Consider the following 56,872-nt stretch of genomic DNA (forward strand, 5'->3'; position numbering starts at 1 on the left):
ACGGCAGGACGATGGCCCCGCCCCGCTCGACCCACAGACGTTGCAGCCCGAACAGCATCGAAATCGCGCCCAGAGCGCCCAGCACCGTGGTTTCAGGCACCTGCGCCGCGAACAGATAGCCAAGCGCTATCCCGACCGCCATGCCAGGCAGCATCACCCGCAAGATATGCCCGTCCCAGCTTTTGCGGAACGCCCAGACGCTCACGGCGTCCTGCAGGATCAGGATCGGCAGCAGGATCGCCGCGCCGCGCACCGGATCGACCCCCAGCGCCATGATCGGCATGGCCAGCGCACCGACACCGGCAAAGCCGCCTTTGGCCAAGCCCGAAATAGCGACCGCGATGAAGGCGCAGATGAGATAGACATAATCATGCGTCATACCGGTCGCCTAGCGCAGTGGCAGGACGATTGGCATTGAAAAACGCTCAACGATTGGCGCGATAGCCGATCATCAGGCCGAAGCTGAAGGTGGCGAGCAGGGCAAGCTGGACCTTTCCATGCGGGTCGTCATAGCCCACAATCTGCTGCCCCCATGCGAACAGCCCGACAAACATCGCCAGCGCCAGCCCGGACATGCCCCAATGCTTCCCCCGAATTTCTACAGCATGACAGTATCGCGACAGTCGCTAACAAAAGCATAATGGCTTGCCACCCCGCCGCGCCGGGACTAGGGAGCGGCAAAGTCGATCCGCCCGATCCACGAGGATCGGTCCTGTCGTTGCCAAGGAGTTCGCCCCTCATGAAAGCCCGCATTTTCGTCACCCTCAAGGGCGGTGTCCTCGATCCGCAGGGCCGGGCGATCCACCATGCGCTGGAAGGCCTGGGCTTTGATGGCGTCAATGATGTGCGCGCGGGCAAGCTCATCGAGCTGGACCTGGCAAATGGCACCAGTGACGAGGATATCGACGCCATGTGCCGCAAGCTGCTGGCCAATACGGTGATCGAAAATTACCGCATCGAAAAGGTCGCCTGAGCCATGAAGAGCGCCGTCATCGTCTTTCCGGGCAGCAATTGCGACCGCGACCTGGCTGTGGCGTTCGAGGCCGCGACCGGTGCGAAACCGACCATGGTGTGGCATCGTGACACGCAGCTGCCAGACGACATCGACCTGATCGGCGTGCCGGGCGGCTTTTCCTATGGCGACTATCTGCGTTCCGGCGCGATGGCCGCGCGGTCCCCGGTGATGCAGGCGGTGGCGCAGGCGGCGGATCGCGGCGTCTATGTGCTGGGCATCTGCAACGGCTTTCAGGTGCTGACCGAAAGCGGCCTGCTGCCCGGCGCGCTGCTGCGCAATGCGGGGGGGCATTTCGTGTGCCGCGACGTGGCACTGACGGTGGAAAATGCGCAGAGCGCCTTTACCAGCCGCTATGAAGCGGGCGAGGCGATTTCCTATCCGGTCGCGCATCATGACGGCAATTATTTCGCTGACGACGCGACGCTCGACCGGCTGGAAGGCGAAGGCCGGATCGCGCTGCGCTATGCCGAAAACGTCAATGGCTCGGCGCGCAACATTGCGGGCATTTTGAACGACAAGGGCAATGTGCTGGGCATGATGCCGCACCCCGAACGGGTGATCGAGGCCGCCCATGGCGCGACCGACGGCAAGCGGTTGTTCGACGGGCTGGTTGAGGGACTGCTGGCGCGGGCCTGATCGCGATTTAGCACAGCCTCCGTTCGTTTCGAGCGAAGTCGAGAAACCGCGCGCTACGTTTCTCGACTTCGCTCGAAACGAACGGATGTAGGAGTATGACTTACCCGCCTCGGTGATAATCATATTCCATCGTGCGCCCCTGCTGTTTGGTGAGGATGGCGCCGATGATCGCGCCGCCCGCACGGCGCAGGCGGTCCACGGCGGCGCGCAGGCCGCCATGATGATTGCGGCCCCATTCGACCACGAGCAGGCTGGCCTGCACCTTGCCCGCCAGCAACAGCGCGTCGGTGCCGCCCAGAATCGGCGGCGCGTCGATCAGCACCGTGTCATAGTCCTCGCGCACCGCCAGCAGCAGGGCTTCGAGCGCCGGAGTCGCCAGCAATTCGGCCGGGTTGGGCGGTACAGCGCCGCAGGGGAGCAGGGCGACGCCCGCCGTGCCGGTCTCGACGATGACCTGATCCGCACTCGCCTGCCCGGTCAGCAATGCGCTGATGCCGCGCCCAGCGGGCAGGCGGAACAGGCTGTGCTGGACCGGGCGGCGCATGTCGCCGTCGATCACCAGCACGCGTTTGCCCAGCCCCGCCAGCGCCAAAGCGAGCGCGTGGAGAGTCAGCGACTTGCCCTCCCCCTCCTGCGCACTGGTGACGAGGATGGAACGCGGCAGGCCACCCGCCGAAGCCAGCAGCAGTGATGAGGCGAGCGGCGAGAAGATGTCGACCGGCTGGGGTGCATCGCCGGTCACCGGCACCGCGCCCAGCAGCGGCAGTCCGACCCGCTCCGCCAGCGTATCGGCAGACGTCACGGCATCGTCGAACATATGCCGGGCCGCGACCAGCAGCAGGCCCAGCGCGATTCCCCCAAGCGACGCCAGCAACAGCGTCACGCCGATGCGGGGGGAAAAAGGCCGGGTCGGCACGGCAGCGCGATCGAGCGGCTGGATGCGGCCTGCCTGAAATCCGGCCTGCGACGCCATGTCGCGATAGCGCTGGAGCAAGCTGTCATGCAGCATCCGGTAGGTATCGACCGACCGTTCCAATATGCCGGTCTGCACGTCGCGCCCGCGTTCGGTCTGCGCCTGCCGTTCCAGATCGGCGATTTCAGCCGCGATCTGGGTTTCACCATGCACCGCAACCTCATATTGTTCGCGCAGCGAGGCGCGGATGGTGTTGGCCATCACCTCCGCCTGATCATCCAGCGCGGCCAGGCGCGCGCGGGCTTCGCGCATGTCGGGATGGGCGTCCTTGCGGAACTGGCGTTCCTCGACAATGGCGGCGCGCGCTTCGGCGCGGCTGGCCATCAGCGTTTGCATCGCGCCATTGCCCAGCACTTCGGGCAGGGTTTCCGCGCTGGCCCGACGTGCGCCTTCCCACCGCTTTTGCGCTGCGATCCGATCGGCCAGCGCCTGGGCATGATAGGCGTTGAGCTGGGCAAGACGGGCGGTCGTGCTGCCTTCCGGGGGGCGTGGCTTTTCGCCTGCTTCGCCCGTCGTCGTACCGGAACGGGCCGCATAGACCGCCAGATCGCGCTCCGCCCGCGCGAGATCATTGCGCGCCCCATCCAGTTCGCCCAACAGAAAGCGACGGGCCTGAACCCCTGATTCAAAACCGCGCTTGAGGTCCGCGCGGATCAGGCTGTCGGCATAGCTGTTGGCGACGCGCGCCGACAGGACCGGGTCGGCACTGACGAAGCTGATGCGCAGGACGCGCGACTTGCCGGGCAGGTCGACTTCCAGATTGTCGCGCAGCAGGTGGATGACCATATCCTGTTCGACCTGTCGCTGGGTCAGGCTGCCCGCGCCCTCGGTCGGGCGCTTGCGATCCATGCCGGCGAAGAAAGTGGGGGTGCCGACCAGCGCCAGGTCTCGCGCCACCTCTTCGGCCAGCGCACGGCTGCGTAGCACTTCCAGTTCGGTCTGCATCAGCGATTCGATGTCCCCCGGTGCGACGCGCGGGGTGGCCTGCGCCCCTGCCCCGGCGGCCCCGGCGGGTATGTCCTGCACTTCGACCGAGGCGGTCGCGCGATAGTCAGGGGTGGACATGAGGATGAACAGCGCGCCCGCCAGCAGGCAAAGCGCCATGGTGACGAACAGGATGACGCGATGGCGGCGCAGCACGGCCCAGCCGTGGCGCGTGGCGGCGGCGAAGCGGGCGGCGCGGCCTTCGTCCGATGCGATGGTGTCAGCCGCGCTCATCAATTCTTCCCGTCAAGAGCGATGAACCCGGCAGCCAGCGCTGGCGCGGCCAGCAGCGAGCCGCCGAGAATCGCCTTGGCCCGCGACAGGCCGACGATGATTGAGTCGCCGGGCAGGATTTCAGGATCGGCGGCCTTGCCACGGCGGATCGCGGCAAGATCAAACATCGCCGCCTGACGCTGCCCGTCAATCTGCCGCACGACAATGATCTGCGACAGGCTGGCGAGGCGGGTTGGCCCCTTGGCCAGCGTCACCGCCTGACTGAGCGTCAGCCGCCCGTCGAGCGGGAACTGACCCGGCTCCCGCACTTCGCCGTCCACGGTGATGCGGCGGCCTACCGCTTTCTTCACGAAGATCGTGACTTGCGGCGACACCAGATAACGCTGCCCCAGCCGCGCGGCGATCAGGTCCGCCGCGTCGCCCGATGACAGGCCAGCAACCGGCACGTCCCCGATCAGAGGCATCCGCACCGTGCCAGCCGCGCTGACCTGCGCATCTTCCAGCGAGAGGCCCGGCTCATGATAGACCTGGATACGCAGCACATCGTCGGGGGAGAGGCGATAATCGGCACCGATGGCGGGTGCTGGCGGGATGAGCGCATAGGCGGCGTCACCGCGCGGTGCCTGCTCGACACTGGCACAGGCCGACAGCAAGGCGCAGCCTGTCATCGCGGCACATATCTGCCTGATGGTCATCTGCACAACTGCCCCCTTATGGCCCACTTGAGGCCGGGGGGTAGCGGTGCGGCACGGCGATGGCAACCACAGGCGCGACGGGTCGCGCCCGATGGCCGATTGTCAGACGGCGACGCGCCCCGGTGCCGGTTCGGCGATGCGGCGTGGCTGGTCGGGCCAGATGCCGCGCGTGTCATAGACAGCCTTGCCGACACGTTCATCGACGGGGACAGATTTGAACGTGTCATGATCGACAAGAATGACGAACACGCCACATTGTTCCAGAGCCGTATCGAGATCGATCAGTTCCGCGCCGGTCCCGGCAAATTCCATCGGCAGGGCATGGGCATAGGGTTCGACCAGCTTGATCCGCCGACCATAGCGGCGGGCGAGACGCGCGGCGACCTTGACCGCCGGACTTTCGCGGAAATCGTCGATATTCGCCTTGAAGGCGAGACCGAGGCAGGCGACATTTTCGTTGGCGAAGGCATCGATCATGTCGGAGGCTTTGGCGACGACATAGTCGGTCTTGCCGTCATTCACTTCGCGTGCGGTGCGGATGATGCGGGCATTTTCCGGGTCGCCATGGACGATGAACCACGGGTCGACCGCGATGCAATGGCCGCCGACGCCGGGACCGGGCGACAGGATGTTGACGCGCGGGTGGCGATTGGCCAGCCGGATCACTTCCCACACGTCGATATCCATATTTTCCGCGATCACCGAGAGTTCGTTGGCAAAAGCGATGTTGACGTCGCGGAAGCTGTTTTCCACCAGCTTCACCATCTCCGCTGCGCGGGCGGTGGTGGTGATGCAGGCACCGCGCACGAACTGGCGATAGAAGCCCAGCGCCTTGCGCGCGCAACGGGGCGTGATGCCGCCGATGCAGCGATCATTGTCGATCAGTTCGACCAGGATGCGGCCAGGCAGAACGCGCTCCGGGCAATAGGCGATGGCGATGTCGCCCTGTACGCCCTTGCCGGGCATTTTCAGGTCGGGGCGCATAGTGCCGATGACGTCGCGCATCGCTTCGGTCGTGCCGACCGGGGACGTGGATTCCAGGATCACCGTGTCGCCTGCTTTCAGCACCGGAGCGATGGTGCGGGCGGCTTTCAGAACATAGCTGATGTCGGGCGCGCGATCTTCCGATACCGGGGTCGGCACGGCGATGATGAACACGTCGCTGTCCTCGACAGTCAGGCTGGCGCGCAGATTGCCGCGCGCGACGACGCCCTGCACCAGCCCGTCAAGATCGACCTCCTCGATATGCACACGGCCCGAATTGACGGTTTCCACGACATGCGTGGACACATCCACGCCAACCACTTGGCATCCCCCACGGGCGATCAGGGCTGCGGTCGGCAGGCCGATATAGCCAAGGCCGATGACGGAAACCTTCTGCTTGGTGTCGACGGGCATGGAGGGGCAGTCCTTATGAGGCTAAAGATTTGCCCCAGTTTCTGCCCGGAAATGCTGAAGATTTCGGTAACGGTGATGCGAAGATCGACCTTCTCCCCGCGGGGGAGAAGGATATGGAGCCTTACCGTATCCGCAGGATCGGTTAGGCGCAGTTGGATGAGGGGGCTGTGCGCCAACGTCAGGGCGGACGCCCTCACCACTGCGACTAAGGCAGCAAGCTGCCAAGTCTCGTTGCCTCTCCCCTACGGGAGAGGAAGATTTGGGTGCGTTATCCCGCGATAATCGCGGCAATCCGCTCCGCCGCATGACCATCGCCGAACGGATTATGCGCCCGCGCCATGGCGTCATAGGCCGCCTCATCGTCCAGCAGCGCCAACACTTCACGCACGATCAGCGCGCGGTCGGTGCCGACCAGTTTGGCCGTGCCCGCTTCCACCCCTTCGGGCCGTTCAGTGGTTTCCCGCATCACCAGCACCGGTTTGCCGAGCGAGGGCGCTTCCTCCTGCACGCCGCCGCTGTCGGTCAGGACGAGCGTGCAGAGATCGAGCAGGCGGACGAAATGGGGGTAATCGAGCGGTTCGATCATCGCGACATTGGGCAGGTCGCCCAGCACCGCGTCCATGATCGGGCGGACATTGGGGTTGGGATGGACCGGGAAGATCACCGCGACGTCAGGCCGCGCGGCAATGTCGGCGATGGAACGGGCGATCGCCTCCATGCCGCCGCCGAAATTTTCGCGCCGGTGACTGGTAACGGCAATGATGCGCTTGCCCGCAAAGCGCGCGGCGAGATCGTCGAGGCCACTGGCGAGCATGGGATCGGCCAGCACCCTGTCGCGGGTGGCGAGCAGCGCGTCGATCACCGTATTGCCGGTGATGTGGATACCCGCCGCATCGCGACTTTCGCGCAGCAGCGCATCGGCGGCAGCCTGCGTCGGCGCGAAATTCATGTCGGCGATGCAGGCGACCACGCGGCGGTTCACCTCTTCAGGCCAGGGATGATGAATGTCGCCGCTGCGCAGGCCCGCCTCGACATGGGCGACCGGGATCTTGCGATAATAAGCGGCCAAGCTTGCCACCATGGTGGTCAGCGTGTCGCCATGAACGACAATGCGATCGGGCTTTTCCGCGTCAAACGCCTTGCCCAGTTCGACGATCAGCTTGGCAGTCAGCCCGTCGAGCGTCTGGTTGGGGACCATGACGTCAAGGTCGATGTCCGGCACGATTCCGGCAATCTCCAGCACCTGATCCAGCAGGCCACGATGCTGGGCCGTCACGATGACGCGGGTTTCCACGCCGGGCCGTGCGCGCAGGGCGTGGATCACGGGGAACATCTTGATCGCTTCGGGACGGGTGCCGAACACTATGGCGATCTTCATGGCGCGACCTTCATCGTCAATCTTTCATGCTGCAAAGCGGTATCGCAGCCCGATGTGGCAGAGAAATGTAACCATCGCCTGAACGCGGGACTGCCAACCCATGGTTTTGTGCCATCCAGATGCTATGCTAGGGCATCCATATCTGAGCGGGTGATACGCATCTTATGAAATGTGCGATGATCGAGGCGGGCTTTGCGTCCACGCGCTTTGGCGGTGTCGGCCATTGATGTGGCCGTGGGACGAAGAGGCGCACGACAGCGCCCTGCCCCGCTGGCGTCACTGGCTGATGGCGGTGGCGATAGTGATCGTCCTCAGTGCCATCATGCCGATCCTCGCCGCCTTTTCCTGAGCGCTACGCCTTGATCTTCCAGCCGCGCTTCAACAGCGTGTAGCAGAGCGCGCCAAGCCCGATATTGAGCGCCAGCAATACGCTGCTGCCCACGATGATATTGGTGTCCGCCGCTGCCACGAAGCCATAGCGGAAGCCCGATATGATGTAGAAGAAAGGGTTGGCGTGGCTGATCGCCTGAAAGAAGGGCGGCAGCCGGTCGATCGAGTAGAAAGTGCCGGACAGCAGCGCCAGCGGGCCGATGAGGAAGTTGGTGACCGCGGCGTTATGATCGAACTTGTCGGCCCAGATGGAGGTCAGCACGCCCAGAAAGGCGATGAAGCTGGTGCCGATCACCCCGAACCACAGTAACGCCCAAAGATGCGCAGGCGTGACATGGACACCGGGCCACAGCGCCATCGCCGCCCACAGCGCCGAACCGACGAACAGTGCGCGAGTGACCGAGGAGGCGACCAGCGCACCCAACAATTCGCCGACCGAAATGGGCGGCATCAGATAATCGACCAGCGTTCCCTGCACTTTGCCCACCATCAGCGGAAAGCTGGCATTGGCGAAGCAGGCGTTGATCATGCCCATGATGATGAGGCCAGGCGCCACGAAATCGGCGAAAGGCACCGCCTGCCCGCGCAGCATCACGGTGCGGCCGCTGCCGCCCAGGGCGACGATGAAGATGACCAGGAACAACAGGGTGGTGATCGCCGGTCCCCACACCGTCTGAAGCTGGACCTTCATGAAGCGGCGCACTTCCTTGAGGTATAGCGCCCAGCTGCCCGCCCAGTTGATGTTGCGAATCACCGGCACCCCCGGTTCGGGGAATGGCGGCAGGGCGGGCGCGGATGGGGCAATTTTGGGCTGGTCGTTCATGGATGGATCGACTATCGGCTGAGAGGATTTGCTGCAAGGGCGCTGTTCATGGATTTGAACCTGCGCACCGGCTTCCCATATAGGGACGCAGCCAGATATTTTGAGGAGTGTTTCATTGTCCTGGACCGACGAGCGTATCGACCAGCTCAAAGGGATGTGGGAGCGCGGCCTGACCGCCAGCCAGATCGCCGAGGAACTGGGCGGCGTCAGCCGCAATGCGGTGATCGGCAAGGCCCATCGCCTGGGCCTGCAATCGCGTCCTTCGCCGGTCAAGGCCAATGACGCGCCCAAGAAAGCAGCGGTGCCGCCGCGTAAGCCCGCAAGCGCCGCTCCGGCGGCCGAGGTAGAGGCAGCGCCGCGTCCGGCAACACCCGCGCCCGTAGCTGAGGCCCCGGCCCCGGTCCGCGCCTTCACACCCGCAGCCGCGCCCGCCGCGCCTGCGCCCGTCACCGACGAAGCGCCGGTCGTCGCGCCCAAGCCGCAGCCGCGCATCGTATCGGTCGGGCCGGGCGGCTTCCTGCGTCAGGGTCCGGGCGACCAGCAGGCCCCGATCCCGCCTGCGCCGCCCCGCCGTCTGGTCCCCGCCAAGCCGAGCGCCGAGATTGCAGGCAAGACATCGCTGCTCGATCTGACCGAGCGGATCTGCAAATGGCCGATGGGGCATCCGGGCGAGCCGGACTTCCATTTCTGTGGTGAGCAGGTGAACCCCGGCTTCCCCTATTGCGTCGAACATTGCGGCCGCGCCTATCAGGCGCAATTGCCGCGCGGCACCCGCCGCCCGCCCCCGCCGCTGCCTTTTGGTGGCCCACGGGTTCGATAAGAAATTTGGCCAAGGCACAAAAAAAGGGCCGGTTCCTTCGCAGGAACCGGCCCTTTTTTTATGCCTGGATCAGAAGCGGAAGCTGGTCGTCACCATCACGCTCTGGGTGTCGAACTTGTCGCCACGGTTCATGCTCGTGCCGCCCGACGGGGTGATCAGGAACGGGTTGGTTGCAGGCGCACTGCCCGCACCGACATCGACGCGATAATCGCCGACATTATAACGGGTCCACAGATAGCGGGCGCCAATCGAGAAATTGTCGGACACTTTCGCTTCGATACCGCCGCCTGCGGTCCAGCCCCATGCATCTTCCTTGGCATCAACCTGGGTGAAGCTGTTGGCACCATTGCTGGTGGCAAAGCTGTTCTTGACCTTCGCATAGGCCAGACCGCCGGTGATGTAGGGCATGATGCCGCCCGGCGTGGTGTAGCCCAGGCGCGCGCGCAGATTGCCGTTCCAGTCGATCCGGCGCGTCATGGTGTAGAAGGCCGGCGTGGTCGAATATTCGGTCACGCTGTCGCTGATATAGGCCTTGCCCGCTTCGGCGACGACACCGGCGACAATGCCGCCAAACTGCATGTCATAGCCGACATGCCCCATCCAGCCGATCGCATCCTTGTCATCATCGCAGCCCGATGCCGGGGTGGAGCCGCGCGCCGCGCCGCCGCAGGTGCCGGGCGAGAAAGCATTGGCGCCGGTCGTCGTCGTAATGGTGTCATTATAGGTGCCGTCGGCGTTGGTATCGAAACGCAGATGCTCGGCACCGTCCTTCTTCTGGAAATTATAGCCGAATGACCCGCCGACATAGGGACCGGTCCAGTCGACCGTGCCGCTATCCTGCGCGAGGGCGGGCGCTGCCGCCAGAACGAGCGCCAGGGTGGCGCCAAGCGGCGCGATACGGTTGAAATGCATTGAAAAATCTCCTCGCCTGATCGGGTGTAAAAACCCAACTGCGATCCGCTAACGGGTTGAACGGCGCTTTTGTTTCACGTCGCAGTGCAACATTTTGTTGCTGTTGCCATTTCAGCACAATGCTTGCGCGGATCGCGCGCCTGCCTATAGCTTGTCCTCATGTCCGATGACCTGTTCGCCGCCCAGCCCACATCCTCCCCCGGCTATGATGCCTCCGCCATTGAAGTGCTTGAAGGACTGGAACCGGTCCGTCGTCGTCCCGGCATGTATATTGGCGGTACGGACGAGCGCGCGCTGCACCATCTGGCTTCCGAAGTGCTGGACAATAGCATGGACGAGGCGGTCGCGGGCCACGCCACCCGGATCGAGGTAACGCTGGAGCCGGGCAACCGGCTGACCATCACGGATAATGGCCGCGGTATCCCGGTCGATCCGCACCCCAAATTCCCCGGCAAGTCGGCGCTGGAGGTCATCATGACCACGCTCCATTCGGGCGGCAAGTTCACCGACAAGGCCTATGCCACGTCGGGCGGCCTGCACGGCGTGGGGATCAGCGTGGTCAACGCCCTGTCGACCAGCACGGTCGTGGAGGTTGCCCGCAACAAGGAATTGTTCCGCCAGAGCTTTTCGCAGGGCCATCCGACCAGCACGCTCGAAAAAGTCGGCGCTGCCCCCAACCGGCGCGGCACGTCGGTCACTTTCATCCCCGATACGGAAATTTTCGGCGAACAGAAGTTCAAGCCTGCGCGGCTCCATCGCCTGGCCCGGTCCAAGGCCTATCTGTTCGCGGGCGTCGAGATACGCTGGAAATGCGCGATCGAACTGATCAGCGACGATACGCCAGTTGAAGCCGTGTTCCAGTTCCCCGGCGGGCTTGCCGATCATCTGAAAGAACAGGTGGGCGACCGCGAATGTGCGACCAGCCTGTTTTTTGCGGGCAATCAGGATTTTCCTGGCACCGCTGGCCGGGTCGAATGGGCGGTCGCCTGGCCGCTCTGGTCCGACGGCAGCTATAGCTGGTATTGCAACACCATCCCGACGCCCGATGGCGGCACCCATGAAGCGGGGCTGCGCACCGCTCTGGTCAAGGGTATCCGTGCCTTTGGCGACCTGATCGGCCAGAAAAAGGCGAAGGACATCACCGCCGACGACATCATGACGTCATCGGAAATCATGCTGTCCGTGTTCATCCGCGATCCGCAATTTCAGAGCCAGACCAAGGATCGCCTGACCAGCCCCGACGCGGCGCGGCTGGTTGAAAATGCGGTGCGCGATCATTTCGATCATTATCTGACCGACCATATGGACCGCGGCAAGGCGCTGCTCGCCTATGTCATCGACCGGATGGACGAGCGGCTCAAGCGCAAGCAGGAAAAGGACGTCAAGCGCAAGACGGCGACCAGCGCGCGCAAGCTGCGCCTGCCCGGCAAGCTGACCGACTGTTCGACCGACAACCCCGAAGGCACCGAGATTTTCCTGGTCGAAGGCGATTCGGCTGGTGGTTCGGCCAAGCAGGCACGGGACCGCAAGACGCAGGCGATCCTGCCCCTGCGCGGCAAGATTTTGAACGTCGCGTCGGCCAATAATGCCAAGATATTGGCCAATCAGGAAATTGCCGACATGATCCTGGCGCTGGGCTGCGGCACGCGCAAGGACTGTAACCCCGACAATCTGCGCTATGACCGCATCGTCATCATGACCGACGCCGATGTGGACGGCGCGCATATCGCCACGCTGCTGATGACCTTCTTCTTTCAGGAGATGCCGGAACTGGTGCGGCGCGGGCATCTCTATCTGGCGCAGCCGCCGCTCTATCGCATCGTGGCTGGCGGCAAGAGCCTCTATGCCAAGGATGATGCGCATCGCGAGGAATTGATGCGCAAGGAGTTCAAGGGCAAGAAGGTCGAAGTGAGCCGCTTCAAGGGGCTAGGCGAGATGAACCCGATGCAGCTGCGCGAAACCACCATGGACCCCAAGACCCGCAGCCTGATCCGCATCACCCTGCCCGCCGATGTCGAGGAACGCGCCAGCGTGCGCGATCTGGTCGATCGGCTGATGGGCACCAACCCGGCGCACCGCTTCGCCTTCATTCAGGAAAATGCCGCAGCGGTGGACGAAGAAGCGATCGACGCATGAGGGGCCGTTTAACCCCGAACCGGATTTAGCGTGTGCGGCTCTGGTCGATCCTCATCACCCTGTTTGTGATTTTTCTGCCGACCGGCAGCCTTGCCCAACCCACTGTCGCCTATCAGCAACGGGCATCGCAACTGCTCGACATGCTCAGCGCCCCTGGCGGCGAGGACGCCTATTTCTCCACCCTGTTCCTGGACGCCGTACCGGTCGCGCAATGGCGCGCGCTGGCGACCGATCTGCGCAAGCAGCATGGCAAGCCGGTTGCGCGTGGGGCGGTGCAGGTCGAAAGTCCGACGACGGGGGTAGTGGAAATCCGCTATGAGCGGGCAACGGTCGGCTTCACCCTCGTGGTCGCGCCGCAAGCGCCCCACCGGGTCATCGGCCTGCAACTGGTGGGCATACGGCAAAGCGGTGACAGCATGGACCGGGTCTTGGCCGATGTCGCGGCCCTGCCCGGTCAGGCGGCCCTGTCCATAGCCCGGCTGGACGAGGCGGGACCGGTCTGGCTGCATGGCCACCGGGCCGATGCGCTGATGGCCACCGGATCGTCGTTCAAACTCTATATCATGGCGGAACTCGCGCGCGCCGTGGCGGCGGGGGAGCGGCGCTGGAGCGATGTGATTCCGCTGGCACAGAAGAGCTTTTCGGGGCGCTTGCTGACGACACCGGACGGTGCGCCGATGACACTGCACAGTCTGGCGCTGGCGATGATCGCGGAGAGCGACAATAGCGCCGCTGACACATTGTTGCTGGCGCTGGGGCGCGCGCGCGTGGATGCGATGGTCGGGACGAGCGGCCATGCCCGCCCCGACGCGACGCTGCCGCTGCTGACCACGGCGGAGGCGTTCGCGCTTAAAATGCCCGCCAATGCCGATCTTGCGCGCCGCTATGCCACAACGACGCCGGACGCGCGCCGCGCGCTGATCACCGCCGATGCCGCGCGACTGGCGGCGGGTGCGGTGGACATCGGCACGGTTGCGGAAGTGCCGACCGCAATCGACAGCATCGAATGGTTCGCCACGCCGCGCGATATGGTTCACCTGCTCGACTGGCTGCGGCGAAACGGCGGCGATGCTCTGCCGGTCATGGCGGTCAATCCCGGCATCGCGCCTGCCGATGCGAAACGCTGGCGCTATCTGGGCTATAAGGGCGGATCGGAGCCGGGCGTCATCGCCATGAATTTTCTGGCGCAGGCGCGCGATGGCCGCTGGTTCGCGATTGCGGCGAGTTGGAATGACAGCGCCGCCCGCGTCGATGAAGCCCGCTTCGTCACGCTGCTGACCCGCGCGCTGAACCTGATCGCCCAATGAGACGGGGTTCAGCGCAGCGGATCAGTCATCATCATTCAATATGCGCAGGGCAGACCCGTCGGGATCGTCAAACTGCCCGGCCGTCAATGCCCAGAAGAAGGCACCAAGCCCGACCAGTCCCAGCAGCAGGGCAATGGGAATAAGAAGCGCAAGGCCGATCATCGCGCAGCCCGCCGCAACCGCAGGGCATTGGCAATGACGATCAACGACGAACTGGACATGGCCAGAGCCGCGACCAGGGGCGTGACCAGCCCGGCAATCGCCAGCGGCACCGCCAAGACATTATAGCCCACGGCCAGCAGGAAATTCTGACGCACGATCGCCAGCGTCCGCCGGGCCGCACGCACGGCAACCGCGACAGAGGCCAGGCTGTCACCCAGGAACACGACATCGGCGGCCAATTGGCTGACGTCACTGGCGGAAGATGGCGCCAGGCTGACATGCCCCGCCGCGAGCGCCGGACCATCATTCAGGCCGTCGCCCACCATCAGCACGCGATGCCCCTGCGCCTTGAGCCGCTCGATCATCGCCAGCTTGGCCTGCGGGCTCATATGGCCGGTCGCCAACATGCCCGTCGCAAAGGCCACATCGTGCAGCGCCTGGGGCCGGTCGCCGCTCGCGATGATCGGATCAAGGCCAAGGGTACGCAAGTCCGCTGCCGTCGCGGCGGCATCGGGACGCAGCATGTCGGCAAAGGTCAGGAGACTATGGCGCTCGCCCTCCCGATATTCCGTGGACAGGCTGGTCCAGTTATCCGCATGTTCCGGTCGGGCAAGCGAAACGGCCCTCCCCTGCCACAGCCCGCTAACGCCAACGCCAGCCTCCTCGCGCAGGTCAGACAGTGTTGCCGCAACGACGCCCTGTCGTTGCAGCGCTTCGGCCAGTGCCGCGCTGAGCGGATGACGGCTGGCGCGGGCCAGCGCCAGCACGACGGGCCGGGCATCGGACGGCAGCGCATCCAGGTTCACCGGCATTGGCCGACCAAGCGTCAACGTGCCGGTCTTGTCGAAAATCGCGCGGTCGGCTTCTGCCAGCCGCTCCAGTGCGGAACCGTCCTTGACCAATATGCCGCGCCGCATCAGCGCGCCGCAAGCCACCACCTGCGCCGCAGGCACGGCTAGGCCAAGGGCGCAGGGACAGGTGATCAGCAGCACGGCGGTGGCGATCAGCAGCGCCTGATGCAGGCCAGCGCCCGCGATCATCCAGCCCGCGAACGACAGGGCGGCCAGCAGATGCACGGCAGGCGCGTATAGCCGCGCCGCCCGGTCGGCAATGCGGACATAGCGGGATTTGCCCTGCCCGGCCGCGTCCATCATCCGCGCTATATCGGCGATCAGCGTATCCGCACCCGCCGCGCGCACGACGACGCTGAGCGGCCCGTCCATATTGAGCGCACCGGCATGAACGCCGTCACCGACCCCGACGGCCATCGGCTGGCTCTCGCCAGTCAGGAAGGCAAGATCGATACTGCTTTTGCCTTCGCGAATTTCGCCATCGGCGGCAAAGCGATCGCCCGCAGCCACCTGCATCATCATGCCCGGCACCAGCGCCCGCGCGGCGACCCAGCGACGCTGCCCCGCTTCGATCACATAGGCGCCCGGCGCGGTCTGGCGCAGCAGCGCGGCGACGCCATCGCGCGCCCGGCCCCGCATCATGGCGTCCAGGCATCGTCCGGCCAACAGGAAGGTCAGCAGCATCACCGCGCCATCGAACCATGCATGGGCGCCGCCGGTGATCGTCTCATAAAGGCTCATGCCCGTTGCCAGCAGCACCCCGATGCTGATCGGCACGTCCATATTGGTCCGCCCGGCCCGCAGCGCCGCGAAGGCGGAACAGAAGAAGGGCTGCCCGGCATAGGCGACGGTCGGCAGCGCGATCAGGGCGGACAGCCAGTGGAACAGTTCACGGGTCGCGCCCATCGCCCCGGACCAGATCGATACCGACAGCAGCATGATGTTCATCGACGCAAAGCCCGCGACGGCCAGCGCGCGCAACAGGCGTTTGTCCTGCGCGCTCTCCACCTCGATCGTCGGATCGGCCAGGGGTTCAGCGGCAAAGCCGATGCCCGCTATGGCCGCGCGCAGGTCCGGCACGGTCAGCGCCGGATCATGGGTGATGGCGACCCGCCGGGCCGAATAGTTGACGCGCGCGGCATGGATGCCAGGCAACATGGTCAGCCCGCGCTCGACCTTGGCGATGCAACCGGCGCAATGCATGTCCGGCACCGCGAATATGCTATGGGCCGGCTCCAGTACGACCGGATCGGGCGACACGGTGACAGGCTCGCTCTGCATCATCCGTTCCTTTCCACAAAGCGCATGGCATGGCCGTCGGCTTGGACGGTCCAATGGATGATCCATCGTCCTGTGGGCAGCGGAGTGACCGCGCGCCATTGGCCGTCCGCCTGCACCTCAAAGCGCAGAGGAATATCGGCAGTGCGCCCCAGCGGATGCTCGGCCGTCGCGGCAACCGATGTCGGGGTTGCGCTTGGCCCGTCCAAAGTCAGGACCAGATGGCGTCCGGCATCCAGCCGCGTTTGCTGCCGCCAGCCACGCGCATCCTGCCGCCGCGCCATGGCGAGCCATTCATTGAAGCGCTGGCTGGCGACATAGCTGTTATCGACTACGGTGCCGCCGAAACCTCGGACGGCGTAGCTGGCCATCAGGACATTCACCGCGATGACCACGGCAAAGAAGCCGACGAATATCGCCGCAACATGGCGACCGTTGAGGCGAAAGCCGGACATTATTGCAGCCTTTCAAAATGGGCAGGTTCGCGGTCAGCGCCACCTTCGCGATCGGTGGCGCGGACGGTGAAGGCAAAGTCCTGACGCTGCGGGCCATGGGCTGGCGCGGCGAGGAAGAGGCGCAGTTTCGCCACGCTGTCGGGCGGGACGACCGTGTCGATCGTCGTGCGTGCATCGGCCCGGCCATCACGGTCGGTCCACAGGCTGACCCCGGCCAGCCCCTCCACCGTGACCCGCATGGGCCGGGGTCGCGATTCCATGTTGCGCAGCTTGACGGTGAAGGCGTTGCGGATCGTGCCATCGGACAGGCGCATCGCGACAGGGTTGCGATCCTGCTGCGCGCTGATGTCCATGCGCGTGCGGGTGCCAAGCGCGAACAGCATCGCCGCGCCGACCGCGCTCCACAGCGTCAGATAGACGAGCGTGCGAACATGGAGCAGCGACCGGATGACGGGGCGTGGGGGGCGCCCAGCCTTTTCCGCAGTGGCGTCATCCTCGGTACAATAGTCGATCAGGCCGCGTGGCCGCCCGACCTGTCCCATCACCTTATCGCAGGCGTCGATGCACAGGGCGCAGGTGATGCAGCCGATCTGCGGCCCTTGCCGAATGTCGATGCCGGTCGGGCAGACGGCGACGCACTGGTCGCAATCGATGCAGTCGCCAAAAGCATCGGGTTGTGCCTGCGCCTTCTTGAGGCTGCCGCGCCGTTCGCCACGCCAATGCTTGTAGGTGACGACCAGCGACTTTTCGTCGAGCATCGCGGTCTGGATACGCGGCCAGGGGCACATATAGATGCACACCTGTTCGCGCATGAAGCCGCCCAGGATGAAGGTCGTCGCGGTCAGGACGGCGACGGTGGCATAGGCGACACTCGCCGCCGTCCCGGCCCAGAACTGATGCTGAAGCGTCGGCGCATCGGCGAAATAGAATATCCACGCGCCGCCAGTGCCAAAGGCAATGACCAGCCAGACGCTCCATTTCGCAACCCGCCGGGCGATCTTGCCTACGGTCCAGGGCGCCCTGTCGAGCCGGATCTGGGCATTGCGGTCGCCATCCATGAACCGTTCGACATGCTGGTACAGGTCGGTCCATACCGTCTGCGGACAGGCATAGCCGCACCAGGCCCGCCCGACGGCGGAGGTCACCAGAAACAGGCCGACCCCGGCCATGACCAGCAGCCCCGCGACATAGTAAAATTCATGCGGCCATATCTCGATCGCGAACATATAAAAGCGACGATGGGCGAGATCGATCAGCACCGCCTGATCGGGTGCATAGGGACCGCGATCCCAACGCAGCCAGGGGGTGATCCAGTAGATGGCGAGCGTGACCGCCATCACCGCCCATTTCAGGCGACGGTAGAAACCATCGACCGCCTTGGGATAAACGCCCTTGCGCTTTTCGTAGAGGGACAGGGGAGCGGTGGTCATTTCCCCATTCCTCCCCTGCAAGGGGAGGGGGACCGGCGGAGCCGGTGGAGGGGTGTCGCCCTCTCGATAGGGCAACACCCCACCGTCAGGGCTACGCCCTGCCACCTCCCCTTACAGGGGAGGATGTGGTCGGCTTCAGTGCGCAACATTGTCCACCGCCGTCACCGGCGCAGCCTCGCCGCCGCCCAGACTGTGAACATAGGCCGCCAGCATCCGCACCGTCGCTGCGTCGAGCCTGTCGCCCCAGCGCGGCATCACGCCCTGACGGCTGTTCCAGACGGTCTGGTGGAGAGCGTCCCCGTCGCCACCATAGAGCCAGATGCCGTCGGTCAGGTTGGGCGCTCCCAACTGGCGGTTGCCCTTGCCCGCCGGGCCGTGACAGACCGCGCAATTGTCCGCGAAAAGCTGCGCGCCGCGCTGCGAGGCCGCGTCGCCCTTTTGCTGGCCGCTGATCGTGCGGACATGGGCAACCACATCATCGACCTGCGCGGCCTGCAACAACTGGTCGCGGCCAAAGGCTGGCATGATCGACAGCCGGGTTGTGGCATGATCGGGGTTGCGGATGCCATCGACGATCGTCCTTTCGATGGTGGCCAGATCGCCGCCCCATAGCCAGTCGTCGTCATTCAGGTTGGGATAGCCTTTCGATCCCGCAGCACCCGATCCATGACACTGGACGCAATGGACCTTGAACGCGGCGCGCCCACCATCGACCGCAGCCTGCATCAAGGCGGGCCTGGCGGGAAGCTGATCGATCGGGGTCGCCGCAATGGCGCGGTGGATCGGCGCTACCTTCGCCGCCTGCGTCGCCATCTCCTTGGCCAGATCGCCCCGGCTCGACCAGCCAAGCGCACCCTTGGTATAGCCCTCGATCAGCGGCCAGGCCGGATAGGCGATGACATAGAACAGCGAAAACAGGATGCAGGCGTAGAAGGTCCACAGCCACCAGCGCGGCAATGGCGTGTCCAGTTCCTCGATCCCGTCCCATTCATGCCCCATGGTGGGCGTGCCGGTGGGCTGGTCGATCTTGCTCTTGGTCGGGTCAGCCATGGTCGCCCCCCTTTGTGTCGCTGTCGGTGAAGATCATCGTGGCAGCATCGCCGCTGCGGCGGCGTGCGCCCGGCCGGAAATGCCAGCCGATGAGGATCAGATAGGTGAGGCCCATGAAAACCAGACCCCAGCTGTCGGCGAAATGGCGCATGGAGTCATAGCTCATCGCACCGTCTCCTGCGCGGCGGCGGCCTTGGTATCGACCAGCGTGCCGATCATCTGGAGATAGGCGACCAGCGCATCCATTTCGGTCAGCCTGTTCGGGTCACCGTCGAAATCGCGCACCTGCGCCTTGGGATAGCGCTTCACCAGCGCGCTGCTGTCGGCGGCGGGATCAGCCTGCGCCTTCAAATCCTCATTGGCGGCGGCAATCGCAGCCTTGTCATAGGGGACGCCGACACGCGACAGGGCGGTCAGGTCGCCGCTCATATCGCCTGCCTTCAATTCCCGCTCGGCAAGGAAGGGATAGGTCGGCATGATCGATTCCGGCACGACCGCGCGGGGATCGACCAGATGCTGGACATGCCATTCATCCGAATAACGCCCGCCCACACGGGCCAGGTCAGGCCCGGTCCGCTTGGACCCCCATTGGAAGGGATGATCATACATGCTTTCGGCGGCCAGGCTGTAATGGCCATAGCGTTCGACTTCGTCGCGGAAGGGGCGGATCATCTGGCTATGGCAATTATAGCAGCCTTCGCGAATATAGATGTTGCGCCCGGCCAGTTCGAGCGGGGTGTAGGGGCGCATCCCCTCCACCTTCTCAATCGTACTATCGATCCAGAAGAGCGGCGCGATCTCCACGATGCCGCCAATGGCGACGACGATCAGCGACGCGATCCCCAACAGGGAGACGTTACGCTCCAGTCGGCCATGATCGAAGAATTTGCGTTTTGTCTTGGTTTCCATGTCGGTTTCTCCGTCACGCGGCGTGCGGCTGGAGGGGACGATCCGCAGCAGGATCGAAGGCGGCGTCGCGCATCGGCTTTTCGTCCCGCTGGCGTCCCGCGATGGTCAGGCTGATATTGACCGCCATGATGATCGCGCCAGCCAGATAGAGCAGGCCGCCCGCCGCCCGGATGACGTACATGGGGAACATGGCCTTCACGACTTCGGAGAAGGCATAGACGAGGTAGCCGTCGCTGCCATATTCGCGCCACATCAGCCCCTGCATGATGCCCGCCGTCCACATCGCGGCGGCGTAAAGAACGATGCCGACGGTCGCGAGCCAGAAGTGCCAGTTGACCATGCGCAGCGAATAGAGGCGTTCCCGGCCCCACAGGCGCGGCGTCATATAATAGAGGCAGGCGAAGGTGATCATGCCGTTCCAGCCCAGCGCGCCGCTATGGACATGGCCGATCGTCCAGTCGGTATAATGGGACAGGCTGTTGACCGCCTTGATCGACATCATCGGGCCTTCAAAGGTCGACATGCCGTAAAAGGCCAGCGCCATCACCATCATGCGGATGATCGGATCGGTGCGAATCTTGTCCCAGGCGCCGTTCAGCGTCATCAGACCGTTGATCATCCCGCCCCAACTGGGCATCCACAGCATGATCGAAAACACCATGCCCAGCGTCTGCGCCCAGTCGGGCAGCGCGGTGTAATGCAGATGGTGCGGACCCGCCCAGATGTAGAGGAAGATCAGCGACCAGAAATGGATGATCGACAGGCGGTAGCTATAGACCGGTCGCTCGGCTTGCTTGGGGACGAAATAATACATCATCGCCAGGAAGCCGGCGGTCAGGAAGAAGCCGACCGCATTATGACCGTACCACCATTGGGTCAGCGCATCCTGCACCCCCGCAAAGGCGCTATAGCTTTTGGACCCCAGCAGGCTGACCGGCATCGACAGATTATTGACGATGTGCAGCATGGCCACGGTGATGATGAAGGCCAGGTAGAACCAGTTGGCGACATAGATATGCGGTTCGGACCGCTTCAGGATCGTACCGCCGAACACCAGCAGGTAACAGACCCACACGATCGTCAGCCACAGGTCGACATACCATTCCGGCTCGGCATATTCCTTGCCCTCGGTAATGCCCAGCAGATAGCCGGTCGCCGCCAGCACGATGAACATCTGGTATCCCCAGAACACGAAGCGGGCCATCGTCGGGAAGGCGAGCCGTGCGCGGCAGGTGCGCTGCACGACGTAAAAGCTGGTCGCGATCAGCGCATTGCCGCCAAAGGCAAAGATCACCGCCGAGGTATGCAGCGGCCGCAACCGCCCGAAGCTGGTATATTCGATCCCCAGGTTCAGCGCCGGAAAGGCCAGCTGGAGCGCGATGTAGAGCCCGGCAAGAAATCCCGCCAGACCCCAGAAAACGGTAGCGATCACACCCCAGCGGATCATGTCGTCATCATAGCGCCCCGCATCCGGCATCTTGAGCGCACCACGCAGGATCGCCCCATAATCGGCGCGGCTGATGGTGAGCCAGGCGAGCAGCAGGCCGGTCACTGCCACGATCGTCATGTGGACGGCAAAGCCGGTGTCCGCCGCCAGCACCGCCGCAGCGGCTGAAAGCAGGGCCAGCGCGAACCATCCGCCCGCCCTGATGACCAATTGTTCCATGCTTATCCCCCAGGAGATATGTTCGTCGCCGCGCCTGCACCGGCGGGCATCGACTGTCCTTGTCCTCTGTCAAAAGGGGGGATCGGGGTCTGTAGGGGAATGTCCCTAGCCGGGCCGAAACAGGCGGTTCAGGCCGCTTCGGCGCAGCAGGCCAGCTGGTCGCGATCCAGAATATCGACCGTGCGCCGACCCGGCAGCGCGATGATCCCCGCGCGCTTCATGTCGGTCATCTGGCGGCTGACCGTCTCGATCGTCAGGCCCAGCACATCGGCGACCTGCTGGCGCGACAGGGGCAGCGCGAAACTGTCGAGCGGCCCTGCGCCATCCCCGGCCAGTCGGTGCGACATATCCAGCAGGAAGGTCGCGATCTTTTCCCGCGCATTTTTGCGGCCCAGCAGCAGCATCCAGGCCCGCGCCCGATCGAGATCATCCAGCGTGCGTTGCAGCAGGCGATGGCCCAATTCTGGATGGGTGCGGGCAAAGCCGTCGAACGCTCCCCGCGTGAACAGGCACAAGCGTGCATCGGTCAGCGCGGTGACGCTGTGCGGCGTGCTGCGGCCAAAGGGACGACCAATGAAATCGGATGGATAGACCACGCCCACAATCTGTTCGCGTCCGTCGCCAGTGGAGGCCGACAATTTGAGCGTGCCTTCGATGACATTGGCGACGATGGTGGCGTCGTCCCCCTCCCACATCACTGTCTGCCCGGCCTGCACCGTGACCCGCCTGCCGAGGCGATTGAGCGCGGCGCGCTCGTCATCCTCCAGCGTGCCGCAAATGGCACGCGCACGTACGTCGCATTGCTGGCAGTAACTCGCGTCCTGGCAAGGGACCAGGGCGGCGGCGGGCGCGGTTTGCGCCAGATCAAAATGCATCATCATGATCGCTGCCTGACGCAGCGACAGGCATGGGCCTATCCGTAATGTCCCTGATCGAGCGTCATTCCAGCCCCGCCTGGAACGCGATGCGCAGCGCTTCGGACAGGCTGCGCACGTCCAGCTTCTGCATCAGATTCGCGCGGTGGATTTCCACGGTGCGCGGGGAAATGCCCAGATCATAGGCGATCGACTTGTTGGGCAGCCCTTCGACCAGCCCGGCCAGCACCTCACGCTCACGATCGGTCAGGATGTTGAGGCGCGCCTGCGCCTCATCGCGCCGGGCGCCCGCATCGCGGTGCGCGGCGACCTGCGCGCAGGCAGCAGCGATCGCCTCCAGCAGCGCCGCCTTCTCGAACGGCTTTTCGATGAAATCGGTCGCGCCCGCCTTCATCGCGGCCACCGCCATGCCGACATCGCCATGGCCGGTCATGATGATGACGGGCAACAGAATGCCCCGCGCGCGCAGTTCGCGCTGCACCTCCAGCCCGTCCATGTCCGGCATCCGCACGTCCAGCAGGACGCAGCCCTGCTCCAGCGTCGCGGCGTCCTTCAGGAACGGAATGCCGCCCGAAAAGCTCTGCACCGCAAAGCCGCTGGTCTTGAGCATGAAGCTGAGCGATCGGCGGATCGCCTCATCATCATCGACGACATAGATGAGGGGTTGGGTCATGGCGTCAATCCGCAGGATCAAGGGTGAAGTGAAAGGCGACCCCGCCCCAGCGCGACCGGCTGGTCCAGATGCGACCGCCATGCCCTTCGACGATGGTGCGGCTGATCGAGAGGCCAACCCCCATGCCCGTGGGCTTGGTGGTGCTGAACGGGGTGAAGAGCGATTTTTCAGCGGCGGGATCAAGGCCGGGGCCGCTGTCGGCGATGATGATTTCCACCCGCCCTTCCTCATCAGGAGCCGCCGACAGATGAAGGATACGCATTGGTCGCCCCTCCATCGCTTCCACCGCATTGCGGACCAGGTTGATGATGACCTGCTGCACCTGCACCCGATTGGCCATGATCCGGCCGACGCGCGGATCGACGGCAATGTCCATGTCGATGCCCCGGCTGTCGATGCCGATAAAGGCCAACGCAACCCCTTCCGACAACAAAGTGGAGACGGTTTCCGGCTGGCGGTCGGCCTCCCCCCGGCGGATGAATTCGCGCAGCGACCGGATGATCTCCCCCGCGCGCAGCGCCTGGGTCGCCGCCTCGTCCATCGCTTCGCCCAGCAAGGCACGGTCGACCGCGCCGTCCTGCGCCAACAAGTCTCGGCCCGCCTCCATATAGTTGGCGATTGCGGTCAAGGGCTGGTTGAGTTCATGCGCCAGCGCGGCGGCCAGCGTCCCCATGGCGGTCACGCGCGACGCATGGCTCAGTTCCGCCTGCAAATCCTGCACCCGCCGCTCGGTCCGCTGCCGCTCGGTCAGGTCGCGGATGAAGCCGGTGAAAAGCGGCTCCCCCTGATCATGCACCTCGCCCACCGCCAGTTCGATCGGGAAGGTCGACCCGTCCCGCCGCCGCGCCGTGGTCAGGCGACCAATGCCGATGATCTTCTTTTCGCCCGTGTCGCGATAATGGGCCAGATAGCCGTCATGCCGATCCCGATCGGGCGATGGCATCAGCATCGCGACATTCTCGCCCAGCACATCGGCTTCGCTATAATGGAACATGCGCTGCGCCGCCGGGCTGAACGATATGATGCGCCCGCGTGCGTCGATGACGATCAAGGCGTCGGGCACCGTCGCCAGGATCGACCCCAGCAGCGCCTGTTCCAGGCTGTGCGCATCATCGCGCGGATCGACATCGTTGATCGCCATCGCCCTTCACTGACCGGAAATCAGTGTGCCAGCAAGAGCGGAACTCGTGCTTCGCCGAGCAGGTAGCGCGTGACCCCGCCAAAGATGGTCTCGCGCAGGCGGCTATGGCCAAAGGCACCCATGGCAATCCAGTCCGCGCGCAGTTCGTCCGCGGCGGCGGCCAGCGCCTCCTCGACCGTGCGGCCCTTGCGCGGCCATTCGTGGATTTCCGACGCGATGCCGTGGCGGGAGAGATATTCGCTGGCGTCGATCGGGGGGAAATCGCGCTTGGTCTTTTCCTCGACCGTGACGACATGGACCTCGCCAGCCAGCGCCAGCAACGGCCGGGCCGCGCACAGGGCGACGGCGGCCTCATGCGATCCGTCCCACGCCACCATCGCGCGCCCCTGACAGGCAAAGCGCAGGCACCCCTGCGGCACGGCCAGGATCGGCGCACGGCTGCTGATCGCAAGGTCAGCGACGATCGGTAGCGGATCGCCGATCGCGCGGCGCCCCGGCGTCGGCAAGGTCACGACGATTGCATCGGCCAGCCGCGACGCGGACAGCAGGCATTGCACCACCTCGCCATCGCTGTGCCGCCAGTCCCATGTCACGCCTTCGCGCTGCATCCGCGCTTCGACCTTCGCCTTTTCCTGCGCCTCGGCGACGCGAATATTGTCGATGTCGCTGGGCAGCACATAGCTGCCGCCATACATATCCGCCGAAACATAATCGATCACCGGCGTGACCTGAAGGCAGCGGATATGCGCGCCGGTCGCGCGGGCAATGTCCAGCGCAACCTCCATCCTGCTCGTCTGGGCGCTATCCTCATGGATGTGCAGCAGGATGGTTTTCATGGGGTGAACTCCAGGCATAGGGGCGTCAGGCGATTGCCTTCCTGATTATGCCGGGCCAGCCGCACCCTCCATCCGCAAATATCCCTATAGCAGCGGCACGCGCCTTGTCCTGATCCAGTCCGTCAGATCAGATAGCCGACCTCATACAGGCCCCAGCGCCGCCCTTCGAAAACCAGCGGCACGAACACGCTGCGCAGCGCGCGATAGCGGCCCTCGCCCAGATCCTGCCGATAGGTGAACAGGAAGAAATCCCCCTCCCCGTCCAGCGCACGGCGGGTCTGGCTGTCCATGAACATCTGGCGATTGCGCGCATGTTCCATGTTCCAGCACGGGTCGCCCGGCCGCTGGGGCTGGCTGCGCGTGCTGATATGGGTGGGCAAATAGCCGTTCATGTCGATCAGGCAGCAGCCCACGACCGCGCTGTCCTCGCTGGTACGCCGGTCCAGAGTCGGGCGCAGCAGCGCGTCGGCAAAGGCGGTGAAGCGAGTCTGATACTGCGTAGGGTTGGACCCCTCGATCGCGCGATAGTCCGTGTCGAACAGGTCGGCCAGGCTCAGCTGATTGTCGGCAATCCCGCGCTGGATCAGCGCCATGACTTCATCCGCGCCCTCCTCCGCCAGCGCGATATAGCGGCTGTTGCGGGTCCGCCCCGGCCCATGCGCGGCGGTATCGAGCATGGCGTTGGCCATCCCCTCCAGCCCTTCCAGCTGTCCGCGCGCCACCTCCACCCGCGTCGCGCTTTCGCTGGCCGACTGGCTGAACAGCGCCAGTCCCTGCCGCAGCGCCGCAACATCGCCATCGGCTTCGTCGGTGCAGGTCACGATCGCGTCGGACCGTTCGGCAAATTGCGTCACCAGCGACGCAATCTCCGCCATGCTCATCCGCAGCCGGTCGATATGCGTGCCAACGTCGCGCCCCCGCACGATATTGGCCTCCACCCCGCCGATCAGCCGCCGCGCATCGCGGTCCAGCTGGCCCAGCTTGTCGCCGACCGACGCCGCCGATTCGCCCGCCTGCCCCGCCAGTCGCCGGATTTCGTCCGCCACGACGGCAAAGCCCTGCGTCGCTTCCCCGCCCCGCGCCGCCTCGATCGCGGCATTGATGCCCAGCAGCCGCGTCTGCCGCGCGATCGCGCCCAGCTCATCGGAAATGTCGCCCACCGCCTCGATCACCGACAGGAACTGGCGCAAATGCCCCTCCAGCCCCGTGACATGCTCGACCAGACCCGCCACCTCGCCCAGCGACAGGGTGATGACCTGATGCCCGTCGGCGATGATCCGCCCGGCCCGGCGCGCGGTCAGGCTCAATTCCTGCGCGGCGGCGACGCTTTCATTCTGGCTGCTGGCCAGCGTATCCATATTCGCCTGCAAATCCGACAGGCGCGCCGAATCCTGCTGGATGCGCCGGTTCAGCTCGCTCAAAAAGCCCGCCGTTTCGCTGCATTGCAGCGCGATGTCACCTGACCGTTCACCAAGGTCAGCCAGCAAGTCCCTGTTTTCCAAGCGTACGCCCCAAAATTTCGGATCAACGGATAGTGACGCATTAACCATGCACTGCAACACTTAATATTCCGACAAGCCATCAATCCGGCCGCTTGCATCGCGCGCCGCGCTGCCCGACAAGGGCGGCCATGCTGCTCAATTTTCTCGATGCGCTCCGGGCCGCTGGCATCCCCGCCAGCATCAAGGAGCATCTGCTGCTGCTGGAAGCGCTGGACCGCGACGTCATCGAACGGCGACCGGAGGATTTCTATTATCTCGCCCGCGCCACCTATGTGAAGGATGAAGGGCTGCTCGACCGCTTCGATCAGGTATTCGGGCAGGTGTTCAAGGGTGTGCTAGGCAGTTCAGGCGTAGAGGCGGAGATACCGGAGGAATGGCTGCGGCTGGTCGCGGAAAAATATCTCAGTCCCGAAGAGATGGAGAAGATCAAGTCGCTGGGCGACTGGGACGAGATTATGGAAACGCTCAAGAAACGGCTGGAGGAGCAGCAGGGGCGGCATCAGGGCGGCAATAAATGGATCGGCACCGGCGGCACATCCCCTTTCGGCCATGGCGGCTATAGTCCCGAAGGCGTCCGCATAGGGGGGACGAGCAAACATAAGCGCGCGATCAAAGTGTGGGAAAAGCGCGACTTCGCCAATCTCGACAACACGAAAGAACTGGGCACCCGCAATATCAAGGTCGCGCTGCGCCGTCTGCGCCGTTTCGCGCGCGAAGGATCGGCGGAGGAACTGGACCTTGACGAAACCATCCGTGGCACCGCGCGGCAGGGCTGGCTTGACATCCGAATGCGCCCGGAACGGCATAACGCGGTCAAGCTGCTGCTGTTTCTGGACGTCGGCGGATCGATGGACCCGTTCGTCAAGCTGTGCGAGGAGCTTTTCTCCGCCGCCACCAGCGAATTCAAGAATATGGAATTTTTCTACTTCCATAACTGCCTCTATGAAGGCGTGTGGAAGGATAATCGCCGCCGCTTTGCCGAACGCACCCCGACCTGGGACATCCTCCACAAATATGGCCATGATTATAAGGTGATCTTCGTCGGCGACGCGGCGATGAGTCCCTATGAGATCAGCCATCCGGGTGGATCGGTCGAACATATGAATGAGGAAGCGGGCGGCGTCTGGCTGCAACGGGTCGCCCATACCTATCCCGCGACCGTGTGGCTCAATCCGACGCCGGAAGCGCATTGGGGCTACAGCCAGTCCACCCGCCTGATCCGCGAAGCGATGAACGACCGCATGTATCCGCTGACGATCGAGGGCATCGACGCGGCCATGCGGGAGCTGACCCGCAAGCGCTGATGACGGGCGTGGCCGCACAGGCGCTGGCGCTGCTCCAGCGCGGCGACAGTGCGGCGGCTTTGGCGCTGGTCGATGCCGGTTGCGCGCGCGGAGATGGTGACGCGCTGGCGATGCGGGCGCTCTGGCGGGTCGAGGGGCGGCTGTTGCCGCGCGACCTGCCCGCCGCGCGCTTTGATCTGGCCGCTGCGGATACCATCAGCGCGGCACGGATTCTCGCCGGTTTTCTCGCCGCCGGCATTGGCGGCGTGCGCGACTGGGCGGGGGCGCTGGCGATGCTCGACGATTGGGCGGACCGCGATCCCGTAGCCGCGCAACAACGCGCCCTGATCACCGCGATGGCGATCGACGCCAAGGGCGATCCGTTCGACCTGCCCATGCCCCAGCCATTGTCCGACAGCCCAATGATCCATGCCTTGCCCGGCCTGCTCACCGCGCCGGAATGTGACCTGCTCACCACCCTGTCCGACCGACGGCTGCGCCCTGCCTTGATCTTTCATGAAGGGCAAAAACGCTTCGTCGCAGACCCTGTGCGCGATTCAGACGCGGCAGGATTTCCCATCGTGTCCGAATGGCCCGCCGTTCACGCGATCAACCGCCGCCTGGCCGCCGTCAGCGGCACCATCGTCGAACAGGGCGAAACCCTGCAAGTCCTGCGCTACCGCCCCGGCCAGCAATATCGCCCCCATCTGGACGCAGTACCGGGCCTCACCAACCAGCGCAGCCTGACCCTGCTGGTCTATCTCAACGATGCGTATGACGGCGGCGAAACCCACTTCACCCGCCTGCCGCTCACCCATCGCGGTCGCAAGGGCGACGGCCTGCTCTTCGCCAACACCCTGCCCGACGGACGCCCAGACCCGATGAGCGAACATGCCGGGCTGCCGGTGCAATCCGGCATCAAACTCATCGCCAGCCGTTGGATCAGGCAGCGACCGCCCGAAAGCCCGGACGGCTTTGGCCAGCATGAGGCAATGGCGTGAAGCCTACGCCGAGCGACCAGACCCGCTTTGCCCGCATCCGGCTGACACTGGAGCAGGCGGCCATTGCACCGGGGTGGCGCGGTCCTGTTCTTGAATTTCTGATGTTCGGCTTCAAACAGGGCTGGGCCTGCCTGTTCGGCGGCTTGATCCTCGCGCTGCTGCTCGGCACGCATTTTTTCTATCCGGCCTCAGCGCCGCTGCACCGCTACGATTTCCTGACCCTGTGTGCGCTGGCAATCCAGATCGGCATGATCGCCTTTCGGCTGGAAACATGGCGCGAAGTCGCGGTGATTGGGATATTCCATATCGTCGGGACGGTGATGGAATTGTTCAAGACAGCTGCCGGATCATGGGTCTATCCCGAAGCCAGCCTGCTGCATATCGGCGCCGTCCCGCTCTTTTCCGGTTTCATGTATGCGGCGGTCGGCAGCTACATTGCGCGCGTCTGGCGCATCTTCGATTTCCGGTTCAGCGCCTATCCACCGCGCTGGACCAGCTTCGTCCTTGCCGCTGCCATCTATGTCAATTTCTTCGCCCATCACTGGCTGCCCGATATTCGGCTGTTGCTGTTCGGCATTACCGCTCTGCTGTTCGGGCGCTGCCGCATCTGGTTCAGGCCGCTCCATCATCACCGCTCGATGCCGCTCCTGTTGGGCTGGTTCCTCGTCGCCCTCTTCATCTGGTTTGCGGAGAATATCGCCACCTTTGCCAATGCCTGGAACTATCCCGACCAGGCAGCAGGATGGCGACTGGTGTCGCCCATGAAAATGGCCGCCTGGTATCTGCTGATGATCATCAGCTTCGTTCTGGTATCGCTGGTGTCGCCGATCAGGCGGCCACCCGCTGCTTCTGCGAATAACGGTGCGATGACTTAACTTTGAGCCGTTCGTTTCGAGCGAAGTCGAGAAACCTGCGCGCGACGATTCTCGACTTCGCTCGAAACGAACGGAGGTTGGGTGTTCAACCCAAAGTCACCACATTCTATGCCCGAAACAACACCCCACCCGTCATCGGCTCAGGCGCGCCGGTCGTCCCCGGAAAGCTGATCGGCAGCCCCTCCAGATGGCGGACCGCCATATAGGCAAAGCCCTGCGCCTCCAGCGCGTCGCCGTCCCAGCCCAGCGCATCCACAGCCCGCACCGCAACGCCGCAACGCGCAGCCAGCATCGCCATCAGCGTGTCATTATGCCGCCCCCCGCCAGCGACATGCAGGCAGAGCGGCCGCTCGGCCAGATGGGCTAATCCCCGCGCCACCGCCGCCGCTGAAAAGGCGGTCAGCGTCGCCGCGCCATCTTCAACGCTCAGCCCCTGCACCGCGTCGATCGTAAACGCCTCCCGGTCGATGCTCTTGGGCGGTGGCACGGCAAACCAGGGGTCGGCCAGCATGGCTGCCAGCCGTGCCTCATCCACGCGCCCTTTCGCGGCGCAAGCCCCACCCGCGTCATAGGCCGCATCCCCATGCGCCTGCATCCAGTTGTCGATCAGCCCGCTCGCCATGCCGGTGTCGAATGCGGTCAGCGCCCCGTCCGATCCGATCGCGGTGATATTGGCGACCCCGCCCAGATTGAGGATGGCCACTGGCTTGTCCAGCCCGGCAGCCAGCGCGCGGTGGTAGACCGGCATCAAAGGCGCGCCCTGCCCGCCCGCCGCCACATCCGCGCTGCGCAGGTCACCGACCACAGGAATCCCGAACGCCCCGGCCAGCGCCGCGCCATCGCCAATCTGCCAGGTCCAGCGCCGATCGGGCCGGTGCGCCACGGTATGGCCGTGAAAACCGATGACGCCGATATCCTCCGCCACATGGCCGCTGCGCCCCAGCAGGTCGGCCACCGCCTCGACATGCAATTCGATCAGTTCCGCCTCGACCGACGCGATCAGCGGCTCGAACCCCGGCGCGTCCATCGCCATGGCACGGGCGCAGGCTTCGGCCAGCCGCACCCGGAAGCCGTCATGATAGGGTTGCGCATGAAAAGCGACCGGCTTCACCAGCCCATCCCCGTCGGTCTCGATCAGCGCCGCGTCGATCCCGTCGCGCGATGTCCCCGACATCAGGCCGATTGCCAGCATTTACGACTCTCCGCCTCTTTTACAGCCGCCCTCCCAATGCTACAGGCGCGCGCCATGAGCAACTATCAGTCCGACCTGCTGCGCCTGCTCGACACGCGCGGCTATATCCATGACGTCACGAATGCGGCGGGTCTCGACGCGCTGGCGCAGAAGGAGATCGTGCCCGGCTATATCGGTTTCGATCCGACCGCGCCCTCGCTCCATGTCGGCAGCCTGGTGCAGATCATGATGCTGCGGCGGATGCAGCAGGCGGGTCACAAGCCGATCGTCCTGATGGGCGGCGGCACCGGCAAGATCGGCGATCCCAGCTTCAAGGATGAAGCGCGCAAGCTGCTGACCGACGATCTGATCACGTCCAACGTCGCCAGCATCAAGCGGGTGTTCGAGAAGTTCCTGACCTTTGGCGACGGCCCGACCGACGCGATCATGGTCGACAATGCGGACTGGCTCGACAAGCTGGAATATATCCCCTTCCTGCGCGACATCGGCCAGCATTTCTCGGTCAACCGGATGCTGAGCTTCGACAGCGTGAAGATGCGGCTGGAGCGTGAACAGTCGCTGTCCTTCCTCGAATTTAATTACATGATCCTGCAAGCCTATGACTTTCTGGAACTGTCGCGCCGTTCGGCCTGCCGGTTGCAGATGGGCGGATCGGACCAGTGGGGCAATATCGTCAACGGCATCGAACTCTCCCGCCGGGTCGATGGCACGCAGGTCTATGGCCTGACCAGTCCGCTCATCACCACGGCGGACGGCGGCAAGATGGGCAAGACGATGAACGGCGCGGTCTGGCTGAACGCCGACGCGCTGCCGCCCTATGATTATTGGCAATTCTGGCGCAACACCCAGGACGCCGATGTCGGCCGCTTCATGCGGCTGTTCACCGATCTGCCACTGGACGAGATCGCCCGGCTGGAAGCCTTGCAGGGTGCGGAGATCAACGAGGCCAAGAAGATATTGGCAGACGCCGCGACCGCCATGGCCCATGGCGTGGAAGCGGCGGCTGCGTCTGCCGAAACCGCCCGCAAGACCTTCGAGGAAGGCGCGTCCGACGCCAACCTGCCGACCGTCAGCATCGGTGCGGAGGGGCTGACCGTGGTGCAGGCCAATGTCGCGCTCGGCTTTGCCGCATCGAACAAGGAAGCGCGGCGGAAATTGTCTGAAAATGCGATCCGCGTGAACGGCAATGTGGTGAATGATCCCGCCCTGACGCTGAAACCGGGCGACAAGGTGAGCTTCGGCGCGAAAAAGCATGGGATCGTGGTCGGCTGACGCAGAAAGAATGTTAGGGGGAAATTAACGTTTTCCCCTAGCAAAGCGTCCATCTTCGCCGCCCTAGGCTGCGGTCATGTCGTCGCTGTTCGCAAACCTCAATCATGTTATACGCTCGCGCGATCCGGCGGTGGATCAGCGCCGGGCGACCCGTGATCTGGTCGATATGGTCAGCCATGTCACCGCGCGCGGTCGCACCCATGGCGTGCAAATCATCAACATTTCCGCGCTGGGGGCGATGTGCCGCAGCGAGGGTGAGTTGCTCACGGGCGAACGACTGACCATCTGGCTGCCGATCCTGAAGGATCATCCCGCCGAAGTCCGCTGGGTCGAGGACGGGCGGCTGGGTATCGAATTTCTGAAACCCATCGCCCCGCGCACCTACGACGCGCTGATGGCCCTCGTCCCGCCGCGCCGTACGGTCTGGTAGCGGGTCGCCACCCGCCGACCGCCACCCGCTCCCTCAGAAGCGATAGCCAACCCCGGCGAGCAACTGATGGCTCGACAGCTTGTTCGGCAGATCACGATAACGATATTCGACGCGGGGTGTGATCCCGCTGGTCAACTCGGTTTCAAAACCGGCACCAATCAGCAGCCCCTCATCCCGCCGCGTGATCGGTATCGACAGGATCGTCGGCCCGGTAAACACAGTGCGGTTCTTCTCAGCCGCATAGCCACCCCGCGCATAGATCATCGAGCGAGGACCGACCAGAAAGCCCGCGCGTGCGGTGAAGGCGTAGCTCACGCCCTTGGGTTCGACGATATATTCGGTGCCAGCCCCATCATCGGACAGTAGGGTGCTGGAGCCATCCATCAGCTCCGCCTGAACGCCAAGGCGCAGGCGATTAACGGCAATGTCATAGCCGACAAACGCCCCGTAGACGAAGTCGTCCCTGTCCTTGCTGAAATCGACGTTCCCGACAAAATATTCCACGGATCGGGATTGATAGCCCGCCTGCGCGCCGACGATCAGGCCGGACAATGGCTGTTCCTGACTAAACGCCACCCCAGGGATCAGCAACGTGGCAAGCGCTAGTGAAATTTTGATCATCTTATCCTCCCATTTTCCCGATGTGACGTCGCGGCGCTCAAGTAACCGTCCATCCACTGTGAAATTAAGGAGGCCTTTAATCGGGACACACAGCATCGCCTACCCGCCGCGCAGCAACCCCACCGCCGCATCCCGCTCGAACAGATAGAGGCAGGTCCGCGCCGCCTGTCCGCGCGTGCTGTCGAGGCCGCCGTCGCGGTCGATCAGCAGATGCGCGTCATCGCGCGCCGCGTCCAGCAGCGACGCCAGATGCTCCGGCGTGGCGAGCTTCAACTGCTGCTCACCTGACTGGCGCGTCCCCAGCACTTCGCCCGCGCCGCGCAGTTTCAGATCCTCCTCGGCAATGCGGAAGCCATCGTTCGTTTCGCGCATCAGCGCCAGCCGCGCCCGCGAGGTTTCTCCCAGCGCATTGCCGCGCAGCAGCAGGCAGACCGACGGCTTGTCCCCGCGTCCCACCCGCCCGCGCAACTGGTGTAGCTGCGCCAGCCCGAACCGGTCCGCCCCCTCGATGATGATCAGGCTGGAGTTTGGCACATCGACACCAACTTCGATCACCGTGGTCGCGACCAATATCTGGGTCCGGTTGGCAGCGAAGGCCTCCATCGCGGCGTCCTTGTCCGGCCCTTTCATCCGGCCATGGACCAGCCCCACCCGATCACCAAAGCGCAACTTCAAGGATTCGGCGCGGGCCTCCGCCGCGGCCTGGTCGCTCGTCTCGCTCTCCTCGACCAGCGGGCAGACCCAATAGGCCTGGCCCCCGCCCTCGACATGGCGGGCCAGCGCATCGACCACCTCGTCCAATCGCGTGGCGGCCATCACCACCGTCTGGATCGGCTGGCGACCGGGCGGCATCTCGTCCAGCTTGGACACCTCCATTTCGCCATAATAGGTCAAAGTCAGTGTCCGGGGTATCGGCGTTGCCGTCATCACCAGCAGATGCGGCGCGCGTTCCGCCTTGTTCGCCAGCATCATCCGCTGGGCGACGCCGAAGCGATGCTGCTCGTCAATCACGGCAAGGCCCAGATGCTTATACTGCACCGCTTCCTGAAATATCGCGTGGGTGCCGACGAGGATGTCGATGCTGCCATCGGCCAGCCCCATCAGCGTGGCTTCGCGTATCTTGCCCTTGTCGCGCCCGGTCAGGATGGCGATCTCCACCGGCAGGCCCGACGCCATTTTGCGCAGCGTCTCATAATGTTGCCGCGCCAATATCTCGGTCGGGGCCAGCATCGCGCCCTGCAGCCCGGCCTCGACCGCGTTGAGCAGTGCCATCAGCGCCACCAAAGTCTTGCCCGATCCGACATCGCCCTGGAGCAGCCGCAGCATCGGCGTGGCCTGCGCCATGTCGCCCTCAATCTCGCCGAACGCCCGGCGTTGCGCGCCGGTCGGTGCGAAGGGCAGCTTGAGCATCGCCCGTAACCGCCCGTCGCCCGCGATCGGCACGCCCCGCCGCCGCCGCGACGATTGCCGCACCAGCATCAGCGCCAGTTGCCCCGCAAAAATCTCGTCATAGGCCAGCCGTTCGCGCGCCATCGCGTCGGACGGGTCGGCATGAATCCGCGCCAGCGCCTCCCGCCAGCCCGGCCAGTCCTTGCGGGCAAGCAGGCTCGGTTCAATCCATTCGGGCAGGTCCGGCGCGCGGGCCAGCGCCTGCCCCACCAGATCGCGCATCCGGTTGTTAGTCAGCCCTTCCGACAGGCCATAGACCGGCTCGCGCGCCGGAATCGTCGCGGCCTCGTCGGGCGGCAGCACATGGTCGGGATGGACGATCTGGAGATTGTCGCCATAGGCCTCCAGCTTGCCCGACACGAATTTGGGTTCATTGAGCGGCAACAGCTTGCGCGGCCATGCGCTGTTCCTGCCGAAATAGGTCAGCGACACATAATTGCCATGCCGGTCGGTCGCATGAACCCGGAACGGCGCACGGGCGCTGCCGCTGGCGCGATAGTCCACCGGGGTCAGGACGATGCCAATCACCCGGCCCGCATCCGCCATATCCAGCTCGTCGGTCAGATGCCTGTCGACCCAGCTGACCGGCAGATGGAACGCCACATCGACCGCACGCGCCAGCCCCAGCCGCTCCAGCGGGCGGGCGAGCGCCGGTCCAATGCCCTTAAGGACAGAGATTTCGGCAAAGAGCGGATTGAGAATATCGGGTCGCATGTCTATCTGCTGCCCATCTAGCTGAGCCGGGGCGGTCATACAAACATCCGATCGGCTTTTTCGGCGTGTCCGCAAAAGGAACAAATTGTGAACGATGATCCCCAGATGCGCCGCCTGAAATTCCGTGCCTGGCACCGTGGCACGCGCGAATCCGATTATGCCGTCGGCGGCTTTTTCGAACGCTATCACAGCGAATGGAATGCCGAGGAAATCGCCTGGTTCGAGCGCTTCATGGATGAACAGGATGCCGACATCATCGGCTGGGCGCTGGGCACCATCCCCGTGCCGGACGAATGGAAGGGGCCGATGATGGACAAGTTCCTGAAACTGGATTTCGTGAAAATCGAGAATTAGAAAATCCTCCCCTTGCCAAGGGGAGGGGGACCGCCGCGAAGCGGTGGTGGAGGGGTGTCGCCCTCTCGATAGCATGACACCCCTCCGTCAGGGCTTCGCCCTGCCACCTCCCCTGCAAGGGGAGGATGATTGAGTTGAAGAGCAAACATACACATGACCGATCTCCAGAAAATCCTCCGCGCCAAGGCGCCGCTGACGCTGTCGGGCGTCCCGGCCGGGTTCCAGCCGTGGCTGCTGGCGGACATCGCCCGCGCCGCGCCCAATCGCGCCGTGTTCGTCGCCTCCGACGAGCAATTGATGCGCGCGGTGGCGGAGACGGCGCATTATTTCGCGCCGGAGATCGAGATCATCGAAATCCCGGCCTGGGATTGCCTGCCCTATGACCGGGCCAGCCCGTCGCTGCGCACCGCGTCGGCGCGGCTGGCGGGGCTATACGCCTTGCAGGCCAAATCGAACGGCCCACAACTGGTCCTCACCACGCTCTACGCCCTGACCCAGCGGACGCTGACCCCGTTCCGCGTCCGGCAACTGGTGGCCAAGCTCGCACCCAAGGAGCGGATCGCGATCACGCGCCTGGCCGAGATGCTGCAAGCCAATGGCTATGTCCGCACCGATACCGTCCACGACCGGGGCGAGTTTGCGATTCGCGGCGGCATTGTCGATCTATTCCCCGGCGGCGAGGAGCAACCGCTACGCCTCGACTTTTTCGGGGACGAGATTGAGACGGTCCGCCGCTTCGATCCCGGCGACCAGCGCACCACCGGCAGCGTCGATGGCTTCACCCTGCTCCCTGCGTCCGAAGCATTGCTGGACGAGGACACGATCAAGCGCTTTCGCGGCCGCTATCGCGAGATGTTCGGCGCGACCGCGACCGGCGATCCGCTCTATCAGGCGGTGAGCGACGGACGGCGCCTGTCGGGCATGGAACATTGGCTGCCGCTGTTCGAGGAAAAGCTGGTCCCGCTGTCGGACCATCTGGGCGAGGATGCCGTCATCATCCGCGACCATGGCGTCGTCGGCGCGGCGGATTCCCGGTTCGAGGCGATCCGTGATTATCACGCCAACCGGGTGCAGGCGAAATCGTCCGATCCCGGCGCCTATCGTCCGCTGAAACCCGACCTCCTCTATCTCGACGCCGCCGAATGGGACGCGATCGTCGCCCACTGGCCGATGCACGTCGCCACCTCCTTCCATGAACCCGACAGCGCCACCGTGCTGGACTTCGCCGTCGATGGCCCCCGCGATTTTGCGCCCGAACGCGCCCAGAACGCCAATGTCTATGAAGCGGTCGGCAAGCATATCGGCACGCTGCAACGGACCAAGAAGAAGGTCGTGATCGCCAGCTACTCCGTCGGCGCGCGCGAACGATTATCCGGCCTGCTCGCCGATCATGGCGTCAAGCGGATGGCGGCGGCGGATAGCTGGCAGGAAGCGCTGGGTCTGGCCGCCAATGGCAGCGTGGTGCTGACCGTCCTGCCGCTCGACCATGGCTTTACCGCGCCCGATGTCGCGGTGCTGACCGAGCAGGACATGCTGGGCGACCGCTTGGTCCGCCGGGCCAAGCGCAAGAAGAGCGCCGACGCCTTCCTCGCCGAACTGGCGACCCTCTCCCCCGGCGATCTGGTGGTCCATATGGACCATGGCATTGGCCGCTATGAAGGGCTGACCCAGATTCCGGTCAGCAAGACCGCGCATGATTGCGTCGCCTTAAGCTATGCCGGTGGCGACAAGCTGTTCGTTCCGGTCGAAAATCTCGAAGTCCTCTCCCGCTACGGCTCCGACAGCGACGGGGTGAGCCTCGACAAATTGGGCGGCGAAGCGTGGCAGCGGCGCAAGGCAAAGATGAAGGAGCGCATCCGCGAGATTGCGGGTGAATTGCTCAGGACCGCCGCCGAACGCGCGCTGCGCGCCGCCACCGTCGCCGAACCCGACAGCGCGGGCTATCCCGCCTTTGTCGATCGCTTCCCCTATCAGGAAACCGAGGATCAGGAACGCGCCATCCTGGACGTGATCGAGGATCTGGGTGCTGGCAAGCCGATGGATCGCCTCGTCTGCGGCGATGTGGGCTTCGGCAAAACCGAGGTCGCGCTACGCGCCGCCTTCGTGAGCGCGATGGCCGGGATGCAGGTCGTACTGATCTGCCCCACCACCCTGCTGGCGCGTCAGCATCATATGCAGTTTGAGGAGCGCTTCCGCGGCTTCCCGGTCAATATCGGTCGCCTCTCCCGCCTGGTTCCCGACAAGGAGGCCAAGGCAGTCAAGGCGGGGCTGGCCGACGGGACGGTGGACATCGTCATCGGCACCCATGCCCTGCTGGCCAAAGGACTGGAGTTCAAGCGCCTCGGCCTCGTCATCGTGGACGAGGAACAAAGGTTCGGCGTTACCCACAAGGAGCGCTTGAAGTCGCTCAAGACCGACGTGCATGTCCTGACACTGACCGCGACACCCATCCCGCGCACATTGCAAATGGCGATGTCGGGCCTGCGCGAACTGTCGGTGATCCAGACCCCGCCGGTCGATCGCCTTGCGGTGCGCAGCTACATCATGCCGTGGGACGGCGTGGTGATCCGCGAAGCGCTGCTGCGCGAACATTATCGCGGCGGGCAAAGTTTCTTCGTCGTCCCCCGCATCGCCGACCTGACCGAGATTGAGGAATATCTCCGCACCGAAGTCCCGGAAATCAAGGCCATCGTCGCCCATGGCCAGATGAGCGCCACGCAGGTCGAAGAGCGCATGTCGGCCTTTTACGACAAGCGCTACGACGTGCTGCTCTCCACCACCATCGTCGAAAGCGGGCTGGACATTCCCAGCGCCAACACGCTGATCATCCACCGCGCCGACCGCTTCGGCCTCGCCCAACTCTATCAGCTACGCGGTCGCGTGGGCCGGTCCAAGACCCGCGCCTATGCCTATATGACGACTCCCGCCAACCGCATCATCACCGAGACAGCAGAGAAGCGTTTGAAGGTGCTGTCCGATCTGGACACGCTGGGTGCAGGCTTCCAGCTGGCCAGCCATGACCTCGACATTCGCGGGGCGGGCAATCTGGTCGGCGACGAACAGTCGGGCCATATTCGCGAAGTGGGCTTTGAACTCTACCAGTCGATGCTGGAGGAAGCGATCCTCGACGCCAAGGCGGGCGGCGCGGGCCTTGAACCGCGCAGCGACAGTTTCTCGCCCCAGATCAGCGTCGATGCGCCGATCATGATCCCCGATGATTATGTCCCCGATCTCGACCTGCGCATGGGTCTCTATCGCCGCCTCAACGAAGTCGAGGACCGGCAGGGTCTGGAATCCTTCGCCGCCGAACTGATCGACCGTTTCGGCAAGCTGCCCGCCGCCACGCAAAACCTGCTCAAGATCATCGAGATCAAGCAGAATTGCGTCAAAGCCAACATCGCCAAGATCGACGTCGGGCAAAAGGGCGCGCTGGTCAGCTTTTTCGAGGATCGCTTCCCCAATCCCGCAGGCCTCGTCGCCTATATCCAGCGGCTCGACGGCGTCGCGCGGCTGAGGCCCGACAGCAAGGTGGTGGTCAACCGCAACTGGGCCGACTCCGCCGCGCGCCTGAACGGCGCGCTGCAATTGTCGAAGGGGCTGGCCAAGGCGGCGGGGTGATGCCTTGTCGTCCACTGGGCGATGGCTTAGGCTGAGCCGTCAACGGGGTGGGAGATGAAGATCATGGCTGTCGAACTGTTCGTGCTGGCCTGGAGCATGGTGCTGCTCCTGATCCACATCTTCGCCGCCGCCCATGTCAAGACGAAGCAATATGGCACCGACTGGAACATGGGCGCGCGCGATGAAACATTGTCGCCGCTCAATGCGGTGGCCGGTCGCCTGGCCCGCGCGCAGGCGAATTTTCAGGAAACCCTGCCGATCGCCATCGTCGCGCTGATTGGCGTCGTGGTGGCGGGCCGGTCGAGCGAGATGACCATGCTCGGTGCCCATATCTGGCTGGGCGCGCGCATCCTCTATCTGCCCGTCTATGCTCTTGGCATCCCCAAAATCCGCACGCTGATCTTCCTTGTCAGCCTGGTCGGGCTGGGCATGGTTTTGTGGCCGCTACTACGCCTCTGAGGAAGGATCACTTAAACCCCGTTCGTTTCGAGCGAAGTCGAGAAACAGCGCGCTACCGTTTCTCGACTTCGCTCGAAACGAACGGATCAAGGTGAAGGCAGCACGCCTCTAACCCGCCAGCACCAACGCGACCAGATCGGCAGACGATACGCCCGCCGATCGCAGGAAGCCCTGATAATAATCGCATCCTTCGCGCGCGAGCAAATCAAGCTGCTGCTGCGTCTCCACCCCTTCCGCCACAACCTTTAGGCCCAGCGACTTGGCCATGTGGATGACCCCGCGCACGACGATCCGGTCGCGCGCAGTCCCGGCAATATCCTGCGCCAGCCCGCTGTCGATCTTGAGATAATCGAGCGGCAGGCTTTTGAGATAGGCGAGGCTGGAATAGCCTGTGCCGAAATCATCGATCGCGACCGCCAACCCCTCTGACCGAAGCGCGGTCAACAGCGCGGCGGCGGCATCGACATCCTCGATCAGCCCGCTTTCGGTGATCTCCACCGTCAGGCGCGATCGGGGAAAGCCGCTGTTATCCACGATCGCCAGCAACCCGCTCATGAAACCGGGCTGGGCGATGTCCGCAGCCGTCACATTGATCGACAGGCGCAGTGCGGACAGGGCGCGCGGCCATGCCGCTGCCTGCCGCAACGCCTCCACCTGGATATGCGCGGACAGCGGCAGCATATAGTCGGATCGTTCAGCGGTGGCGAACAATATACCCGCGCCCAGCGGGCCATATTGCGGATGGTTCCAGCGCGCCAGCGCCTCGACGCCGCTGATGACCTCCGAATCCACCGGATATTGCGGCTGGAACACGATGCCGATTTCGCCGCGATCAAGCGCCAAACGCAGATCGGTTTCCAACTGGTCGGGATCGACCTGACGACTGTGGCGATCGGTCGACAGGATGCGAATGCCCTCCCCGCCCGCCTGCCGCGCATCGGCCAGCGCGGTGCCGGCACGACGCAGCAAATGGGTCGCGTCATCTTCGGGCCGGGCCTGCGCAATGCCGCAGCGGGCAATCAGGCGAATGAGGTGATCGCCCGCGCTGAACGGACGACCGATCGCCGCGATCAACTGCCGCGCGAGGAAAGTCGCGCGGTCGCTACCCGCCACTTCGCCGGTCAGGCCGACCAGAAATTCGGTGCCAGTGATCCGCGCGACCATCGCGCCGGGCGCGACATCGTCGACCATACGCTCGATCCGTCGCGCGATCCGCCCCAGCAACGCGTCGCCAACGACCTGACCATAGGCCGCGTTCATCCGCTCAAACTGGCTGATAGACAGCAATATGGCGGTGGTCGCCAGCCCGGTGCGCCGGTCGAGCCAGTCGAGCGCCGCCTGCCGAGATCGCAATCCGGTCAGATAGTCGCGGCTCGCCAGATCGCGCTCCTGCGCGTCGGACAACCACTCGACATCGGCAGCGACCACGCCATCCTCGACCCGCAGATGATGGACCAGCCGGTTGCCGGGCCGGTCGGGCAGGTCATGCGCCAGCGCGGCGGGACGCCCCGCCCGCATCATCGCCCTTAGCGCCGTCAGCACCGCGCGTCGTTCCGCCCGTGGCAAGCGGCGGATCAGCGCCGCAGGATGAACCCGCGCCATCGGCAGATCGAGATGACGGGCGAGACTTTCGCTCAGCCGCAGCAGCGAATCGCTGCGCCCCAATTCCCAGTAGAGCGCATCGCCCCGCCGGATTCGCTGGGCGCGCTGGCTGTACGATGCGCCGCCGCCCAATCGCTCCACCAGCCGCTGCGCCGACGCCAGCGCCGCGCGCAGCGATGCCTCGCTATAGGGGGCGGTCAGAAAATGGGTCGCCCCGGCATCCAGCAAATCGGGGATCATCGCTTCGTCCGCCTGATCCACCAGCACGATCAGCGCGCCGCCGCCTGCCTCCATCGCCGGCACCAGCGGGGCCAGCAGCTTCGCTTCCCCGCCACCTGCGCGCATATCGACCAGCGCGACCTGCGCCTCGCTGCGCAGATATCGCTGCGGGGCTTCCCGCGCGCGGCGCGCGCCGATCGCGCGCCAGCCAGCCGCCTGCGCGGCATGGCACAGCCCATCCCGGTCGCCGGGCGACAGGATGAAGAGGCTGCGCTGTCCGTCTGCGGCCTGATCCGCGATCACTGATATGGTCCCCTGGGCGCGCGCATCCTGCCGCCTTAGCATCAACGGGTTACCGACGTCTTGCGTATCCCGCAACCGGGGTGCTTGCGCGGGGCAGGTCCATCCCCTAGCTATGGGACATGGCCATGGCGGAACCCTCACGCACACAAATGACCGACGGCCTTGGCCGCCGGATCAGCTATTTGCGCATATCCGTCACCGACCGCTGCGACCTGCGCTGCCGCTATTGCATGGCGGAAAAGATGCAGTTCCTGCCAAAAAATCAGGTGCTGACGCTGGAGGAGATCGCGCTGCTGGCCGACCTGTTCGTGGCGCGCGGCATCAACAAGATACGCCTGACCGGCGGCGAACCACTCGTGCGCCGCGACATTGGCGATCTCGTGTGCCGGATCGGGCGGCATCTGGGCAATGGGCTGGGCGAACTGACGCTGACGACCAACGGCACCCGTTTGACCAATCATGCGGACATGCTGGCCGATGCGGGCGTGCGCCGGATCAACGTGAGCCTCGACAGCCTGGACCCGGTACGCTTTGCCCATATCACCCGTGGCGGCGACATACAGGCGGTGTTCGGCGGGCTGAAAGCTGCGCAAGCGGCGGGGCTGGCAATCAAGATCAACATGGTGGCGCTGAAAGGGATCAATGACGATGAAATCCTGCCGATGCTGCGCTGGTGCGACGCTGAAGGCCTGGACCTGACACTGATCGAGACGATGCCCTTGGGCGAAACGGGCGAGGACCGGACCGACCATTATCTGCCGTTGAGCCAGGTGGCGGACGACATTCGCGCGCATCACGCCATCACCCCCCTGCCCGACCGCACCGGTGGCCCCGCACGCTATCACGGCGTTGCGGGCATGACCGCCCGGCTCGGCCTCATCACCCCGCTCACCAATAATTTCTGCGCCGATTGCAACCGCATCCGCATGACGTGCGAGGGCAAGATTTTCATGTGCCTGGGCCATGAGGATCATGTCGATTTCAAAGCCGCGCTGCGCGAAGGCGGATTGCCCGCGGTCGAGCCGCTGATCGACCGCGCCCTGCGCTTGAAGCCCGCGCGGCATGACTTCCGCATCGGTGCCGGTGAAACCGCGCCTGCAACCCGTCGTCATATGAGCGTCACCGGCGGATGAGCGGCGAGATTCGGCGCGCGCTGGTCGTGTCCCCTACCCAGGCAGCCAAGGCCGCCGAGGAACGGTTGCGCGCCACCTATGACTTCGTGCCGGTCGATCAGGCCGAAATGATCATCGCGCTGGGCGGCGACGGCTATATGCTCCAGACGCTCCATTCAATGCTGGAAGCACGGCGGATCGTCCCGGTGTTCGGCATGAACCTGGGTACGGTCGGCTTCCTGATGAACGAATGGCGGCTGGAGCGGCTGGAACAGCGGCTGGAAGCGGCCAAGATGTTCAAGGTCAATCCGCTGCGCATGATCGTCGATACGGTCGATGGCGAGCGTTTCTCCATCCCCGCCATCAACGAAGTGTCGCTGCTGCGCGAAACCCGCCAGACCGCCAAGCTGGAGGTGCAGGTCAATGGCCGCGTAGTCCTGCCCGAACTGGTGTGCGACGGCGTGCTGGTGGCGACGCCGGCGGGATCTACCGCCTATAATCTGTCGGCCCATGGTCCCATATTGCCGCTGGGATCGGCGCTGGTCGCGCTGACCCCGATCAGCCCGTTCCGCCCCCGTCGCTGGCGCGGCGCGATCCTGCCGGAAAACACCATCATCCGCTTCACCGCGCTCGATCCGGTCAAGCGCCCGGTCAGCGCCGTGGCCGACCAGCGCGAAGTGCGCGACGTCGCCCAGGTGGAAATCAAGATCGACCGCACGACCCCGCTGACCTTGTTGTTCGACCCCGAACATACGCTGGACGACCGCATCGCGGCCGAACAATTCATCGCCTGAACGGGGGCTTGAACGGGACCAAAGCCCGGCCTGACGGGGAGCCAAAAAAATCATCAGATTAGCGCTTGCCAATTCTTAAAAGCCGCTGCTATAGGCGCGGCCTGCCCGGCGGAAGTCGGGCTGCTCCCCGATAGCTCAGCGGTAGAGCATTCGACTGTTAATCGAATGGCCGTAGGTTCGAATCCTACTCGGGGAGCCAGATTTTCCTGCCAGCGCGGCGATGCAGCCGCCCGCAGGAAAGGCTCCAGACTTATCCGATACTCTGCTTCAGTCGCCCTCATCCGGCGGGCTGAACACCGACCAGCCGGTACGGCGGGCCAGTTCCTCCAGCGCCAGCGTGCCTAGGCAGCTATTGCCGCTGGCGTTCAGGCCCGGCGACCAGACCGCGATGGCAGCGCGGCCCGGCACAATCGCCAATATTCCCCCGCCCACGCCCGACTTGCCGGGAATGCCGACGCGGAAGGCGAAGTCGCCCGATGCGTCATAATGGCCGCAGGTGAGCATCAGCGCGTTGATGCGGCGCGCCCTGCGCGGAGAGATTACGCGTCCCCCGCCCGGATGCCGTCCGTCGAGCATCAGATAGCGCCCAGCCAGCGCCAGTTGCCGACAGCTCATCTCGATCGCGCATTGGTGGAAATAGCTGCCCAGCACCAGTTCGGCGGGATGCCGCACATTGTTGAAGGCGCGCATATAGTTGGCGAGCGCCATGTTGCGAAAGCCCGTAGCGGTTTCCGACGCGGCCACCGCTTCGTTGATGGTGATGCTGTCATCGCCAGCCAGGTAACGGACAAAGCGCAGCATCTCGCCAATCGCCACGCGCGGTTCGTGACCGCCCAGATTGACGTCGGCGACGACGATCGCACCGGCATTGATGAATGGATTGCGCGGGATACCCTGCTCATGTTCCAGCTGGGTGATCGAATTGAAGGCATTGCCCGACGGCTCGCGCCCGACCCGGTCCCACAACTGGTCGCCGACCTTGCCGAGCGCCAGGGTGAGCGCAAACACCTTGGACACGGACTGGATCGAAAAACCGGTGTCAGCATCGCCCCCGGTCAGTACCCGGCCATCGGCCGTGACAATGGCGATGCCGAATTGCGCCGGGTCGATCGTGGCGAGTTCGGGGATATAGGTCGCGACCTGCCCGCGATCCTCCATCGACGCCATGGTGGCGGTGATGTCGGCAATGACGGCTGGAAGATCGAGGCTCATGCCTTTGCCCTAACCCTGTTGCGCAAAGCCGAAAGGCCGCATCGAACGATCATACAGACTGTATGACGCCTCGATACGGCCTTTCCAAACGCTCAATTCAAAGGAGGCGGAAATACGCTCCGGGCAGGATCAGTCGTCCTGTTCATTCTCGCCCGACAGGTCGAGCGAATGGAGCGGCTGGACCGTGGAAATGGCGTGCTTATAGACCAGCTGAACCATGCCGTCGCGTTCCAGCAACATGCAGAACAGGTCGAAGGCGGCGATTTCGCCCTGAAGCATCACGCCATTGACCAGAAACATCGTCACCGGACTGCCCGATTTGCGGACGGCGGTCAGGAAGATTTCCTGCAACAGCTTGGCCTTGCCATTGCCGTCGCTGGCCTTGCGCAGGTCGGTCAGGTCCATCGACTGGGCGGGCATCACGGTGGAGATGGCGTGCTTATACACCAGCTGTGACTGGCCATCGCGGCGCAGCAGCACGGAAAAATTGTCGAACCAGGTGATGATGCCTTGCAGCTTCACGCCCTTGACCAGGAACATGGTCACCGGGGTCTTGCTCTTGCGCAGGCTGTTCAGGAAAATGTCCTGAAGATTGTTCACTTTATCGGCCATGGTCTCTGCCGGTCCTTTATTCTTGGCGGGACGTTACCCGCTCTTGCACCCCTGGGCAGGGTGTCTTGCCTGCCCCCGCTTGTCGGGGGCAGGGATAATCGTATCGCAATTGCGAAGGGGCGTCCATGGGGAATGAAACGCCTCTGATCGTCATCCTATTCCTTGCCGTCGGTGATCCCCAACAGCTTGAGTTTGCGGTGCAGCGCCGATCGTTCCATGCCGATAAAGGTCGCCGTGCGCGAAATATTGCCGGAAAAACGGCGGATCTGGATGCGCAGATATTCCCGCTCGAAACTCTCCCGCGCCTCCCGCAGCGGCGCGCCCATGATCGCGGACTGGCCCATGCCTTCGCCGCCGCCGCTGCTGGTCAGTTCAGCGGGCAGCATATCCAGTTCGATCCGGCCGATGCGATCCCCTGGCGCCAATATCATCGTGCGTTCGATGACATTGCGCAGTTGCCGGACATTGCCGGGCCATTCATTGGCTTGCAGCGCCGCCATGGCGTCACTCGCCATATCGGGCGGCGGCACGCGGCGTTCGGCCGCGAAACGGGCAAGATAATGTTCGACAAGCGGCGGAATATCGTCGCGTCGCTCGGACAAAGGCGGGATGACCAGCGGCACGACGTTGAGGCGATAGAAGAGATCCTCTCGGAAACGCCGTTCCTCGATCTCGGTCGACAGGTCGCGCGCAGTCGAGGAGATGACGCGGACATCGACCTTCACCTGACGCTGGCCGCCGACGCGGGTGAAGCTCTGGTCGGTCAGGACGCGCAATATCTTGCCCTGCGTCGTGATCGGCATGTCGGCGACTTCGTCGATATAGAGGGTGCCGCCATGCGCCTGTTCCAGATAGCCGGGGCGGACGAGGCCGCTTTGGTCCTCCAGACCGAACAGTTCCTCCTCGACACGATCGGGGTCCATGCGGGCAGCGGCGACGATGATGAAGGGGGAATCGGCGCGCCCGCTCCAGCTGTGCAGCATCCGCGCGGCGACTTCCTTGCCCACGCCCGCCGGGCCGGAAATAAGGACGCGGCTGCCAGTGCCGGCAACCTTCTTGATTGTGGCGCGCACGCCATTGACCGCCGCGGATGTGCCGGTCAGTTCATCATCCTGCCCGAACCGGGCGCGCAGCACCTGATTTTCGCGCCGCAACCGCTCCGTCTCGGTCGCGCGGGAGACGAGGTGGATCAGCCGGTCGGCCTCGAACGGCTTTTCGATGAAGTCGGCGGCCCCCTTGCGGATTGCGGCGACGGCAGTGTCGATATTGCCATGGCCAGAGATCATCAGGACGGGAATCGTCGGGTCGCGCCGCTTGATCTCGTCCAGCAGCTCCAGGCCATCCATACGCGATCCCTGCAACCATACGTCGAGCAGGACGAGCGAAGGACGGCGCGAATCCAGCGCCTCGATCGCGCTGTCGCTATTGGCGGCCGTGCGGGTCGTGAAGCCCTCATCTTCCAGCACACCCGCGACCAGATCGCGAATATCCTCTTCATCGTCGACTATCAGAATATCAAGCGCCATTGGCCGTCACTTTTCCTTTGGGCATGGCAATAACCTGCCCTTCTTCCAATTTTTCCAGCGCCGCCGCAGCAAAACGCAATGTTACCGATGCGCCGCCACCCTGCGCGTCATCGAAGCGAATTTCCCCCAGATGTTCCTCGACAATCTTCTTGACGATGGCGAGGCCCAGACCCGTCCCCTTGGTCCGCGTGGTCATGTAAGGTTCCAAGATGCGGTCGCGTTCCGGGGGCAGGCCGATGCCATCATCGCGCACCGTGATGACTAGGTCGTCGCCCATCTGTGCGACCCGCATGGACACATGGCCGCGCGTTTCGCCCTCTGCCGGTTCCGGCTTGGGTTCAATGGCTTCGACCGCATTTTTGACGATATTCGTCAAAGCCTGCCCCAATTGCCGCCGGTCGCAGACCAGTTCCAGATCGGGCGTGTCAGCCTGATAATCGAAGCGGATATCGGGATGCGCAACCTCGTGCAGGAACAGCGCGTGGCGGGCGATGTCGCCCACCGTCTCACGCCGGAACACGGGCTTTGGCATCCGCGCGAAGGAGGAGAATTCATCGACGATCCGCCGCAGATCGCCCACCTGCCGCACGATCGTGCCGGTCAGCCGGGTGAAGGTCGGCCGGTCGCTGGTGATTTCGTCGGCATAGCGGCGCTGGAGCCGCTCGGCGGCCAGCTGGATCGGGGTCAGCGGGTTCTTGATCTCATGCGCGATCCGGCGGGCGACGTCGGACCAGGCGGCGCGGCGCTGGTCGGAGAGTTGCTGGGTAATATCATCGAAGGTCAGGATATGGCCCGACGCATCGTCCGACACCTTGACCGCCAGCGTGCGCAGGTCGCCATGGGCGCGGATCTGCACGATACCCGCGCTTTCATCCGATGCGATCAGATCCGCCAGTTCGGTCGATACGTCGGTCAGCAGGCAGCCGACCGGATCGTCGCCCTCCTCCACCAAAATGGCGGCGGCAGAGCGGTTAAGCAGCTGGATCACGCCCTTCCGATCGACCGACAGCACGCCAGCGGTCACGCCCGACAGAATCGCCTCGATAAAGGCGCGGCGTTCGTCCAGCTGGCTGTTGGCGGCGACCAGCGCGCCGGTCTGCGCCTCCAGCCTTTGGGTCATGCGGTTGAAGGCGGAGGCGAGCGTGCCGATCTCGTCACGAGCCAGCGGACTGGTGACGCGCGCGGACAGGTCGCCCGCGGTGATCCGCCGCGCCGCCGTCACCAGTTCATTGACCGGGCGGACCATCCAGTCGGCAACGGCCAGCGCAATATAGACGGCAATGCCGACCAGCAGCAGCGATCCGACGAACAGGGCGACGTTGAAGCGCAGTTGCAACGCCCGCGATTGCGCCGAAAACACATCATAATCGGCGATCACCTTCTGCGCGCGCTCGACATTGCTGAACGCCCATGACCCCGAATCGCGAGTAGCATAGAGGTAGATTTTCGACCCCGGATAGAGCAAAGTCACCGCCTCGATCTGCTGCGGCTTGGCCTGAACGACGACATTCTCGCCCGCGTTCAAGCGCTTGACCACAGCGGCGGTCAGCATTTGCGCGGCGGGGCGGTTTTCCGGGTCGACCGTGGCGGCGGTGCGCGCGACGCCGTCCTTGCCGACTTCAATGATGGCGGATCGGTTAAGCTTGCGGGTCACGACCTGATAGATGAAGCCTTCGGCAAAGCGCGGGCTGTTGACCTTCGACTGGGCCAGATAGTCGCGCAGATCGCTGGCCATGGTCACCGTCTCGTCGCCGACTTCGCGCAGATTCTGCTCATAATAGCCGCGCGCCAGATCGCTGGCATTTTGGAGCATCCCGCGCGCGCTGTCGGAGAACCAGAATTGCACGCCATATTGAAACAGCAGGGACGCAAAGATGACGACCAGCAGCATGGGGACGCTGGCGACGATCGAGAAGATCGCGACCAGCCGGACATGCAATTGACCGTCGCTACCAATGGCCGACGCGGCTGCGCGGCGCTTGGCGACCCGCCGCCCCAACAGCACCAGCAACGCGATGGCTGGTACAAGATTCGCAACCAGCAGCAGCGCGACGATCGGCGGGGTCAGCAGCGCGTAGGATTGGCCACTACTGGATACGAGCCGGTAGGTCAGCACCGCCATGCCCACGAACAGCCCAAGCGTCACCGCTTCGACCAGTGCAGCCAAACGCCGCCGGCGCAGGAAGGGCGGCAGGTGCTTCCGCCATGCCGGCACCCGCCGGGAAACTGTAGTCGCGCCGCTCATAGTGGCTTTGTTACAACAACCCCGTGCCCGATCAAACACAGTATTTGTCGCATCTGCTGTTACTGGTCGATGCAGATCGTCGGTTCGTCCCGCGTAGCGCTGATCTCAATCAATCGGTCAGACGCAATTGCAGGGGGTCCAGCCCGTAATCGGTCAATTTCTTGCGCAGCGTATTGCGGTTGATCCCCAGCAGCCCGGCGGCACGGATCTGGTTACCATCGACGGTGGCCAGCACCTCCTGCAATAGGATCGGCTCGATGACCGCCAGCAGATCGTCATGCAGATTGCGATTGGGCTGGCCGATGCCAACGCCCAGTTGCCGCTTTGCCCAGTCGCGCACGGCATGGGCCAGATGATCGGCGGGTGCGGCATAGTCGGCCGGGACAGCATCCATCGGCAGCATGTTGCGCAGGATTTCGCCGGTGATGACATTTTCGCGGCTCAGCACGGCCAGGCGCTGCATCATATTCTGCAATTCGCGGACATTGCCTGGCCAGTGATAGACCATCAGCAACTGGGTCGCATCGTCGGCCAGCGTCTTGCGCGGCAGCCCCTCCTGCGCGGCGCGTTCCAGAAAATGGCGGGCCAGCAGGATCACATCCTCCCGCCGTTCGCGCAGCGCGGGCAGGGCAATCGGCACGACATTCAGGCGATAATAGAGATCCTGCCGGAACCGGTTTTCCTCGATCAGTTGGGGCAGATGCTTGTTGGTTGCGGCGATGATGCGGACATTGACCCGAACAGGTTTGGAGCCGCCCACGGTGGTGACTTCACCCGATTGCAGCACGCGTAGCAGCCGGGTCTGCGCCTCCATCGGCATGTCGCCAATTTCGTCGAGGAACAGCGTGCCGCCCTGCGCCTGCTCGAATTTACCCGCAGTGCGGGCGTGGGCGCCGGTGAAGGCGCCCTTTTCATAACCGAACAGTTCTGCCTCGATCAGTTCGCGCGGAATCGCGGCCATGTTGATCGCAACGAAAGGCTTGGTGCGGCGCTGGCCCAGGCTGTGAATCGCTTCGGCCACCAGTTCCTTGCCCGTGCCGGATTCGCCCAGAACCAGGATCGACAGGTCGTTGGACAGCACGCGGGCGATGGTGCGATAGACTTCCTGCATCGCGGGCGATCGCCCGACCAGCGGCAGCCCGTCATGGGGCAGCCCGCCCCCATCCGTTTCCCCGTCAGCTTCATGCCGGGTGCCGAGCGCATCGGACACGGCGCGAGTCAATTCATTGAGGTCGAATGGCTTGGGCAGATATTCAAATGCGCCCTTTTCGGTCGCGCGGATCGCGGTGTTCAGCGTGTTCTGCGCCGACAATATGATGACGCTCAGCGTCGGGCGGGCGGCGATGATGTCGGCCACCCCGTCCAGCCCGTCGCCATCGGGCAGCATGACGTCGGTGATCAGCACATCGGGGGTGAAACTGTCCATCAGCGCGGCGCGCTCGCGGATCGACCCGGCGGTCTTGACCTTATGCCCCTGACGCCGCAGCGCTTCGCCCACCACCACGCAGATGGCGGGATCATCATCGACCACCAGCACGGTTCCTGTCGCGGCCATCAACCCATCCCCATCGGCAGCAATATGCGGAAGGTGGATTCGCCAGCCTCCGCATCGCGCGCATATTGAACAAATCCGTTCATGTCGCGGACCAGCTTGTCCACCAGCGCCAGCCCCAGCCCCTGCCCGTCGCGCTTGCCGGTGATGAAGGGGTTGAAGAGATGGTCCAGAATATGTTCCGGCACGCCCGGCCCGTTATCGACCACGACGATTTCGATCGGCAGCACCGCGCTGCCCTTGCCACCGCCGACCATGACCGACACGCCATGGCGAAACGCGGTTTCGACGCGAATGCGCGGCTTGGCGACATGCTCCAGCGCTTCCGCCGCGTTCTTCAGCAGGTTGATCATCACCTGCACCAGCGCATCGTCATTGATGACGGCAAATGGCAAGGACGGATCGTAACGCTTTATAATACGGACATGCCTGGCAAAACCGGCGGCGGCAATATCGGCTGCTCGGTCGATCAGCGGATAGATGTTGCCGGGGTTGCATTCCAGCGTCCGGTCGGTGGTGAAATCCTGCATCCGGTCGATCAGTGCCGCGATGCGATCAACCTCGTTGCAGATCAGCTGGGTCAGCGCGGCGTCGCGCCCGCCCTGCCCGCCTTCCAGCAATTGCGCTGCGCCGCGTATGCCCGACAGCGGATTCTTGATCTCATGCGCCAATATCGCCGCCGCGCCCATGGCGGAGCGCGCGCCGCCCGATGTGCCGCGATGACCGATCTTGCGCGCCTGGCTTTGCGCATGGAGCGACACGACCCGCCAGCCATCATGATCGACGATCGGCGCAATCATCAGGTCGACCTCCATTTCGGCGGTGCGCCCGGCATGGACCTTGATATCATAAGCCGCGATCGGCTTCTGGCTGTGCCAGATATCGAAGCGCGCGCCGGCCTCCGCGATGCGGATGGTGCGCGCGACGTCGCTGCCGACGATGGCGGACCGGGCCATGTTGAGCAGGGTTTCGGCCCGGACATTGGCTTCGGCAATGCTGTTGTCAGGCCGGACCACCAAAGTCGCCACCGGCAGCGCGGTCATCTGTTCGGCCAGCGATGGCCCGTCCTGCTGCATCCGTAGCGGCGGCACCAGCGGCAGCGTGCCGCTCATGCCGCCTGGCGCGCGTCCACCGGCTCCACCTCGCCCGCAATCAGCGGTTCGTAGAAGCGGGCGAGCATATCCAGCACCTTGTCCGCATCCGGCTCCTGATTGACTGCATGACGGAACTCGGCCGATCCGGTCAGGCCCTTGGTATACCAGCCGATATGCTTGCGGGCCATGTTGACCCCGGTATAATTATCATAATGATCGAGCATCGCCTTATAATGCTCTATAATTACGTTATATTGTTCTTCCAGCGACGGGTCCGGCACGCGCTCGCCCCGGTCCAGCCAGGCCATGACCTGGCTGATCAGCCAGGGACGGCCATAGGCACCGCGCCCGATCATCACCCCGTCCGCGCCGCTCTGTTCCAACGCCATATCGGCATCCTCGATCGAACAGATGTCGCCATTGGCGATCACCGGCAGCTTGACCGCATCCTTGACCGAGCGGATGAAGCCCCAGTCTGCCGACCCCTTATACATCTGGCACCGGGTGCGGCCATGAACGGTGATCAGCTTCGCGCCTAGATCCTCGGCAATATGCGCCAGTTCGGGCGCATTGAGGCTACTATGGTCCCAACCCATCCGCATCTTGACAGTGACAGGCACATCCACCGCCTCGACCGTCGCCTTGATGAGGGCAGCGGCCAGCGGCAGGTCGCGCATCAGCGCGCTGCCTGCGTCGCCATTGACCACCTTCTTGACCGGACAGCCCATATTGATGTCGATGATCGCCGCGCCGCGATCCGCATTCAGCTTCGCCGCATCGGCCATTTCGGCAGGTGAGCAGCCTGCCAGCTGCATCGACACCGGTTCCTCCAACGGATGCCAGGCGGCCTTTTGCAGCGACTGGCGCGTCTCGCGGATCATCGCGGCGGTCGCGATCATCTCGGTCACGTTGAGGCCGCAGCCATAGCGGCGCACCAGCGTGCGGAACGGCATGTCGGTCACGCCGGTCATCGGCGCCAGCACGACGGGCATGTCGATCGTCAGCGGACCGATGGAAATGGGGGAAAGCCTGCGCATGATACTCGAACGATACTGCCTAAAAAACAGGCAGCCCATAGCCGTTATTGGCCCGCGGGGCAAGCGAAGGGGTCTGGCGGAGCTGTCTTAAACGGCAAGCCCGATCGCATCTGTTCGGCACCTTTTTCTGCGTGATCCTTTAGGCATCGCACTGCGCCCTCCTTGCGGCCAGCCCGTCGTCAAACATTTTCTTCATATTCCTACGTATCCGCGCAATATCTGCCTCTATGCCTTTCAAAACATATTCCAATTCAGTGGCGCTCCCACAATCATGAGAGAGGTGGGGGTTCCCGTTGGGTAAGCGATGAACCGCAATTGGGACTACCCACGCCGCACCGTGTGAACTCGCCACATGATGGGGATCGTAATGAACACCTAGATAATTTCCGCGCATATTCACCTCCATGCTTTCGCCGAGAATATAGAAAGTGAAGGTCGGAGGCGACAGACCATCTGCTAAAATTCAAACTGTGCCACTACCGGTCTGGCAGGCCGCGGCATGACGGTCTATGCCCCGCGCCATGACTGACAACAGGCACAAGACCGTAGCCCTGCTGGTCGCCGCTGGCACCGGCAGCCGCGCGGGCGGCGACATTCCCAAGCAGTTCCACACCGTTGGCGGCAAGGCGGTGATCGTCCATGCAATGGACGCTCTGGCAGCGCATCAGGGCATTGACGCGATCCATCTGGTCATCGGTGCCGGGCAGGAGGCGCAGGTGCGCGCGCTGCTGGGAGATCGCGCGATTGCCGGGATGACGCAGGGCGCGGACAGTCGGCGCGGATCGGTGCGCGCGGGGCTGGAGGCGATCACGGCAGCGGGCGGCGCGGACAGGGTGTTGATCCATGATGCCGCGCGGCCCTTCTTGCCGGGTGCCGTTGTCGATCGGTTGCTGACAGCACTGGACGGCGCGCAGGGGGCGATCCCGGTGCTGCCGGTCGCCGACACGCTGGTGCGCGGTGCGGACGGGGCGATGGGCGAAGGCGTGGCGCGCGACGGGCTGTTCCGGGTGCAGACGCCGCAGGCCTTCCGCTTCGACACGATCCTGGCGGCGCACCGCGGCTGGGACGAGGGCCGCGAAGCCACGGATGATGCGCAGATTTTGAAAAGCTGGGGCCATGACGTCACACTTGTCGCAGGCGATGAGAGGCTGGAAAAATTGACCTACCCACAGGATTTTGCCCGCGCCGAGGCCAGGCTGGCGAGCGCCCGCACGGTGCGCGTCGGCATGGGCTATGACGTCCACCGCCTCGCCCCGGATGAGGAATTATGGCTGGGCGGCGTGCTCGTCCCCCATGATCGTGGCCTCGCCGGGCATAGCGATGCGGACGTGGCGCTGCACGCCATCGTCGATGCGCTGCTGGGCGCGCTGGCGGAGGGCGACATTGGCAGCCATTTCCCGCCGTTCGACGCGCAATGGCGCGGGGCGTCGTCCGACCGCTTTCTGGCCTATGCGGGCGACCGGGTTATGGCGCGGGGCGGGACGATCGACCATGTCGACCTGACCATCATCTGCGAAGCGCCCAAGATCGGCCCGCATCGCGACGCCATGCGGGCGCGGATCGCCGAGATATTGAGCGTATCGGTCGAGCGGGTCAGCGTGAAGGCGACCACGACCGAGCGGCTGGGCTTTGCCGGGCGACGCGAAGGTATTGCAGCGCAAGCGGTTGCCACCCTCTCCCTTCCCGCGCTATCCTGATCCGATGCCAGACAGCATCCTCCCCACCATCCTGGTCGAACTTGCCGACCGGGTCATCATCGCCAACCGCCGCGCCGGGCGGACCATTGCCGTCGCCGAAAGCTGCACCGGGGGGCTGGTGTCCGCCGCGCTCACCGAAATCGCGGGTTCATCCGACGTATTCGAAGCGGGATTTATTACATATTCCAACGACATGAAGGCGGAACTTCTGAAGGTTTCGCACGATGTGCTGGAAACCTTTGGCGCGGTGTCCATCGCCACCGCCTGGGCCATGGCGCAGGGCGCGCTGCTCAAAAGTCATGCCCATGTCGCTGTCGCGATCACCGGGATCGCCGGGCCAGGTGGCGGAACCGAGCAGAAGCCGGTCGGCACCGTTGTGTTCGCCCGCGCCGAACGCGGGGCAAGCCCCGACAAGATCGTCGCGGACATGCGGCATTTTGATAATGATGGCCGGGGCGGCGTGCGGCTTCAGGCGGCGCTTTGTGCGCTCGAACTGCTGCTGCCCGATTCGCCCGGAGCATAAAGCTGCCCAGCGCGGGTTTCGAACGCGCCAATCATCTTGCGCAGCGCCTTGTCGAACATCTGGCCCGCCAGCATTTCGAACAGGCGATTCTTGAAGGCGAACTCGACCTCGAAATCCACCAGCACCCCGCCCTGCCCATCGTCGCGGAAGCGCCATTCATTGTGCAGATGCTTCAAAGGGCCGTCGAGATAATCGACCCGGACATGGTCGGGCCGATGCTTGTGGACGCGGGAGGTGAAGCTTTCCTTGATCCCCTTGAACCCCACGATCATGTCGGCGACCATTTCCGTGTCGCTGTTCGACCGCACCCGGATCGCGCTGATCCAGGGCAAAAATTCGGGGTAGCGCGCGACATCGGCCACCAGGTCGAACATCTGGGTCGGGCTATAGGGCAGATGCCGGGTCTCTTCATGCCGGTGCATGGATTTACCGGGCGGCCTTGGCCAGCTTCGCCTCACGCGCGGCGCGCATTTCGGCGAAATCCGCGCCCGCATGATAGCTGGACCGGGTGAGCGGGCTGGACGCCACTTGCAGGAAGCCCTTGGCCCGCGCGATCGCGGCATAGGCGTTGAACGCGGCCGGGGTGACGAACTCGATCACCTTGGCGTGCTTGGGGGTGGGCTGGAGATATTGGCCCATGGTCAGAAAGTCGATGTCGGCGGACCGCATGTCGTCCATCACCTGATGCACTTCCAGCCGCTCCTCGCCCAGCCCCAGCATGATGCCGGATTTGGTAAAGATGGACGGGTCCAGTCGCTTGACCGATTCGAGCAGCCGCAGCGACGCATAATAGCGGGCGCCAGGGCGGATGGTGGGGTAGAGACGAGGCACCGTCTCCAGATTATGATTATAGACGTCCGGGCGCGCCGTAACGATCATCTCGACAGCGCGTTCATGCTTGTTGCGGAAGTCGGGCGTCAGGATTTCGATCGTCGTATTGGGCGTCGTGCGGCGCAGTGCCTCGATCACCTTGACGAATTGCGACGCGCCGCCATCGGGCAGATCGTCGCGATCGACCGAGGTGATGACGATATGTTCCAGCCCCATTTCGGCGCAGGCATCGGCCAGATTTTGCGGCTCGTTGACGTCAACCTTGCGCGGCATCCCCGTCTTGACGTTGCAAAAGGCGCAGGCCCGCGTGCAGACGTCGCCCAGGATCATCACCGTGGCGTGCTTCTTGGTCCAGCATTCGCCGATATTGGGGCAGGCCGCTTCCTCGCATACCGTGTTCAGCCCCTTGTCGCGCATCAACTTGCGCGTTTCATGATAGGCCGGGCTGGTCGGTGCCTTGACGCGAATCCAGTCGGGTTTGCGCGCGCGCTCCGGCTTGACAGGGTCACCGGGCATGGGGATCGGGGCGATGTCGTTCATCCGCCCCAGATAGCGATCCAGCGCGCCAGTTGCCAGTCCCCATATGGCCATACTTGCCAGCATCCTTATTGTGCGGCACAGACCAGCGCATGGCTGATTTTTCTAACATGATCGAAGGCTATCGCCGCTTCCGCCAAACGGGCTGGACCCAGCAGCGGGCGCGATGGGACGAACTG

Annotated in this window: 53 protein-coding genes and 1 tRNA gene (2 of these 54 only partly in view); 20 read left to right on the forward strand and 34 right to left on the reverse strand. The window is 64.2% G+C overall.

Going from position 1 to position 56,872, the window contains the following annotated elements; genetic code table 11:
- Positions 1–379, reverse strand: the 5' portion of a protein-coding gene (locus ACODSR_RS11555) for a sulfite exporter TauE/SafE family protein (RefSeq protein ID WP_489076578.1). The gene continues 374 nt to the left of window position 1, outside the view; the window shows 379 of its 753 coding nt (coding positions 1–379); its start codon is at positions 377–379; its stop codon lies beyond the left edge, outside the window.
- Between the two features lie 46 nt (positions 380–425).
- Complete coding sequence (locus tag ACODSR_RS11560; protein ID WP_182913972.1) at positions 426–575, reverse strand: hypothetical protein; 150 nt, start codon at positions 573–575, stop codon at positions 426–428.
- A 164-nt stretch (positions 576–739) separates the two neighbouring features.
- Between ACODSR_RS11560 and purS the strand changes: the two genes are divergently transcribed.
- Together purS and purQ are read left to right on the forward strand one after the other, a co-directional pair.
- Positions 740–973: a phosphoribosylformylglycinamidine synthase subunit PurS gene (gene purS / locus ACODSR_RS11565; protein ID WP_489076580.1), complete on the forward strand. Its 234-nt coding sequence runs from the start codon at positions 740–742 to the stop codon at positions 971–973.
- Between the two features lie 3 nt (positions 974–976).
- Positions 977–1,651, forward strand: a complete 675-nt coding sequence (gene purQ / locus ACODSR_RS11570) for a phosphoribosylformylglycinamidine synthase subunit PurQ (protein ID WP_489076582.1) — start codon at positions 977–979, stop codon at positions 1,649–1,651.
- Between the two features lie 100 nt (positions 1,652–1,751).
- On the opposite strand, the gene ACODSR_RS11575 is transcribed toward purQ, so the two are convergent.
- The 4 genes from ACODSR_RS11575 to wecB form a co-directional block, all read right to left on the reverse strand.
- Positions 1,752–3,842: a GumC family protein gene (locus tag ACODSR_RS11575; protein ID WP_489076584.1), complete on the reverse strand. Its 2,091-nt coding sequence runs from the start codon at positions 3,840–3,842 to the stop codon at positions 1,752–1,754.
- Positions 3,842–4,537 (reverse strand): polysaccharide biosynthesis/export family protein, encoded by a 696-nt coding sequence (locus ACODSR_RS11580; RefSeq protein ID WP_489076586.1) that lies wholly within the window; start codon positions 4,535–4,537, stop codon positions 3,842–3,844. Before ACODSR_RS11580 ends, ACODSR_RS11575 begins: the two co-directional genes overlap by 1 nt.
- A 102-nt stretch (positions 4,538–4,639) precedes the next feature.
- Positions 4,640–5,935, reverse strand: a complete 1,296-nt coding sequence (wecC, locus tag ACODSR_RS11585; protein WP_489076588.1) for a UDP-N-acetyl-D-mannosamine dehydrogenase — start codon at positions 5,933–5,935, stop codon at positions 4,640–4,642.
- 268 nt (positions 5,936–6,203) lie between these two features.
- The gene (wecB, locus tag ACODSR_RS11590; protein ID WP_489076590.1) at positions 6,204–7,313 is read right to left on the reverse strand and encodes a non-hydrolyzing UDP-N-acetylglucosamine 2-epimerase; all 1,110 of its coding nucleotides are present in this window, start codon (positions 7,311–7,313) and stop codon (positions 6,204–6,206) included.
- A 226-nt stretch (positions 7,314–7,539) separates the two neighbouring features.
- On the opposite strand from wecB, the gene ACODSR_RS11595 reads away from it, so the two are divergent.
- Positions 7,540–7,662, forward strand: a complete 123-nt coding sequence (locus tag ACODSR_RS11595; protein WP_489076592.1) for a hypothetical protein — start codon at positions 7,540–7,542, stop codon at positions 7,660–7,662.
- A 3-nt stretch (positions 7,663–7,665) separates the two neighbouring features.
- On the opposite strand, the gene ACODSR_RS11600 is transcribed toward ACODSR_RS11595, so the two are convergent.
- Positions 7,666–8,526 carry an ABC transporter permease gene (locus tag ACODSR_RS11600; protein WP_489076594.1) on the reverse strand — a complete coding sequence of 287 codons (861 nt, stop codon included), beginning with the start codon at positions 8,524–8,526 and terminating at the stop codon, positions 7,666–7,668.
- A 115-nt stretch (positions 8,527–8,641) separates the two neighbouring features.
- Between ACODSR_RS11600 and ACODSR_RS11605 the strand changes: the two genes are divergently transcribed.
- Positions 8,642–9,346 (forward strand): GcrA family cell cycle regulator, encoded by a 705-nt coding sequence (locus tag ACODSR_RS11605; protein WP_489076596.1) that lies wholly within the window; start codon positions 8,642–8,644, stop codon positions 9,344–9,346.
- A gap of 69 nt (positions 9,347–9,415) precedes the next feature.
- On the opposite strand, the gene ACODSR_RS11610 is transcribed toward ACODSR_RS11605, so the two are convergent.
- Positions 9,416–10,258: an outer membrane protein gene (locus ACODSR_RS11610; RefSeq protein ID WP_489076598.1), complete on the reverse strand. Its 843-nt coding sequence runs from the start codon at positions 10,256–10,258 to the stop codon at positions 9,416–9,418.
- A 159-nt stretch (positions 10,259–10,417) separates the two neighbouring features.
- On the opposite strand from ACODSR_RS11610, the gene parE reads away from it, so the two are divergent.
- Together parE and ACODSR_RS11620 are read left to right on the forward strand one after the other, a co-directional pair.
- Positions 10,418–12,394: a DNA topoisomerase IV subunit B gene (gene parE / locus ACODSR_RS11615; protein WP_489076600.1), complete on the forward strand. Its 1,977-nt coding sequence runs from the start codon at positions 10,418–10,420 to the stop codon at positions 12,392–12,394.
- A gap of 32 nt (positions 12,395–12,426) precedes the next feature.
- Positions 12,427–13,701 (forward strand): serine hydrolase, encoded by a 1,275-nt coding sequence (locus ACODSR_RS11620; protein ID WP_489076602.1) that lies wholly within the window; start codon positions 12,427–12,429, stop codon positions 13,699–13,701.
- Positions 13,702–13,722: 21 nt separating this feature from the next.
- Here the strand turns inward: ACODSR_RS11620 and ccoS are convergent, their stop codons facing one another.
- From ccoS to ACODSR_RS11685, 13 genes are all read right to left on the reverse strand, one after another.
- The gene (gene ccoS, locus ACODSR_RS11625) at positions 13,723–13,863 is read right to left on the reverse strand and encodes a cbb3-type cytochrome oxidase assembly protein CcoS (RefSeq protein ID WP_006959946.1); all 141 of its coding nucleotides are present in this window, start codon (positions 13,861–13,863) and stop codon (positions 13,723–13,725) included.
- Complete coding sequence (locus tag ACODSR_RS11630; protein ID WP_489076742.1) at positions 13,860–15,995, reverse strand: heavy metal translocating P-type ATPase; 2,136 nt, start codon at positions 15,993–15,995, stop codon at positions 13,860–13,862. The genes ccoS and ACODSR_RS11630 overlap by 4 nt, the downstream gene beginning before the upstream one ends.
- Positions 15,995–16,447, reverse strand: a complete 453-nt coding sequence (locus ACODSR_RS11635) for a FixH family protein (RefSeq protein ID WP_489076604.1) — start codon at positions 16,445–16,447, stop codon at positions 15,995–15,997. The genes ACODSR_RS11630 and ACODSR_RS11635 overlap by 1 nt, the downstream gene beginning before the upstream one ends.
- Positions 16,447–17,877, reverse strand: a complete 1,431-nt coding sequence (ccoG, locus tag ACODSR_RS11640; protein ID WP_489076606.1) for a cytochrome c oxidase accessory protein CcoG — start codon at positions 17,875–17,877, stop codon at positions 16,447–16,449. Before ccoG ends, ACODSR_RS11635 begins: the two co-directional genes overlap by 1 nt.
- A gap of 135 nt (positions 17,878–18,012) precedes the next feature.
- Entirely contained in the window at positions 18,013–18,927 is a 915-nt protein-coding gene (gene ccoP, locus ACODSR_RS11645) for a cytochrome-c oxidase, cbb3-type subunit III (RefSeq protein ID WP_489076608.1), read from the reverse strand.
- Positions 18,920–19,093: a cbb3-type cytochrome c oxidase subunit 3 gene (locus tag ACODSR_RS11650; protein ID WP_489076610.1), complete on the reverse strand. Its 174-nt coding sequence runs from the start codon at positions 19,091–19,093 to the stop codon at positions 18,920–18,922. Before ACODSR_RS11650 ends, ccoP begins: the two co-directional genes overlap by 8 nt.
- Complete coding sequence (gene ccoO / locus ACODSR_RS11655; RefSeq protein ID WP_489076612.1) at positions 19,090–19,836, reverse strand: cytochrome-c oxidase, cbb3-type subunit II; 747 nt, start codon at positions 19,834–19,836, stop codon at positions 19,090–19,092. Before ccoO ends, ACODSR_RS11650 begins: the two co-directional genes overlap by 4 nt.
- A gap of 13 nt (positions 19,837–19,849) precedes the next feature.
- The gene (gene ccoN / locus ACODSR_RS11660; protein ID WP_489076614.1) at positions 19,850–21,502 is read right to left on the reverse strand and encodes a cytochrome-c oxidase, cbb3-type subunit I; all 1,653 of its coding nucleotides are present in this window, start codon (positions 21,500–21,502) and stop codon (positions 19,850–19,852) included.
- A gap of 128 nt (positions 21,503–21,630) precedes the next feature.
- A complete protein-coding gene (locus ACODSR_RS11665; protein ID WP_489076616.1) occupies positions 21,631–22,383 on the reverse strand; it encodes a Crp/Fnr family transcriptional regulator in 753 nt (250 codons plus the stop codon).
- A gap of 58 nt (positions 22,384–22,441) precedes the next feature.
- On the reverse strand, positions 22,442–23,050 hold the full coding sequence (gene fixJ / locus ACODSR_RS11670; RefSeq protein WP_489076618.1) for a response regulator FixJ: 609 nt from the start codon (positions 23,048–23,050) through the stop codon (positions 22,442–22,444).
- A 4-nt stretch (positions 23,051–23,054) separates the two neighbouring features.
- On the reverse strand, positions 23,055–24,191 hold the full coding sequence (locus tag ACODSR_RS11675; protein ID WP_489076620.1) for a sensor histidine kinase: 1,137 nt from the start codon (positions 24,189–24,191) through the stop codon (positions 23,055–23,057).
- Positions 24,192–24,211: 20 nt separating this feature from the next.
- Complete coding sequence (locus tag ACODSR_RS11680) at positions 24,212–25,027, reverse strand: universal stress protein (protein WP_489076622.1); 816 nt, start codon at positions 25,025–25,027, stop codon at positions 24,212–24,214.
- A gap of 122 nt (positions 25,028–25,149) precedes the next feature.
- The gene (locus tag ACODSR_RS11685; RefSeq protein WP_489076744.1) at positions 25,150–26,514 is read right to left on the reverse strand and encodes a methyl-accepting chemotaxis protein; all 1,365 of its coding nucleotides are present in this window, start codon (positions 26,512–26,514) and stop codon (positions 25,150–25,152) included.
- Positions 26,515–26,657: 143 nt separating this feature from the next.
- Between ACODSR_RS11685 and ACODSR_RS11690 the strand changes: the two genes are divergently transcribed.
- From ACODSR_RS11690 to ACODSR_RS11700, 3 genes are read left to right on the forward strand one after another with little or no spacing between them, the layout of a single operon-like run.
- Positions 26,658–27,833 (forward strand): vWA domain-containing protein, encoded by a 1,176-nt coding sequence (locus ACODSR_RS11690; protein ID WP_489076624.1) that lies wholly within the window; start codon positions 26,658–26,660, stop codon positions 27,831–27,833.
- Positions 27,833–28,813: a 2OG-Fe(II) oxygenase gene (locus ACODSR_RS11695; protein ID WP_489076626.1), complete on the forward strand. Its 981-nt coding sequence runs from the start codon at positions 27,833–27,835 to the stop codon at positions 28,811–28,813. Before ACODSR_RS11690 ends, ACODSR_RS11695 begins: the two co-directional genes overlap by 1 nt.
- The gene (locus ACODSR_RS11700) at positions 28,810–29,688 is read left to right on the forward strand and encodes a DUF817 domain-containing protein (protein WP_489076628.1); all 879 of its coding nucleotides are present in this window, start codon (positions 28,810–28,812) and stop codon (positions 29,686–29,688) included. The genes ACODSR_RS11695 and ACODSR_RS11700 overlap by 4 nt, the downstream gene beginning before the upstream one ends.
- A 106-nt stretch (positions 29,689–29,794) precedes the next feature.
- On the opposite strand, the gene ACODSR_RS11705 is transcribed toward ACODSR_RS11700, so the two are convergent.
- On the reverse strand, positions 29,795–30,880 hold the full coding sequence (locus ACODSR_RS11705; RefSeq protein ID WP_489076630.1) for an anhydro-N-acetylmuramic acid kinase: 1,086 nt from the start codon (positions 30,878–30,880) through the stop codon (positions 29,795–29,797).
- A gap of 54 nt (positions 30,881–30,934) precedes the next feature.
- On the opposite strand from ACODSR_RS11705, the gene tyrS reads away from it, so the two are divergent.
- Together tyrS and ACODSR_RS11715 are read left to right on the forward strand one after the other, a co-directional pair.
- Positions 30,935–32,152 (forward strand): tyrosine--tRNA ligase, encoded by a 1,218-nt coding sequence (gene tyrS / locus ACODSR_RS11710; protein ID WP_489076632.1) that lies wholly within the window; start codon positions 30,935–30,937, stop codon positions 32,150–32,152.
- A 76-nt stretch (positions 32,153–32,228) separates the two neighbouring features.
- Positions 32,229–32,582: a PilZ domain-containing protein gene (locus ACODSR_RS11715; protein ID WP_489076634.1), complete on the forward strand. Its 354-nt coding sequence runs from the start codon at positions 32,229–32,231 to the stop codon at positions 32,580–32,582.
- A gap of 33 nt (positions 32,583–32,615) precedes the next feature.
- Here ACODSR_RS11715 and ACODSR_RS11720 read toward each other — a convergent pair whose 3' ends face one another.
- The gene (locus tag ACODSR_RS11720) at positions 32,616–33,203 is read right to left on the reverse strand and encodes an outer membrane protein (protein ID WP_489076636.1); all 588 of its coding nucleotides are present in this window, start codon (positions 33,201–33,203) and stop codon (positions 32,616–32,618) included.
- 99 nt (positions 33,204–33,302) lie between these two features.
- Entirely contained in the window at positions 33,303–35,366 is a 2,064-nt protein-coding gene (gene recG, locus ACODSR_RS11725; RefSeq protein WP_489076746.1) for an ATP-dependent DNA helicase RecG, read from the reverse strand.
- 87 nt (positions 35,367–35,453) lie between these two features.
- Between recG and ACODSR_RS11730 the strand changes: the two genes are divergently transcribed.
- From ACODSR_RS11730 to ACODSR_RS11740, 3 genes are all read left to right on the forward strand, one after another.
- The gene (locus ACODSR_RS11730; RefSeq protein ID WP_119747589.1) at positions 35,454–35,720 is read left to right on the forward strand and encodes an FAD assembly factor SdhE; all 267 of its coding nucleotides are present in this window, start codon (positions 35,454–35,456) and stop codon (positions 35,718–35,720) included.
- A 153-nt stretch (positions 35,721–35,873) separates the two neighbouring features.
- Entirely contained in the window at positions 35,874–39,338 is a 3,465-nt protein-coding gene (gene mfd / locus ACODSR_RS11735) for a transcription-repair coupling factor (RefSeq protein WP_489076638.1), read from the forward strand.
- A 63-nt stretch (positions 39,339–39,401) separates the two neighbouring features.
- On the forward strand, positions 39,402–39,797 hold the full coding sequence (locus tag ACODSR_RS11740) for an MAPEG family protein (RefSeq protein WP_489076748.1): 396 nt from the start codon (positions 39,402–39,404) through the stop codon (positions 39,795–39,797).
- A gap of 108 nt (positions 39,798–39,905) precedes the next feature.
- On the opposite strand, the gene ACODSR_RS11745 is transcribed toward ACODSR_RS11740, so the two are convergent.
- Positions 39,906–41,921, reverse strand: coding sequence for a putative bifunctional diguanylate cyclase/phosphodiesterase (locus ACODSR_RS11745; RefSeq protein WP_489076640.1), 2,016 nt, complete (start codon positions 41,919–41,921; stop codon positions 39,906–39,908).
- Between the two features lie 119 nt (positions 41,922–42,040).
- On the opposite strand from ACODSR_RS11745, the gene moaA reads away from it, so the two are divergent.
- The 3 genes from moaA to ACODSR_RS11760 all read left to right on the forward strand — a co-directional run bounded on the left by moaA (position 42,041) and on the right by ACODSR_RS11760 (position 44,026).
- Entirely contained in the window at positions 42,041–43,054 is a 1,014-nt protein-coding gene (moaA, locus tag ACODSR_RS11750; protein ID WP_489076642.1) for a GTP 3',8-cyclase MoaA, read from the forward strand.
- Positions 43,051–43,827, forward strand: coding sequence for an NAD kinase (locus ACODSR_RS11755; RefSeq protein WP_489076644.1), 777 nt, complete (start codon positions 43,051–43,053; stop codon positions 43,825–43,827). Before moaA ends, ACODSR_RS11755 begins: the two co-directional genes overlap by 4 nt.
- A gap of 124 nt (positions 43,828–43,951) precedes the next feature.
- Positions 43,952–44,026: transfer RNA gene (locus ACODSR_RS11760), tRNA-Asn, on the forward strand.
- A gap of 68 nt (positions 44,027–44,094) precedes the next feature.
- Here the strand turns inward: ACODSR_RS11760 and ACODSR_RS11765 are convergent.
- The 7 genes from ACODSR_RS11765 to dusB all read right to left on the reverse strand — a co-directional run bounded on the left by ACODSR_RS11765 (position 44,095) and on the right by dusB (position 53,105).
- Positions 44,095–45,039 (reverse strand): glutaminase, encoded by a 945-nt coding sequence (locus ACODSR_RS11765; protein WP_489076646.1) that lies wholly within the window; start codon positions 45,037–45,039, stop codon positions 44,095–44,097.
- A 129-nt stretch (positions 45,040–45,168) separates the two neighbouring features.
- Positions 45,169–45,651 carry an RNA chaperone Hfq gene (hfq, locus tag ACODSR_RS11770; RefSeq protein WP_006960545.1) on the reverse strand — a complete coding sequence of 161 codons (483 nt, stop codon included), beginning with the start codon at positions 45,649–45,651 and terminating at the stop codon, positions 45,169–45,171.
- Positions 45,652–45,806: 155 nt separating this feature from the next.
- Entirely contained in the window at positions 45,807–47,177 is a 1,371-nt protein-coding gene (gene ntrX / locus ACODSR_RS11775; protein WP_006960543.1) for a nitrogen assimilation response regulator NtrX, read from the reverse strand.
- Positions 47,167–49,422, reverse strand: a complete 2,256-nt coding sequence (locus ACODSR_RS11780) for a sensor histidine kinase (RefSeq protein ID WP_489076648.1) — start codon at positions 49,420–49,422, stop codon at positions 47,167–47,169. The genes ntrX and ACODSR_RS11780 overlap by 11 nt, the downstream gene beginning before the upstream one ends.
- 109 nt (positions 49,423–49,531) lie before the next feature.
- A complete protein-coding gene (ntrC, locus tag ACODSR_RS11785; RefSeq protein ID WP_489076650.1) occupies positions 49,532–50,977 on the reverse strand; it encodes a nitrogen regulation protein NR(I) in 1,446 nt (481 codons plus the stop codon).
- Positions 50,977–52,086: a two-component system sensor histidine kinase NtrB gene (locus ACODSR_RS11790; RefSeq protein ID WP_489076652.1), complete on the reverse strand. Its 1,110-nt coding sequence runs from the start codon at positions 52,084–52,086 to the stop codon at positions 50,977–50,979. The genes ntrC and ACODSR_RS11790 overlap by 1 nt, the downstream gene beginning before the upstream one ends.
- Positions 52,083–53,105, reverse strand: coding sequence for a tRNA dihydrouridine synthase DusB (gene dusB / locus ACODSR_RS11795; protein WP_489076654.1), 1,023 nt, complete (start codon positions 53,103–53,105; stop codon positions 52,083–52,085). The genes ACODSR_RS11790 and dusB overlap by 4 nt, the downstream gene beginning before the upstream one ends.
- A 509-nt stretch (positions 53,106–53,614) precedes the next feature.
- Between dusB and ACODSR_RS11800 the strand changes: the two genes are divergently transcribed.
- Complete coding sequence (locus ACODSR_RS11800) at positions 53,615–54,802, forward strand: bifunctional 2-C-methyl-D-erythritol 4-phosphate cytidylyltransferase/2-C-methyl-D-erythritol 2,4-cyclodiphosphate synthase (RefSeq protein WP_489076656.1); 1,188 nt, start codon at positions 53,615–53,617, stop codon at positions 54,800–54,802.
- Positions 54,803–54,806: 4 nt separating this feature from the next.
- On the forward strand, positions 54,807–55,325 hold the full coding sequence (locus ACODSR_RS11805) for a CinA family protein (protein WP_119743800.1): 519 nt from the start codon (positions 54,807–54,809) through the stop codon (positions 55,323–55,325).
- On the opposite strand, the gene ACODSR_RS11810 is transcribed toward ACODSR_RS11805, so the two are convergent.
- Together ACODSR_RS11810 and lipA are read right to left on the reverse strand one after the other, a co-directional pair.
- Positions 55,271–55,747 (reverse strand): type II toxin-antitoxin system RatA family toxin, encoded by a 477-nt coding sequence (locus ACODSR_RS11810; protein ID WP_217672196.1) that lies wholly within the window; start codon positions 55,745–55,747, stop codon positions 55,271–55,273. The genes ACODSR_RS11805 and ACODSR_RS11810 overlap by 55 nt on opposite strands.
- A 4-nt stretch (positions 55,748–55,751) precedes the next feature.
- Positions 55,752–56,747, reverse strand: coding sequence for a lipoyl synthase (gene lipA / locus ACODSR_RS11815; RefSeq protein WP_294136407.1), 996 nt, complete (start codon positions 56,745–56,747; stop codon positions 55,752–55,754).
- A gap of 38 nt (positions 56,748–56,785) precedes the next feature.
- Here lipA and ACODSR_RS11820 point away from each other — a divergent pair, with 38 nt between their 5' ends.
- Positions 56,786–56,872, forward strand: partial view of a carbonic anhydrase gene (locus ACODSR_RS11820; protein WP_489076659.1) — the start only. It continues 552 nt past the right edge of the window; only the first 87 of its 639 coding nucleotides appear in the window; its start codon is at positions 56,786–56,788; its stop codon lies beyond the right edge, outside the window.

The organism is Sphingobium sp. FG125, from assembly GCF_057809795.1.

Excerpts from the sequence above, each read along its gene's own strand:
- ACODSR_RS11560 (WP_182913972.1), bottom strand. The coding sequence starts at position 575 with ATGTCCGGGCTGGCGCTGGCGATGTTTGTCGGGCTGTTCGCATGGGGG.
- purS (WP_489076580.1), top strand. The coding sequence starts at position 740 with ATGAAAGCCCGCATTTTCGTCACCCTCAAGGGCGGTGTCCTCGATCCG.
- purQ (WP_489076582.1), top strand. The coding sequence starts at position 977 with ATGAAGAGCGCCGTCATCGTCTTTCCGGGCAGCAATTGCGACCGCGAC.
- ACODSR_RS11575 (WP_489076584.1), bottom strand. The coding sequence starts at position 3,842 with ATGAGCGCGGCTGACACCATCGCATCGGACGAAGGCCGCGCCGCCCGC.
- ACODSR_RS11580 (WP_489076586.1), bottom strand. The coding sequence starts at position 4,537 with ATGACCATCAGGCAGATATGTGCCGCGATGACAGGCTGCGCCTTGCTG.
- wecC (WP_489076588.1), bottom strand. The coding sequence starts at position 5,935 with ATGCCCGTCGACACCAAGCAGAAGGTTTCCGTCATCGGCCTTGGCTAT.
- wecB (WP_489076590.1), bottom strand. The coding sequence starts at position 7,313 with ATGAAGATCGCCATAGTGTTCGGCACCCGTCCCGAAGCGATCAAGATG.
- ACODSR_RS11595 (WP_489076592.1), top strand. The coding sequence starts at position 7,540 with ATGTGGCCGTGGGACGAAGAGGCGCACGACAGCGCCCTGCCCCGCTGG.
- ACODSR_RS11600 (WP_489076594.1), bottom strand. The coding sequence starts at position 8,526 with ATGAACGACCAGCCCAAAATTGCCCCATCCGCGCCCGCCCTGCCGCCA.
- ACODSR_RS11610 (WP_489076598.1), bottom strand. The coding sequence starts at position 10,258 with ATGCATTTCAACCGTATCGCGCCGCTTGGCGCCACCCTGGCGCTCGTT.
- parE (WP_489076600.1), top strand. The coding sequence starts at position 10,418 with ATGTCCGATGACCTGTTCGCCGCCCAGCCCACATCCTCCCCCGGCTAT.
- ccoS (WP_006959946.1), bottom strand. The coding sequence starts at position 13,863 with ATGATCGGCCTTGCGCTTCTTATTCCCATTGCCCTGCTGCTGGGACTG.
- ACODSR_RS11630 (WP_489076742.1), bottom strand. The coding sequence starts at position 15,995 with ATGCAGAGCGAGCCTGTCACCGTGTCGCCCGATCCGGTCGTACTGGAG.
- ACODSR_RS11635 (WP_489076604.1), bottom strand. The coding sequence starts at position 16,447 with ATGTCCGGCTTTCGCCTCAACGGTCGCCATGTTGCGGCGATATTCGTC.
- ccoG (WP_489076606.1), bottom strand. The coding sequence starts at position 17,877 with ATGACCACCGCTCCCCTGTCCCTCTACGAAAAGCGCAAGGGCGTTTAT.
- ccoP (WP_489076608.1), bottom strand. The coding sequence starts at position 18,927 with ATGGCTGACCCGACCAAGAGCAAGATCGACCAGCCCACCGGCACGCCC.
- ACODSR_RS11650 (WP_489076610.1), bottom strand. The coding sequence starts at position 19,093 with ATGAGCTATGACTCCATGCGCCATTTCGCCGACAGCTGGGGTCTGGTT.
- ccoO (WP_489076612.1), bottom strand. The coding sequence starts at position 19,836 with ATGGAAACCAAGACAAAACGCAAATTCTTCGATCATGGCCGACTGGAG.
- ccoN (WP_489076614.1), bottom strand. The coding sequence starts at position 21,502 with ATGGAACAATTGGTCATCAGGGCGGGCGGATGGTTCGCGCTGGCCCTG.
- ACODSR_RS11665 (WP_489076616.1), bottom strand. The coding sequence starts at position 22,383 with ATGATGATGCATTTTGATCTGGCGCAAACCGCGCCCGCCGCCGCCCTG.
- fixJ (WP_489076618.1), bottom strand. The coding sequence starts at position 23,050 with ATGACCCAACCCCTCATCTATGTCGTCGATGATGATGAGGCGATCCGC.
- ACODSR_RS11675 (WP_489076620.1), bottom strand. The coding sequence starts at position 24,191 with ATGGCGATCAACGATGTCGATCCGCGCGATGATGCGCACAGCCTGGAA.
- ACODSR_RS11680 (WP_489076622.1), bottom strand. The coding sequence starts at position 25,027 with ATGAAAACCATCCTGCTGCACATCCATGAGGATAGCGCCCAGACGAGC.
- ACODSR_RS11690 (WP_489076624.1), top strand. The coding sequence starts at position 26,658 with ATGCTGCTCAATTTTCTCGATGCGCTCCGGGCCGCTGGCATCCCCGCC.
- ACODSR_RS11695 (WP_489076626.1), top strand. The coding sequence starts at position 27,833 with ATGACGGGCGTGGCCGCACAGGCGCTGGCGCTGCTCCAGCGCGGCGAC.
- ACODSR_RS11705 (WP_489076630.1), bottom strand. The coding sequence starts at position 30,880 with ATGCTGGCAATCGGCCTGATGTCGGGGACATCGCGCGACGGGATCGAC.
- tyrS (WP_489076632.1), top strand. The coding sequence starts at position 30,935 with ATGAGCAACTATCAGTCCGACCTGCTGCGCCTGCTCGACACGCGCGGC.
- ACODSR_RS11715 (WP_489076634.1), top strand. The coding sequence starts at position 32,229 with ATGTCGTCGCTGTTCGCAAACCTCAATCATGTTATACGCTCGCGCGAT.
- ACODSR_RS11720 (WP_489076636.1), bottom strand. The coding sequence starts at position 33,203 with ATGATCAAAATTTCACTAGCGCTTGCCACGTTGCTGATCCCTGGGGTG.
- recG (WP_489076746.1), bottom strand. The coding sequence starts at position 35,366 with ATGCGACCCGATATTCTCAATCCGCTCTTTGCCGAAATCTCTGTCCTT.
- mfd (WP_489076638.1), top strand. The coding sequence starts at position 35,874 with ATGACCGATCTCCAGAAAATCCTCCGCGCCAAGGCGCCGCTGACGCTG.
- ACODSR_RS11740 (WP_489076748.1), top strand. The coding sequence starts at position 39,402 with ATGGCTGTCGAACTGTTCGTGCTGGCCTGGAGCATGGTGCTGCTCCTG.
- moaA (WP_489076642.1), top strand. The coding sequence starts at position 42,041 with ATGGCCATGGCGGAACCCTCACGCACACAAATGACCGACGGCCTTGGC.
- ACODSR_RS11755 (WP_489076644.1), top strand. The coding sequence starts at position 43,051 with ATGAGCGGCGAGATTCGGCGCGCGCTGGTCGTGTCCCCTACCCAGGCA.
- ACODSR_RS11765 (WP_489076646.1), bottom strand. The coding sequence starts at position 45,039 with ATGAGCCTCGATCTTCCAGCCGTCATTGCCGACATCACCGCCACCATG.
- hfq (WP_006960545.1), bottom strand. The coding sequence starts at position 45,651 with ATGGCCGATAAAGTGAACAATCTTCAGGACATTTTCCTGAACAGCCTG.
- ntrX (WP_006960543.1), bottom strand. The coding sequence starts at position 47,177 with ATGGCGCTTGATATTCTGATAGTCGACGATGAAGAGGATATTCGCGAT.
- ACODSR_RS11780 (WP_489076648.1), bottom strand. The coding sequence starts at position 49,422 with ATGAGCGGCGCGACTACAGTTTCCCGGCGGGTGCCGGCATGGCGGAAG.
- ntrC (WP_489076650.1), bottom strand. The coding sequence starts at position 50,977 with ATGGCCGCGACAGGAACCGTGCTGGTGGTCGATGATGATCCCGCCATC.
- ACODSR_RS11790 (WP_489076652.1), bottom strand. The coding sequence starts at position 52,086 with ATGAGCGGCACGCTGCCGCTGGTGCCGCCGCTACGGATGCAGCAGGAC.
- dusB (WP_489076654.1), bottom strand. The coding sequence starts at position 53,105 with ATGCGCAGGCTTTCCCCCATTTCCATCGGTCCGCTGACGATCGACATG.
- ACODSR_RS11800 (WP_489076656.1), top strand. The coding sequence starts at position 53,615 with ATGCCCCGCGCCATGACTGACAACAGGCACAAGACCGTAGCCCTGCTG.
- ACODSR_RS11805 (WP_119743800.1), top strand. The coding sequence starts at position 54,807 with ATGCCAGACAGCATCCTCCCCACCATCCTGGTCGAACTTGCCGACCGG.
- ACODSR_RS11810 (WP_217672196.1), bottom strand. The coding sequence starts at position 55,747 with ATGCACCGGCATGAAGAGACCCGGCATCTGCCCTATAGCCCGACCCAG.
- lipA (WP_294136407.1), bottom strand. The coding sequence starts at position 56,747 with ATGGCCATATGGGGACTGGCAACTGGCGCGCTGGATCGCTATCTGGGG.